The sequence below is a fragment of the Streptomyces sp. CA189 genome, from assembly GCF_056428985.1.
Map to the genome: position 1 here is coordinate 1 of NZ_JBWJVM010000045.1, position 55,698 is coordinate 55,698.

Sequence of the window (55,698 nt, forward strand, 5' to 3'; positions counted from 1 at the left end):
CGTCAGCCCCCGCTTGCGGGCCGCCCACGTGTCGGCGGAATGGTCGGGGCCCTCGACGCACCGCTGCTTGAGGTCACGGGAAGCCAGAGCACCCTGATGCGCGCCCACCAGCCGCAGAACCCTCTCGTCCTCGGCACTCAGACACTTCAAGCGGGCGCGTATTGCCACACCGGACGGACCAAGCGCCACAAACGAGGGAGCGATGGCGCGCAACTTCTTGGCCGGCTCAGCCATCGCCGCCCACCGCGTCCAGCGCCCTGCCCTCGCGGAACCAGCGACAGGCACTCGGGGGACATGTATCCCACGCCTTCGCCGACTCCTTGAGATCCATGCAGTCGACCGTAACGGCACTCACCCAAACGGACCATCACTCACAAGAGTGGACCAAAGAACCAGCAGTTCCCTACCCCACGGTCACCCATGCCTACTGGGCCCTGTCGGCCGCTCAGCCGGAGGTCCGCGCCGCGATCGCGGCCGCGGCCACCCATGCCGCGGTACGAGACCTCGCAGTCGCCACACCCCGCCGCGAGGGCTGGGAGCACGCCCGTACCGCCGCCATGACCGGCCTGCTGCGCGCCAAGTACGACCAGCATCCCGAGCTGGCCGAGATCCTGCTCGCAACGGGCGATGCCACGCTGGTCTACACCGACATCAACTCGGCTTTCTGGGGAGAAAGCGGCGGCCAAGGCCGCAACTGGACGGGCCGGCTCCTCGAACTCGTCCGCTCCGAACTGCACATGCGACGGGCCGGGATCCCCGGTCCGTGACCGGACCGGGGGCGGCAGGCTCGGTCGTCAGTCGCCGAGGACCGGCATGCCGTACGCGTCCGCGACGAGGCCGTACGAGCGGAGGCGGGCGTCCCCGCTGTGGGCGTTGGCGGTCAGCATCAGCTCGTCGGCGCCCGTCAGCTTCGCGAGGGCGTCCAGGCCCGCGGTGACCTCGTCGGGGGTGCCGTGGACCACGCTCGCGAGGCGGTCGTCCACGAACTCCCGCTCCAGCGGGGTGTACGGGTACGCCGCCGCCTCCTCGGGCGTCGGGACCAGCCCGGGGCGCCCGCCGCGCAGCCGGAGCATCGCCAGCGCGCCGGTCAGCACCTGGGCGCGGGCCTCCGCGGCCGTGTCGGCGGCGAGGGCCGCGACTCCGATGACGGCGTACGGGGCGTCCAGGACGGCCGACGGGCGGAACGACTGCCGGTAGAGGTCGAGAGCGGGCAGGGTCCCGGCCGGGGAGAAGTGGTGCGCGTAGGCGAAGGGCAGCCCGAGCCCGCCGGCGAGGCGGGCGCTGAAGCCGGAGGAGCCGAGCAGCCACACCGGCGGCCGCCCGGCGGGGCCCTGGACGGGGCCCGGCACCGCGTGCACGCGGGCGTACGGGTGCCCGTCGGGGAAGTCGTCGTCGAGGAAGCGGATCAGCTCCGCGAGCTGACGGGGGAACTCGTCCGCGGCCTCGTCGCGGCGCCCGGGCCCGCGCAGCGCGGCGGCGGTGTGCCCGTCGGTGCCGGGTGCGCGGCCGAGGCCGAGGTCGATCCGGCCCGGGGCCAGCGCCTCCAGGGTGCCGAACTGCTCGGCGATGGCGAGCGGGGCGTGGTTGGGCAGCATGACCCCGCCCGAGCCGAGCCGGATCCGGGAGGTGTGGGCGGCGAGGTGGGCCAGGATCACGGCCGGGGAGGAGCTGGCGACCCCCGGCATGGAGTGGTGTTCGGCGACCCAGTGCCGGTGGTAGCCGCGGGATTCGGCGAGCCGGGCTATGCCGACGCTGGTGCGCAGGGCGGCGTGGGCGGTGCTGCCGGCGCCGACGGTGACGAGGTCGAGCACCGAGAGCGGCACCGGCGCCCGGCCGAGGGCCGTCCCGCGGATCTCGTGGGCTCCGCTGCCCGATCCGTCGCCCGGTCCGGCACCCGTTCCGTCGCCCGAACGGTCGGCTCCCCGTCGTCCAGCGTCCCCCGCGTCTCCGGTGTCACTCATCGCTTCTCCCGCTCCGTTCGCCCGGTCGTCCTCGTCCGTACGAAGAACCCGAACCGCGCGGCCGGTCCGGGCATTCCCGGCACTCTCGGACACCACCCATGACCTAGGCATATGCCAGAGGAGTAGATCCAGGCAGACCGGTGTGATTGAGCCATCAATCTCACCAACAGGCGCTCCACACGGGCCTCTTGATGGCTATCGTGTGAGAGCAAGCGGTAACAACCTGCTAGGGGGAAACCGTGGCGCTGAAGCCCGAGCCGACCGCGCCGTTCCACTCGGTGCAGTACGCCCTGCGCGTACTCGAAACGGTCGCCCGCCATACCGGCGGCGTGACCGATGTACAGATCGCGCGTGAGACCGGCCTGCCCGCGGTCCATCTCGCCCCCATGCTGCTCATGCTGCGCCGGGAGGGGTACGTACTGCAGGTGTCCGACGGCGCCTACGCCATAGGGGACTCCCTCGTCCTCCTCGGCTCCGGTGTCGACCGCCAGCAGGCGTTGCAGGACAAGCTCCAGGACACCCTGGACCGGCTGCGGGACTCCGTCGGCGCCGCGGTCTACATCAGCCGGTACGTGGACGGCGAGGTCCGGATCACGCAGTTCGCGGACAGCCCGCGCACCCCCAAGGTCCACGAGTGGGTCGACTTCCGCTCGGCGGCGCACGCCAGCGCGGTCGGCAAGTGCCTGCTGACCCAGCTCGACCTCGACGGCCGGCGCGACCACCTGTCCCGGCACAAGATCGCCCGGCTGACGTCGAAGACCATCGTGAACGAGCGGATCCTCTTCTCGAAGCTGGACAGCCAGCCGGCCACGGTGCCCACGCTCGACCTGCAGGAGTACGCCGTCGGCACGGTCTGCGCGGCCGTCCCGATCACGGCGGGAGCCTCGGTGGGCTGCCTCGCCCTGTCCCTGCCCGTGGAGCACGCCCACCGGCTGCGGGCCGCGGCCGACGTGCTGAACCGCAAGGCCGCGCCGCTGCTGCTCTCGCTCACCCTCTGAGGAGGTCCGGGCCCTGCGCGGCGGGGGCCGACCGGCCCGGAAAACACTTCGGGCGGTTCCCGGTGAACCGGAAACCGCCCGAAGGACAGGTGCGCCGCCAGGGACTCGAACCCCGGACCCGCTGATTAAGAGTCAGCTGCTCTAACCAACTGAGCTAGCGGCGCCTGCTGACAGAGAAAATACTACCTGCTCCTCCGGGGTGCTCAAAACCGCTTCCGGAGACGCCCTCGGCGGCCCGCCGGCGCCCCCGTCAGCGGCTCAGCAGATCGGCCCGCCCCTGGGCCTCGTAGGCCGCCAGGAGCCCGGTCAGGTCCTCCGCCTCCAGCCTCCGGTACGCGTCCTCGCCCGGCGGCCGCCACCAGACCGGGTCGGTGGTCTGGAAGGCCTCGCCGCGCAGGGAGACCCGGTGGACCTTGTTGGTCGCGGTGGTGGGCATGGCGGAGACGACGCGCACGTAGCGCGGGGCCATCTTCGTGCCGAGGTCGGGCTGGGCGGCGAGGAAGGCCGCGAAGCCCTGCGGGGAGAAGACGGCCCCCTCGCGCAGGGCCACGGCGGCCATGACCTGGTCGCCCGCCACCTCGTCCGGTACGGCGTACACGGTCACGGCGGCCGCCCGCGCCCAGCGGGCCAGGATGTTCTCGATCACCGCGGCGGCCAGGTTCTCGCTGTCCACGCGCAGCCGGTCGTCGGTGCGGCCGGCGAAGTAGAGGTAGCCGTCGGGGTCGCGGAAGAAGAGGTCCCCGGTCCAGTACCAGCCGTCGCGGGTGCGGGCGGCCTCCGCGTCGGGGTTGCGCCAGTAGCCCTCGAAGAGGCTGCGGCCCTTGTTGACCAGCTCGCCGATGGCCTCGGCGCCGTTGAGGAGCCGGCCGCGCGGGTCCAGTACGGCGGGCGGGCACTCGCGGCCCGTCTCCGGGTCGATGACGGCCAGGTCGTCGCCCGCGCCCGCGCGGCCCAGTGCGCCCGGCGGGGTGTCGGGGGTGCGCTGGACGGAGGCGCCGCCCTCGGTGGCCCCGTAGCCCTCGACGAGGCGGACCCCGAAGCGCTCGGCGAAGCGCGCCGCGTCGACCGCGCCCGCCTCGGTGCCGAAGCCGAGGCGCAGGGTGTGCGCGCGGTCGTCGGGGCGGGGCGGGGTGGCGAGGAGGTACTGCACGGCCCGGCCCACGTAGGTGAAGTACGTCGCCTCGTAGGCCCGTACGTCGTCCAGGAACGCGGAGGCCGAGAAGCGGCGGCGCAGGGCCACGGCGGCCCCGCCGGCGAGGGCGGGCAGCCAGTCGGCGATGACGGCGTTGCCGTGGAAGAGGGGCATGCAGATGTAGTGGACGTCGTCCGGGGTGACCGAAAAGTGCCGTGCGAGCGAGGCGCCGGCGCCGGCCAGGCGGCCCTGGGTGCAGATGGCGGCCTTGGGGGCTCCGGTGGAGCCGGAGGTGAAGTAGAGGAGCAGCCGGGAGGACGGGGCCGGGCCGGGGCCGAGCGTCGCGTCGCCGGGCTTCGCGCCGGCGTACGGGCCGAGCAGGGCCTCGTACTCCTCCGTGTCCGTGACGAGAAGCCGTACGCCGGGCAGGTCGAGGCCGCGCAGGAGCGGCAGGTGGGTCCGCTCGGTCACCAGGATCCGGCAGTCGGTGTGCAGGATGTCGCGGGCCAGCTCGGGACCGCGCCGGGTGGGATTGATCCCGGCGACGGCGGCCCCGGCGAGGGCCGCCGCGCCGAGCCAGAACGGGAACTCGGGGGTGTTGTCGAGCAGCACCCCGATGTGCGGCTCCGCCCCCGGCGGCAACAGGTCGACGAGGAGCGCGGCGCGCGCCGCGGCCTCCCGGGCGGTCCGGTGGTGGCTGAGGACGCCGTCGGCGTACTTCAGCCCGGGCCGGTGGTCGCCCCATTGGCTCGCGATGAGCTCCGCGACGGTTTCGGGTGTCGTCGTCCGCATGCCGCCGGAGGATAGCTGACGTTCCGTCAGAAATGAACGTCGGGCGGGGAGCCGGTGGTCACCGGCGGTCAGAACTGGACGTCGGAGCAGGAGTAGAAGGCCATCGGGGTGTCGTTGACGGTCCACACGGCGAGGATCAGGTGCCGGCCGGTCTTGCCGCTCGGCATCGCGCCCTGGTGGACGGTGGTCATGGCGGGGCGGGCGCCGTTGTAGGCGACCGTGAGGAAGGGCTGCGGGTCGAGGGCGGCGCGGGTGAGCGGCTTGGTGGAGTCCCAGCCGTTCTTGGTGACGTAGTACCGGAAGTCGGTGGTGGAGTGGTTCGCGGTGAACTGCCAGCGGAAGCCGTAGCTCTGTCCGCTGGTCACCGGGGTGGCCGGCCAGGCGCCGCCGCGCGGGTCGTCGAGCTGGGCGAACTCCGGGTGGTTGCCCGCACATATGCGGCCGTCGGCGGGACCTGCGGCGGGGAACCCCTTGAGGCCCTCGACGCTCTGGGGCTCCCACTGGATGGGGCCGCAGTCGGAGACGGTCTTGTTGGCACAGAGCTTCTGGCGGCTGATCGGGGTGTCGGTGTACCCGTGGCTGCTGGCGGTGGGGGCCGTGACGAGCGCGAGGGCGGCGACGACTCCGAGGCCGACGGTGGTGGCGGTGGCCGTGGCGGCGGCCCGCTTGGTTCTGGTGGTTCTGGGCATGCGGAAGGAACGCATGATGCTGATGCTCCTTGAACGTGGGGGGATGTCCGGAGAGAGCGTGCGCACGCGTGGGGATGGGCCGTACCGGTTTCGGCGGCACGGCCCGTTCACGAGCTCTGGTTTTAGGTCTAGACCAAGTCCCACAGTATTGACGGGAGTTGGCCATGTCCAGACCAACGGAAGAACGGGTGGTCCGGTCCACACGGATTCCACCCGTTCTCCCGTCGGCCGGCGACTGCCGGTGAGGGCTACTCGGCGCGGCCCGTGTAGAAGGCGACGGTCAGGTCCTTCACGAGGGCCTTGCGCTCGTAGTCGTCGAGCTCCACGATCCCGCGCGAGGTGAGGCGGTGGACGGTGTCGTCCACCGCGTCGACCACCGAGGTCAGGACGGTGTCCCGGTGCTTGGCGTCGATCGCCGCGACCCGGCGCCGGCGCATGGCGTCCGCGACCTCCGGGGCGTACTCGATCCGGGTGGGCTGCGCCGAGAACACCTCCACACCGACCGCCTCGGTCTCGGCCGCGAGCATCCGGGTCAGCGCGTCGCCGACGGCTTCGGCGTCGCGCAGGGTCGGGGCGGCCTCGTGGAAGGCGTCGGCGGGGAGCTGGGACAGGACGCGGGCCATGGCCGATTCGACCTGCTCGGCGAGGTAGTCCACGTGGTCGGCGACGGCCAGGGTGGCGCGGGCGGTGTCCTTGACCTGCCAGACCACCTGGACGACGACCTGGAGGGCGAGCCCGCCGGAGTCGACGGCGGGCATCGGGTCGCTGCGCCAGTGCCGCAGTCGGACGTCGACCCGGCGGCGCAGCAGCAGGGGGCTGATCCAGGTCAGGCCGGTACGGCGGACGGTGCCGCGGTAGCGGCCGAAGAGGGTGAGCACCCAGGCGTGGCCGGCCCGGCCCCGGCCCAGTCCGCCGAGGGCGAGGAGGGCGACGACCCCGAGGAAGGCGAGCGGCGGCCAGAAGCGTGCCTGCAGTCCCCGGTAGGGTCGGGGCTCCGCGCCGAACGCCAGCGCGAGGGAGTCGGGGACGGCCCCGGCCCGCCAGAGCACGACCGCGCAGCCGGCGAGCGCGATCCCGCCGACGGCCACCCCGATCCAGCCGGGCAGCACCGGGCCGTGGTGCTCGTGGAGCCGGTCGTCGCCCCGGGGCACACGGCGGCCGGGGGCGGACCGCGGCGCGGCGGCCGCCTGGACCTTCGGCTGCTTCTGCTTCTGCTCCTGCTTCTGCTTCTGCTTCTGCTGCGGGTTCGGCTCCTGCGGCTGGGCGGCGCCGCGGAACGGGAGGTGCACCGGCACCTCCGTCACCGCGAGCCCGCGCGCCGGAGCGACCAGGGGCAGGTCCTGCGTGTCGTCCTCCGCGATCCGCGCCACGGCTCGCGCGACGACCTCGACCACCTCGGCCGCCCCGGGCCCGGGGACGACTCCGCCGCCGGTCGCGGGCTGCGCGGCGGGTGCGGCTTCGCCGTCGGCGCCCTCGCCGTCCGCGGCCTCCCGCCCGGGTCCGCCTTGGCCGGCGGGGCCGGAGTCACCGGCACCGGCACCGGCACCGGCCGGAGCGGGCACGGACCACGTCAGCTCCCGCCCGTCGGCCGGGTGGGCCGGGTCGGCGTCTCCCGGCTCGGGCAGGTCCCGTACGGGGTACGGATCCGCGTACTCGGCCTCCGGGGCGGGGGCCGGGACCGCGTGCTGCGGAGCGCGGCCCTGCTCGCCGGACGAGCCGCCCTGCCCGGGCAGGTCCCAGGCGGCGGGCGGACCCGCGTGCCGAGGGGCGCGGTCCGCGGCGGCGTACGAGCCCTCGCCCGGGGCGGTCCGCACCGCGGCGGCGAGGGACCCGCCCGGGGGCCAGGCCTCGTCCTGCGGGTGGGGCCGGGCGGATTCGGTATCGGGGTTCCGCAGCCGGAGCGTGGCCGCGCCGGCATGGGCCGCCTCGTCCTGGGGGTGCGGGATGTCCACCTCCGGCTCGGCCTGGGCCCGCGCCGCCGGTACGTCGCGTACGTCGCTGCGCGCGGACGGCTCTCCCGCCAGTGCCCAGCCGGTGGGCGCGGCCCACTCGGTCACCGCCGCCGCGGGGACGGCCGGCCCGGAGGCCGCGACCGGCACCGCGTCGGAAGCCATGGCCACGGAAGCCCCGGCCCGCCCCGAAGGGACCGGCACGGGCACGGCCGAGTCGGACGCGGCCGACAGGTGCGAGCCCCGCTCGGCACCGGCTGCTTCGGCGGCCGCCCACCGTGCGACAGCCGGTGCCGACACGGCCCGGTCGGGCTCGGGCGGCAGGTCCGAGGCCCGCTCGGCGTCAGCGCCGCCCGGGACCCACCCGGCAGCGTCCGGCACGGCTGCGGCCGGCACGGGCATGGCCGGGTCAGGCGCGGCCGACTGGTGCGAGCCCCGATCGGTACCGGCCTCGGCGGCTACCCACCGTGCGGCAGCCGGTGCCGACGCGGCCCGGTCCTGCTCGGCCGGCATGGCTGCGCCCCGCTCGGCGCCGGCCTCGGCCGGGACCCACCCGGCAGCGTCCGGCACGGCTGCGACCGGCACAGGCGCGGCCGGCACAGGCGCGGCCGACAGGTGCGAGTCCCGCTCGGTACCGGCTGCCTCGGCGGCCGCCCACCGTGCGGCAGCCGGTGCCGACGCGGCCCGGTCGGGCGCGCCCGGCTCGGTGCCGGACCCGGCGACGGCCCACCCCGCGGTGACCGGCACGGCCTCTGCCGGCGCGGACGCGGAGGGCACCGGAGCGGCCCGGTCGGGCTCGGCCGGAACGGACCACCGCGGGGCGGCGGCTGCCGGTGCGGCTCCGCCCGGCGTGAACGCGCCCGGCGTGGCTCCGGCCGGGGCGGCTGCGGGCTGCATCGCCGCGGTCTGTTCCGCTTCGGCCGGAGTCGGGGCGGCCGAAGTCGGGGTGGCCGGAGCCGGGTTCGCCGCTCGGGGGGTCGGGTGCGGGGGGATCTCGAAGGTGCCTGTGGTCGATGTCGTGCGCGTGGGGTACATCGTTGCCTCCGTCATGCGAACAGCCGGCGCCAGGTTTCCGGGCCCGGGTAGCCGTTGGCCTCGGCGCCGCGCCAGCCCTGGGCGCGCTGGAACGCCTCGACGTTGCGGCGGTCGGTCTCGCCCCAGCGGGGGCCCGGTCCGGACGTGTAGTGCTTGCCGAAACCCTTCTTCACCAGCTGGCGGCCAAGGGCGGTGATGGACGGGTGGGACGCGCCCGGCCGGAAGGCCGACGCCCCGGGGTAGGCGGGTTTGCCCGCCGGGCCCGGCGCGCCGCCCGTGGTCGGCGGGATGTCCTTGCCCTGGTGCTTGGCGAGCAGCCGCCAGGTGGTGGCTCCCGGGAGGCCGTCGGCGTCCGCGCCCTTCCAGCCCTGGGCGCGCTGGAAGGCCTCGGTCGCCTGCCGGTCGGCGTCGGACCACTTCGTGCCGACGCCCTTCGGGTAGAAGCGCAGCCCGCCCCGGTCGGACAGCATCCGGCCGAGCTGGGCGACGTGGGCGTTGTCCGCGCCCGGCCCGAACTTCGACGCACCGGGGAAGGTGGCCGAGACGGCCGGCGGGCCGCCCGGCGCGGGCGGCTCGCCCGTGACCGGGGGCTCGGGAACGACTCCGCCCGCCACCCCGTTGAACCGGTACGGGACGTACTTCACCGCGTTGTTCCAGTAGCCGTACGGCGTGGCCAGCTTCCGGGTCGTGGGCCGGGTCTGCTCGTAGGCGACGTAGTGCGTGCGCGTCTCGTCCACCCACCCGCCGAAGAGCACGACGTGCGAGCCCTTGTTGGGGTCGGCCGGGTTGTGGAAGAGCAGCATGTCTCCGGGGAGCAGCTCCTCCTTCGTGATCCGCGTCGCGAACGTGTCGAGGCTGCCGGTCCATTCGTTGGTGCCGAGGTTCCAGGCCATCGAGACGTAGCCGGAGCAGTCCTGCCGGTACCCGTCCGACCAGTACTCGGACATGCTGTACGGGACCTGCGCGTCCAGCCACAGCTTCGCCCGGTTGATGATCGTCGCCCGGTCGGTCCGCTTCACCGCCGAGGGCGCTCCCGGCAGCCCGGCCGGCTTCGGGGGGGTGCCCTTCCCGCCCTTGGCCCCCTTCGGCCCGTGCAGCGGGGCCCGGCCGCCCTGCGGGGAGCCGGGGTCGTCCAGGGCCACCCGTCCGCCGGGGCCCGGCGCGGCCGTGGCCACGGCCGCTCCCCCGCCGCCGAGGACCACGCCCGCGGCGGTGGCCAGGACCAGTGCGCGGCGGACTCCGCGCGCGGCGGGGTGCCCGCCGTCGCGCAGCGGTATGGCCCGGGCGCGCGCGAGCGTGCGGCGGCGCCGGGCGCAGCCTTGGCACGGGCAGTCGCCGGCGGGTTCGTACTCCTCGAAGGAGGGCAGTGGCATCGGCTGCATCGCCTCGGCCATCGCCATCGGCACCGGCACCGGCGTCGCTTCGTACTCGTGCGTCGGAGGCTGCATCGTCATGCGGTTCCGTCCACTCCCCTGCTCGTCACTGGTCGGCCGGGACCGCATCTGGCGGGGCATCAGATCCGGCCTGGCCCAGACATATCGTGCACGACAAAACCCTCAAACATGGGTTAATCGGACAGAACGCGCGCGGCTTGTCGCGAGCACCCGCAGCGGTGCGGTAGAGTTTTCCCTGTCACCAAGCGCCGCTAGCTCAGTTGGTTAGAGCAGCTGACTCTTAATCAGCGGGTCCGGGGTTCGAGTCCCTGGCGGCGCACAGACGCAGAGAAGCCCCTCACAGTGAGAACTGTGAGGGGCTTCTTCGTGTGCACTCGGACGCGGCGGGGCCGGCCGGTTCAGGCCGCCGTTCCCGGGCGGACTCCGACGCCCGTCAGGTACGCCGACACCACCACGTTCGCCGAGTACTGCTTGGCCGCCTTGTCGTAGGTGCCGCCGCAGGTCACCAGCCGCAGTTCGGCCCGGCCCCGGACCTTGGGGCCGTACACCTTGGCGGGGTCGAAGCCCGCGCGCTCGTGGACCCGTACGGCCTCGATCGTGAACTCCGCCACCGAGCCGTCGGCCCGCAGCACGCGCACCTTGTCGCCCGCCTTCGCCGAGCTCAGGCCGTAGAACACGGCCGGCTTCGACCGCGTGTCCACGTGCCCGACCAGCAGCGCGGTCCCGGCCGTGCCGGGCTGGGCGCCGCCGCGCCACCAGCCGACCGTGCCCGGGTTCTCGTACGGGGGCGCTTCGATCGCCCCCTGCGCGTCCAGGTCCCGGACTATGACCGGGGCCTGGACGCCCAGGGACGGTACGTCGACCCGCGCGGGCGCGGCCGGCCCCAGCGGGGTGTGCGCCGCGGGCAGGCCCGGGGCGGCCGGTCCGCCGGCCTGGCCGGGCAGGGGTATCGCCACGCCGGTGATCTCGCGGCCCCACAGCCACAGGCCGAGGACCAGCACCGACCAGGCGGCGAAGGTCAGCAGCCGGGAGCCGCCGGAGCTCCTCGGCTCCCCGCTCACCCGATCACCCGGTCACTCGCCGCTGCGTCGGCGGCGCAGGGCCAGCGCCCGGCCGGCGACCGCGAGGGTGGCGGCGGCGGCGAGCACGGCGCCGATCACCGTGTGCGGCAGGCCTGGGCCCTCGTCCTCGGGGCTCTTCTTCGCCGCGGCGGCGAGCTGCGCGGAGTCGGCGGCCCCGGCCCGGCCCGCGGCCTCGGCGGCCTCCGCCGTGCCCGCCGCCTTCGACTTCGCGGCGATCTCCTCGGACATGCCGCCGCCGCCCGCGTGGACCGGCCAGATGGGTGTGTGGTGGGGGTTGGGGCGGTGGTGCTCGCGGCGGCGCTCGATCTCGATCGTGCCCCACTCGCGTTCGCCGCCGCGGCCGCCGCACTTGATCTTGATGTCGTGGCGGCCGGGCTCGACCCAGGAGCGGATCATCGCGTCGCCCCACAGGGTGCGGCGGTCGTCGCGGCCGGTGGAGAGGCGGACCTCGGAGACGAAGGCCACGGACGAGGCGACGGCCCAGTCGTCCTCGCAGCCGCGGACGCGCAGTTTGACCTGCGCCCCCGGCTCCGCCGGATTGGGGTCGACCGAGACACTGCCGCGGTCGCGGTTCCATTCCTCCGCGAAGGCGGAGGGGGCGGTCACGGCGGACAGGGCCGTCAGGGCGACGGCCACCCCGGTGACACGGAGAGCGATCAGATCACTGCGCATGGTGAACCTCCTCAACAAGGAGATTCACGCGCGGCGCGCCGCTCCGCATCCGGAGCGGCGCCCTCTTGGCCCGTACGTGTCAGCCGTACGCGCTAAACCAGATCGACCAGATCGGCGATGGAGTCGAACGTGTGGGTCGGGCGGTACGGGAACTTCTCGGTGTCCTCGACCGACGTCAGACCGGTCAGCACGAGGAAGGTCTGCATGCCGGCCTCCAGCCCGGCCAGGATGTCGGTGTCCATCCGGTCGCCGATCATCGCGCTGCTGTGGGAGTGCGCTCCGATGGCGTTCAGCCCGGTCCGCATCATCAGCGGGTTGGGCTTGCCGGCGAAGTACGGCTGCTTGCCGGTCGCCTTGGTGATCAGCGCGGCGACCGCGCCGGTGGCCGGGAGCGGGCCCTCGGTGGAGGGGCCGGTCTCGTCCGGGTTGGTGCAGATGAAGCGGGCGCCCGCGTTGATCAGGCGGACCGCCTTGGTCATGGCCTCGAAGCTGTACGTACGGGTCTCACCCAGGACCACGTAGTCCGGCTCGTGGTCGGTCAGGACGTAGCCGATGTCGTGCAGGGCGGTGGTCAGGCCGGCCTCGCCGATGACGTACGCGGTGCCGCCCGGACGCTGGTCGTCGAGGAACTTCGCGGTGGCCAGCGCCGAGGTCCAGATGTTCTCCACCGGAACGTCCAGGCCCATGCGGCTCAGGCGGGCCTGGAGGTCGCGCGGAGTGTAGATGGAGTTGTTCGTCAGCACGAGGAAGGGCTTGCCGGACTCGCGCAGCCGGTTGATGAAGGCGGCGGCGCCGGGGATCGGGGTGCCCTCGTGAATGAGGACCCCGTCCATGTCGGTGAGCCAGGATTCGATCGGCTTGCGCTCTGCCACTGGACTGTTCTCCGCTCTCGGTGGCGTCTGACGTCTGTGACGTCTGTGACCTCTGGTCTCTACCACCTTATCCGGGCCGGACCGCGGACGCGTGGGGCGTCCACGGCCCGGACCGGACGGCGGAACGGACCTCGGCGAAGGCCCTTCGAGGGCCCCGCCGAAGGTCCCGCCGAAGGTCCCGTACCCGCCGGAAAGTGCCGTCAGCCGAGCTTGACGTTGTCCACGGTCCAGTACCAGTTGTTGCTGCCGGTGTAGCGGAAGCGGACCTGGACGTCGGTGGCGCCGGCCGGGACCTGGAGCGCGATGGACTCGGACTTGGCGACCGCGTCGGCGGTGTAGCTCTTGACGACCGCCGGGGTGCCGCCGTTGTAGGAGACCAGGACCTGGGCGGTCTGGCCGGACTCCTGGCGGTAGTGGGTCTGGAAGGTCAGGTTCGCAGACGAACCCGTGGTGCCGCCGGTGACCGCCCACTTGGGGGTGATGAGGGTGGAGTCGTAGGAGCCGGTGTGGCTCTTGTCGTCCCACTCGTCGGAGTCGGCGACGGCGAACACGTCACGGGAGCGGACGTTCAGCTCGCGCCACTGGTCGCGCTGCGACTGGCTCCAGAACTCGTCGGTCGCGAAGGCCCAGCCGGCCCACTCGGTGACACCGCCCGTGCCCATCTTGGAGTTGTCGACCGACCAGTCGGCCGGCGGGGTGTGCGTGAAGCCCTTGGTGGCGACCGGGATGCCCGTCTCGTCCACGCGCGCCTGGAGGTTCGGGCGCAGGGTGTCGAAGGCGTCGCCGTCGTCCGGGGCGTCCACCGAGATGCCGTCGATCCCGGAGCCGGGGGTGACCCCGACCTGGGCGAGGGCGGTCGCCGCGACGTCGACGAGCTTCACGTCGCCCCGTACCGAACCGGCGGGGATGCCGGGGCCCTTGGCGATGACGAAGGTGCCGCGCTCCTGGATGGTGGAGCCGCCGTGGCCGCCGGCGTTGGTGTGGCCGTGGTCGGTGGTGACCAGGATCTTCCAGTTCTCCTGGGCGTAGGTCGGGCGGTTCTGGACTGCGTTAAGGAGCTGGCCGACGAGGACGTCGACGCGGGCGACGGTGTCCAGGTACTGCTGGCTGGCGGCGCCGTAGGAGTGGCCGGCCGCGTCGATCTCGCCGAGGTAGACGAAGGAGGCGTCCGGGTTCTGCGTGCGCAGTTCGGTGGCGGCCGCGGAGGCGATCTTCGGGTCCTCGTTGCGGTAGCCGTCGCGGTCGCCCTTGAGGGAGAGGCGCTTGTCGACCTTGGCCGAGAAGATCGGGCCGTTCTGGTCGGTGGAGGTGATGGGCTCCCAGTCGGCGGCCGCGTACGTGTTGAGCGCCGGGTTGGCGTTCTCGATGCGGGTCAGGAAGTCCGGGTAGGCCGTGTAGTTCTTGCCGGTGAAGGAGTTGTCCTTCACGCCGTGCTTGTCGGGCCAGACGCCGGTGGCGATCGTGGACCAGCCGGGGCCCGAGGAGGTGGCGCCCATCGGGTTCGCGTAGAGGGTGCTCTTGGCGGTCAGGCCCTGGGCCATCAGACCGTTCAGGTAGGGGGCGTTGGCGACCTTGACGCGGTCGAGGACCGCGCCGTCGAGGCCGATGACGAGCACCTTGTTCGTGGCGGCGGCTTCGGCGGCGGCGGGCGCGGCCGTCGCGGCGTGGGCGCCGAGGCCGGTGGCGAGCAGGACCGTGGCGGTGGCGGCCACGGCGAGGGTCCGTCCGGACAGGACAGTGGACACGTACTCCTCCGGGAGTAATCGTGGGGAAGGCGCAGGGGACGTACGGGGCGTGCGGGGTGTGCGGGCGTACGGTCGTGCGTCAGCGCGAGCGAGCGTACGGCGGGTCCGGACCGAAGGCGAGACTCGGTCCAGACCCGTTACCCATGCGTCACTATTCCGGTCGTGGGTGACCGGGAGGCGACCAGTCAGCTTCCGGTGGCCGACTTCCACGCGTCGACGTAGCCGGTGAGGTTCTTGTCGATGTCGGCCCAGTCGGGCTCGAAGATCTCGACTCCGGTCATGAGCTTGGCGAGTTCGACGGCGTTGGCGTCGGTGGGCTTGACGTCCGTGCGGGCCGGGAAGCCGCCGCCGACGCCGCTGACCAGCTTCTGGGCGTCCTCGCTGAGCAGGTAGTCGAGGAGCTTCTTGCCGTTCTCGGTGTGCGGGGCCTTGTCGACGAGGCCGGCCGCGTACGGGAGGGAGAAGGTGGTGGGCTTGCCACCGTCCTTGGCGGGGAACCAGATGGCGATGTTCGGCATGGACTTGGACTGCGCGAAGTTCATCTGGACGTCGCCGTTGGCGACGAGCAGTTCGCCCTTGTCGGTCTTCGGCGCGAGCTTGCTGGTGGAGGAGGACGGGCCGACGTTGTTGGCCTGGAGCTTCTTCAGGTACTCGTTCGCCGGCTCCTTGCCGCCGAAGTCGTGCATCGCCTTGATGAGCACGGCGGTGCCGTCGCCCGCGACGCCGGGGGTCGAGTACTGGAGCTTGCCCTTGAACTTGGGGTCCAGCAGCTCTTCCCAGGTCTTGGGGGCCGCGGCCAGCTCCTTCTTGTTGTAGATGAAGCCGAAGTAGTTGTTGACGACCGAGGTCCACTTGCCGTCGGAGGACTTGTTCGCCCCGTTGACCTTGTCGGCGCCCTGCGGCGTGTAGGCCTGGAGGAGGCCCTTGCCGTCGGCCTGCTGGATGAACGGGGGCAGCGTGATCAGTACGTCGGCCTGCGTGTTGGTCTTCTCGCGGACGGCGCGCTGGACCATCTCCCCCGAGCCGCCCTCCACGTACTTGACCTCGATGCCGGTCTTCTTCGTGAAGTCGGCGAAGACCTTGTCGTACCAGCCGTCGCCCTTGTCGCTCTTGAGGCCGTCGGCGCTGTACACGGTGACGATCTTCTCGCCGCCGCCCTTGCCTCCGGCGGAGTCGGCGGAGTCGGCCGGGGAGGAGTCTGCGCAGGCGGTCAGACCGGCGGCGAGAACGAGGCTGCCGGTGACGGCGGCGGTGATGCGGAGGTATCTGTTGCTGGGCATGGAACTTCCTCACGGGGAAAGGGAGTCAGCAGGGGAATCAGCGGGGTGGAGCAGCAGGGTGGAGCAGCGGGGTCTAGCGGTACGCGGCCCTGGTGCGGACGCGGGAGACGGCCAGCAGGACCAGCAGGGTGGTGGCCATCAGGACCACGGCGACGGCGGAGCCGGTGAAGAGCGAACCGCGGTCGGTGGCGGTGAAGATGCGGACGGGCAGGGGCATCCAGTCCGGCGGGTAGAGCATCATCGTGGCGCTCAGCTCGCCCATGGACAGGGCGAAGCAGAGGCCGGCCGCCGCGGTGAGCGACGGCAGCAGGAGGGGGAGCTTGACCCGCCACAGCACGTGGGCGGGGCGGGCTCCCAGGGAGGCCGCCGCCTGCTCGTACGCGGGGTCGAGACGCACGATGGCAGCCGAAACCGACTGGTAGGCGAACGCCGTGACAAGGATCGTGTGCGCCAGGATCACGATCGAGCTGGTGCCGTTGAGGAGCAGCGGCGGCTTGCTGAAGGCGACGAGCACGGCGAGGCCGACGACCACGGACGGTACGGCGACCGGCAGCATGAACAGCGCGTCCAGGGAGCTCTTGGCGCGCTTGCGGAGCCCGGCGGCGGCGAGCGCCGCCCAGGTGCCGACGGTGAGCGCGATCAGGCTGGCGGCCAGGGCGGTGAGCAGCGAGGTGGTGAGCGCCTGGAGGGATTCGCCCCGGACGGCCGCGGCGTAGTTCTCGGTGGTGGGGCCGGAGGGGAAGGCCCCGGACCAGTGCGTGGAGAAGGACGCGGCCACCACGACGAGCAGCGGCAGGGCGAAGAGGGGCAGGAAGAGGATGCCGAAGAGGCTCCAGGCGGCCCAGCGGCCGCTCTTGCTATGCACCAGCACGCTTGCTCACCACCCGGTAGAGGCCGAACAGGCCGACGGAGATCACGATGTTGACGACGGCGACCACGCAGGCGGCCGCGTAGTCGGATTCGAGGATCGCCTTGCCGTAGATGAGCATCGGGAGCGTGGTGACGTCCTTGGCTCCGGTGAACAGGACGATCCCGAACTCGTTGAGGCACATGACGAGGACGAGGCTGCCGCCGGCGGCGAGCGCCGGGAGGGCCTCGGGGAGGATCACCCGCCGGATGATGCGGCCGGGCTTCGCGCCGAGTGAGGAGGCCACCTCCAGCTGGGCGGTGTCCAGTTGGGAGAAGGCGGCGAGCAGCGGGCGCATCACGAAGGGCGTGAAGTAGGTGATCTCCGCGAGGAGGACGCCCCACGGGGTGGTCAGGAAGTGGAAGGGTCCCTCCGCGACGCCGAAGGTGTCGGTCCACAGGCCGTTGGCCATGCCGACCGTGCCGTAGACGAAGAGGAGGGCGAGGGTGATGAGGAAGGAGGGGAAGGAGAGGAAGACGTCGATGAACTTGGCCACGGCGCGTGCCCCGGGGAACGGGACAAAGGCGATGACCAGCGCGAGCACGAAGCCGAGGACCAGGCAGCCGGCGGTGGCGCCGACGGCCAGCCAGACCGTGGTGCCGAGGGCCTCGCGGAAGGAGTGCGAGGCGAAGACGGAGGCGTAGGCGTCGAAGGCGCCGCCGCCGTTCTCGGGGGTCAGGGACTGCTGGACGACCAGCGCGAGGGGGTAGAGGAAGACCACCGCGAGCACGGCGACCGGAGGCACGGTCCACAGCCAGCCGGGGACGCTGCGGGGCGCACGTCCGGCCTTCGCCGCGAAGCCGTCGGGGGCTTCGCCCGGGCCTTCGGGCGTGCCCGGGGCAGGGCCTCGTACGGGCTGGTGGGGAATGACCGGGGCTTCGGGGCCGGACGCCGGCGGCCCGGGTGCGGGCCGCCGGTCCGTGGCCTCAGGCATCGGACACCCCCGCGGCCAGCAGTACCGCGTCGCGCGGCTCGAAGTGCAGGGTGACGTGGTCGCCCAGCGCCGGGGTCTCGCGCAGTTCGGGCAGGTCCGCCTTGACGCGGTGGCCCTCGATGTCCACGTAGAGCCGGTGGGTCGAACCGCGCCACTGCACCTCGGTGATGGTCCCGCTCAGCGCGTTGGGGCCGGCGCCGAGGCCGAGCAGGTGCGGGCGTACGCACAGGGTGGCGCTCGCGCCGGCGGCCGCGCGGCCCGGGTCGAGGGTGAGGGGGTGCCCGGCGAAGAGCGCACCCCCGTCGGCCACGGTGACGGGCAGCAGGTTGGCGTTGCCGACGAAGGAGGCGGTGAACTCCGTGCGCGGGGCCCGGTACAGCTCCTGCGGGGTGCCGCAGTCCTGGAGGCGGGCCTGGTCCATGACGGCGATCCGGTCGGCCAGGGTCAGCGCCTCGACCTGGTCGTGGGTGACGTAGAGGATCGACACGTCGGGCAGTTCGCGGTGCAGCCGGGCCAGTTCGGCGAGCATCCCGGAGCGCAGCTGCGCGTCGAGCGCGGACAGCGGCTCGTCCAGGAGGAGGACCCCGGGGCGGATGGCGAGGGCGCGGGCGATGGCCACGCGCTGCTGCTGCCCGCCGGAGAGCTCGCGCGGGTAGCGCTTGGCGTAGGCCGCCATCCCGGTCATCTCCAGGGCCTCGGCGACGCGGCCGGGGATCTCCGCCTTGGGCGCCTTCTGCGCGCGCAGGCCGAAGGCGACGTTGTCGGCGACGCGCATGTGGGGGAAGAGCGCGTACTGCTGGACGACCATGCCGATGCCGCGCTTGTGCGGCGGGAGCGCGGTGACGTCCCGGCCGCCGATCAGGATCCGGCCCGAGGCGGGCCGGACGAAGCCGGCCACCGCGCGCAGGGCCGTGGTCTTGCCGGAGCCGGAGGGGCCGAGCAGCGCCATGACCTCGCCCGGCTCGACGGTCAGGTCGAGGGAGTCCAGGACGGTGTTGCCGCCGTAGGCGACCGAGACGGAGTCGAAGCGGATGCCGCTCACGCGCCGGGCTCCCGCTCCTGGTCCGACCGCGCCAGCAGTGCGGGCAGCTCGGCGATCGAGGCCAGGACGTGGGTGGCGCCGTGCTCCGTCAGGGCCGAGCGGTCGTGGGCGCCGGTGAGGACGCCCGCCACGATCCCGGCGCCGGCGCGGACGCCGCTGAGCATGTCGTACGCCGTGTCGCCGGCGACCACGGTGTCGCGTACGTCGGCCACGGCGCCGGTGCGCAGGAAGGCGGCCAGCACCATGTCCGGGTAGGGCCGGCCGCGGCCGCCCGCGTCGGCGGGGCACAGGGTGAGGTCGGCCAGGCCCTGCCAGCCGAGGGCGTCGAGGATGGCGTCCTGGGTGACGCGGGCGAAGCCGGTGGTCAGGACCACGGTGCGGCCGTCGGCGCGCAGCTTCTCGACGGCCTCGCGGGCGCCGGGGATCGGGACGATGAGGCCGCCGTCCACCAGCGATCCGTAGGCCTCCTCGAAGGCGGAGTTGGCGCGCTGGGCGAGGTCCTCGGCGCCGAAGAGGTGGCGGAAGACGGAGATCTTCGACTCGCCCATGGTGTCGCGGACGTACTGGAGCTTCGCGGCGTGGTCGGCGCTGCCCGGCTCGACGCCGAGGCGCTCGGCGGCCCGCTCGAAGGCGCGCTCGACGAGGCCGCCGTCGGCGACGGTGGTGCCGGCCATGTCGAGGACGATCAGCCGGTGGGCGTGCGGGGTGTGGGGGGTGTGGGGGGTGTTGGTGTCGGTCATGGTGCTTACCAGCCCAGTTCGTTCGCGGTGGTTTCGGCTATGGCGGGCGAGCAGGTCATGCCCCGGCCGCCGGGCCCGGTCACCAGCCAGACGCCGTCGGCCACCTGCTGGCGGTGGACGACGCGGGTGGTGTCGGTGCACTGCGCGTACACGCCCGCCCAGCGGCGCCGGATCTGCGGCAGCGGGCGGCCCAGGAAGGACTCGACGACCTCGGTGAGGTGCGCGTAGGGGTCTTCGAGGGTGTCGAACGCGAAGGGGTGCTCGTACTCGTGGGTGTCGCCGATGGTCAGTCCGCCGTCCTGCCGCTGGACCATCAGGAGCTGCATCTTGTGCGCGGCGGCGATCGGCGCCTGGGCCTGCTCGGCGTTGAGTTCGTCGAGGGCTTCGCTCGTGTAGGCGGGGTAGTAGCGGAAGCTGTCGGCGTCGGCGACCGAGGTCGTCAGGGACTCGCCGAGCGGAGCGGTCTGCATCATCTGCAGCCGGACGCGGCGCACGGGCAGGTCGGGGACCAGCTCGCGGACCAGGCCGGAGAGCCAGGCGCCGGTGGCGAGGACGACGGCGTCGCCCCGGTGGACGTCGCCGTGGTCGTCGCGGACGGCTCCGTTCCCGACGACCTCGCGCACTTCCCGTCCCGGGAGGAAGGTGTAGCGGCCGGAGGCCCTGAGGGCTTCGCGCAGGTGGAGCTGGGTGGTGCGCGGCTCCACGGCCGCGTCCCGCTCGCACCACAGGGCGGCCTCGAACGCGCCGCGCAGGGCGGGGTTGACCGCCCTGGCCTCCGCGGCGGTGACCAGCTTGTAGCCGCGGGCGGCGGCGTCGGGGCGGGCCACGGCGGCCTCGGCGACGGCGTACTCGCGGGCGTTGCGTACCGGGGTCAGGGAGCCGATGGCGCGGAAGCCCAGGCCGGGCACGCTCTCACCGATCGCCTCCCAGAGCTCGCGGGCCCGCAGGGCGGTGTCGAGTTCCTCGCCCCCGGCCCGTCCACTGACCCAGATCTGGCCGAAATTGCGCAATGACGCGCCGCGGGCCTCCGCCTCTCGCTCGATCTGGACGACCTCGTGGCCGCGTTCCACTGCTTGCCAGGCGTGCATGGTGCCTACCACGCCGCCTCCGACGACTATGACTCTCACGTGCTCCAAGGTGACGGCGGCCCGTGACCCGGGAGGATCCCGCGGGCGACGCTCCGGTGAACAGCCTCCAACGCTTGGACTAGACCCGTTACCATTCCGTGATGCCGATTCGTCCTGCTTCAGGACCTACGGGGGGCTTCGGGCGGGACTATTCGGGCCGCAGATGGGTCGTGAAGCTGAACCGGTCACCACGATAGAGAGAACGCACCCGCTCCAGCGGCGAGCCGTCCCGATCCCGGGAGAACCGGTGGATGAGCAGCATCGGGAGCGCGGGCGGGGTGCCGATCAGCAGGGCCTCGCGGGGTGTGGCGAGGACCGTTTCCAACTTCTCGTCGGCGTCGCCGAAGGAGATGCCGAGGCTGTCGTGGAGGTACCCGTAGAAGGAGGAGTCCGGCTGGAAATCGACGTCGAGGCGGGGCGCGCGGGCGACCCGGACGTACGTGCTCTCCAGCCCGACCCGCTCCTCGTCGGCGAGCAGCACCCGCTCCAGGTGCCAGACCGGCTCCCCCGGCTCGGCGCCGATGCCCGGGGCCACGGAGGCCGGGCAGGGGAAGCGTTCCAGGCCGATCAGACGGCGCCCCGGGGTGCGCCCCTGGCGGCGCACGCCCTCGGTGTAACTCGCCAGCGACAGGGGCTGTTCGAGCTTCGGCCCGGCGGCGACGGTGCCGCGGCCCGAGCGGCGCAGCCGCCCCTCCAGCAGCAGCTCGCGCAGGGCCTGGCGGACGGTCTCGCGGGAGACCCCGTACTGCTCGGCGAGATCGCGTTCGGTGGGGAGGAGTCCCCCCTCGCCGAGCTCGTCGAGCAGGCCGGCGATGCGGGCCTTGACGGCGTAGTACTTGGGGATGCGGCCGTGCTCGGGAATTCCGGAGCGGACGGGCAGGCCGGGCTGGTGGTGGTGCGCGTAGGCGGTCGGTTCTTCCACCCTCGGACTCTACGTGGACCTCCAGGCGGGCCGCCTCTACGTGGACTGCGGGCCCGGCTCCTTGCGCAGCCGGCGGGCACCGAGCAGGAGTCCGCCGCCACCGGCCAGGGCGGCCGCGGCGCCGGCCCCGTACGCCCAGGCCGCCGGGGTGCGGCCGGTCTGGGCCAGCGCTCCGGCCTCGCCGGTCTCCGCGCCCGGGCCCTGGATCTCGAACCGGTAGCCGCCCGCCTCGCCGATCCAGTCCCCGTCGTCGCCCTTGCGCTGGACCAGCGCGGCGTCGGCGACGGCTTCGCCGTGCGGGGAGCCGGGCGCGAAGGCGAGCCGGACGGTCACGGTCACGGAACCGCCGGGGCCGACGGTGAAGCCGGGGAAGGCGTCGCCACCGTCGAAGACGGCGACGATCTCGTCCCGGTCGGTGTGCTCCAGGCTGACGGGGAACGCGTTGCCGGGGGCGTCGAACTCCATCCGGAAATGGGCGGGCCGCAGGGCGCGGGCCTGGTCGGTGAAGACGACGACGGGGTGGATGGCCGTGCACTCGGCGGTGGTGGTGTTGGTGAGGTCGAGGTACCAGGTCTGCGCCTCACCACCGGTCCGGTACACGGCCGGTCCACCGCGAATGCGGGCGCCGATGGGGAACTGCGCACCCTTCCCGTCGCCACAGCTGGCCTCCACCCGCGAGGGCAGCGCGGGCGCGGGACGGGCTCCGCCGCCGGTACCGATGTCCGCGGACGCGGTGGGGGCGGTGGCGGCCACGAGGACGGTGGCGAGGGCCAGGACTTTGCGCAGTCGCATGGAAAACCCTCGCTACTCGCCGACGACAGAACAACCAACCAACCGACCAACCCATGAACGATTGCCAGACAACCCGACAATCACCCCGGCCTTGCCCGCACCCTCCCACGCACGCACGACCCCATGTCCAGCACCACGCCCAAGTTCTCCCCATTTCCCCCCATTCGGCGGACATCCACGGGGCGCAGCCGGGGTCCGACATTTCAGCCGTCCGGCGCTTGAGGACCGGGGTCTGGGGCGGAGCCCCAGGGGGTCCGGGCGCAGCCCGGGACCCTTCCAGCCCGTCCGGCGCTTGAGGACCGGGCCCAGGCAGCGCCCGGGGACACTCCCAGCCCCGCCGGCGCTTGAGGCGCGGGCCCGGGCAGCACCCGGTACCCCCTCCCAGCCCCGCCGGCGCTTGAGGCGCGGGGTCCGGGCAGCGCCCGGGGGAACGGTGGAAGGGCGGGTAGGGGACAGCCCCCGCAGGGCCCGGCACCCGACCCCCCAGCCGGGGCGGCCAGCCCGGCGGCACGCACGAGCCCAGCCCGGAGCCAGGGCCGGGGCCGGGACCGGGACCGGAGTCGGGGTCGGGGCCGGGACCGGGACCGGAGTCGGGGCCAGGGCCGGGGTCGGGGCCAGGGCCGGGGTCGGGGCCAGGGCCGGGGTCGGGGCCAGGGCCGGGGTCGGGGTCGGAAGGGCCGGCCCCCCTCACCCCCCACGCCCGAACAACGGGCCAAGCACCAACTCCGCCGCCCCCTCCGCCACACCCCCCTCCGCGAGTTCAACCCTCACCGCACCCCCCACAAAGGCCCGCACCCCCAAAACCCCCCGCACCCCCGCCAGGAACACCCCCGGCGCGGCCGCCACCACCCGCCCCCCGAGCAACACCCGGTCCACATCCAGCAGCGCGACCAGGTTCGCCGCCGCCTCCCCCACGATCCGCGCCGCTTCCTCCAGCCGGCCCCCGGCCACCGCGTCCAGGCACAACACCTCCGCGCACCCGCGCCCCCCGCACCGGCAGGCCGGCCCGTCCAGCCGCAGCACCTGGTGTCCGAACTCCCCCGCCGCCGAGCGCCGCCCCCGGTAGACCTCTCCACCGCCCCCCGGCGACGCCGCCAGCCGGAGCCCCGCCCCCAGCCCGGTGCCGACGTGCACGTACGCCACGGCCTCCCCGAAGGCGGCTTCCCCGAAGCCGGCCCCCCCCGCCACCCCCGCGTTGGTGTCCTTGTCCACCCGCACGGGAACCCCCAACCGCCCCTCCAACACCTCCCGCAACGGGAACCCCTCCCATTCAGGGAACCCCGTCACCCGCCCCAACACCCCGGTCCGCCAGTCCAGCGGCCCCGGCGCGGCCACGCCGACGCCGAGGAGCGGCCGGTCACCGCACACCCGCGCGACCGCCCGTACGGCCTCCTCGACCACCGCGTCCGGACCGGCCCCGAAGTCCAGCGGGGCCCGCCCGTCGGCGACGACGCGGCCCGCCAGGTCGACCCGTACCGCCGTGAGCTCGTCGCGGTCCAGGTGCACCCCGACCGCGTACCGTGCCTCCGGCACCAGCCTCAGCAGCGTGCGCGGCTTGCCGCCCGTGGACGCCTCGCGCCCGGCGTCGGCCACCAGGCCCTCGCCCCGGAGCCGCGCCGCGATCTTGCTGACCGCCTGCGGGGTGAGCCCCGTACGCGCGGCGAGGTCGCCGCGGCCGAGCCCGGCGGGGCCGGCTCCGCGCAGAAGGTCCAGTACCAGCGCGTCGTTGTGCCCGCGCAGCACCGGCAGATTCACGCCGATGCCCCCACTCGCCTCGCCCCTGCTACCCCTGTCCACCTGCCCATTGTCCACCCTCCTTGCACTTAAGCAACACTGTTGCCAAAGTGGTCCCCATGAACGCCACCGCCCCCACCACCCCCCTCACCCCCGCCGTCCCCCTCCGCGTCGGACTCGTCGGCTACGGACTGGCCGGCTCCGTCTTCCACGCCCCGCTCGTCTCCGCGACCGAGGGCCTGGTCCTGGACACCGTCGTCACCTCCGACCCGGGCCGCACCGCCCAGGCCCGCGAGGCCTACCCGGACGTCCGCATCGCCGCCACCGCCGACGAGCTGCTCGCCCAGAGCCCGGCCCCGGACCTCGTCGTCATCGCCTCCCCGAACAAGACGCACGTCCCGCTCGCCACCGCCGCCCTCACCGCCGGCATCCCGGTGGTCGTGGACAAGCCGCTCGCCGCCACCGCCGCCGAAGCCCGCGAGCTGGCCGCGCTCGCCGACCGGACCGGCACCTTCCTGTCGGTCTTCCAGAACCGCCGCTGGGACAACGACTTCCTCACCCTGCGCCGCCTCCTCGCCGACGGCGAGCTGGGCGAGGTCCAGCGCTTCGAGTCCCGCTTCGAGCGCTGGCGTCCGCAACTCAAGGGCGGCTGGCGGGAGTCCGGCGCCCCCGAGGAGATCGGCGGGCTGCTGTACGACCTCGGCAGCCATGTGGTGGACCAGGCACTGGTGCTGTTCGGCCCTGCCGTAAGGGTCTACGCGGAGACCGACGTACGCCGCCCGGGCGCCGAGGCGGACGACGACACGTTCATCGCCCTCACCCACGCGAGCGGTGTCCGCTCCCACCTCTACGTCAGCGCGACCACGGCCCAGCTGGGCCCGCGCTTCCGCGTACTGGGCTCCCGCGCGGGCTACGTCAAGTACGGCCTGGACCCCCAGGAGGGGGCGCTGCGCGAGGGCCTGCGCCCCGGCGACCCCGACCGGACCTGGGGCGAGGAGCCCGAGCACCTGTGGGGCCGGCTGGGCTCCGGGGAATCGCCGCTGACCGGCGGCGGCACGCCGGTACGGACGGCGCCGGGCGACTACCCGGCGTACTACGCGGCCGTGGCGGCGGCCTTGCGCGACGGCGGCCCGGCCCCCGTCACGGCCTTGGAGGCGGCGCACTGCCTGGACGTACTGGAGGCGGCCCGCAGGTCGTCGACGGACGGGTGCACGGTGGACATGTGACCCGTCGTGTCCGATCTGTAATGGAAATCGGCCTATTGCGAAGGAAGATCGATCTAGGGTTTGCATAAGTGAAAGATCGTCGCATGTGTGAAGAATGGTGTTCCTCGTGAAACTGCCCCGTCTCGCCTCGGCCATCGCCGTCGGAGCGATGGTCCCGGCCGTCCTGTTCGCCTCCCCCGCCGTCGCCGCCGATGCGCCGTCATCCGCCGCTCCCCCGGCGCCTTCCGCGCCGGACCAGGGTGCGCCGGGGAGCGGCCCGTCGGAGGGCGGCCCGTCGGAGGGGGAGGCCGGCACCCCGGATGACGGCGGGCAGGCGGCGAAGGACCGGCAGAAGATCGAGGCGATCCTGGCGGACCCCGAGACCGGACCCGGCGTACGCGCGGCGGCCGAGAAGGCGCTCAAGGGGACGGCCGAGGACGTGAGGCGCTTCCTGGACGTCGTCTGGGCGCAGCAGCAGTACGTGGACGACCGGGTGAAGGTCACTCAGATCCTCAGCACCGGCGGTGTCGGCGTGCGGCGCGAAGCCGGGAGGGCCCTTGAGGCGGGCACGCAGGCCGCTCTCACCGAGTTCCTCAAGAACGGGCAGCACGTGGCCCGGCTGGAGGACGACCGGGTCGAGATGCTGAAGATGCTGGCGGGCGCGGGCAAGGGCATCACGGAGCGGGTCAACCACCTGCTCAGCCACGGAACGCGCGAGGAGATCCGCGATTTCGTCGAGACGGGGCAGCACTCCGTCCGCGCGGACGACGACAGGGTCGCCATCCTGCGGATGCTTCAGGACGCGGGCCCCGTCCTGAAGCGGGGCATCCAGGCGTTCCTCAGCGGCAATCCCTCCCCCGCGCAGTTGCGCGAGTTCGTCACCACCAAGCAGCACGTACTCCGCGACCAGGACAACGGCCTCCTCGTCACGCAGATCATGAGCGAGGGCGGCCCCGAGGTGAGGAAGGCCGCCGATGCGGCGCTGCGCGGCACGCCCGCGGACCGCGTCGAGTTCCTCAAGACCGGGCAGCACGTGGCCCGCGCGAAGGACAAGGCCGCAGAGGAAGCGGCCGGCAAGCCGAACGAGGGCGGCGAAGAAGGCACCACCACTCCGATCGTCGACCACACGCCCGACGGCGGCACGGGCACGGGTACCGGTACCGGTACGGGCAACCAGGCGACCCCGGCCGGCGGCGCCTCCGGCGACCTCGCCAGCACGGGCGCGGGCGCCGAGAACGGCTGGATCGCCGGCGGAGCCGCCACGGCACTGGCCGCGGGCGCGGGCCTGGTGCTCGCCGGCCGGCGCCGCCGGATGCCCTCCGGGCGCTGACGGGCGAGCCCGGGCACCGGAGAAGGGGAAGAACGGAAAGAACCGGAAAGGGGCGGCGCCGTCGACGACGGCACCGCCCCTCCCCTTCGATCCGCTGGGACTAAGCGTCCTTGAACTCCTGGCGCTGACGGCCGAGCCCGTCGATCTCCACCTCGACGACGTCGCCCGCCCGCAGGAACGGCTTCGGCTCCGGCTGGCCCGCGGCCACACCGGCCGGGGTGCCGGTGACGATGACGTCGCCCGGGTGCAGGGTCATGAACTGGCTGACGTACCGCACGACCTCGCCGACGGCGAAGATCTGGTCGGACGTGTTGCCGTCCTGCTTGAGCTCACCGTTGACCCAGAGCTTGACGTCCAGCACCTGCGGGTCCGGGATCTCGTCCGCGGTGACCAGCCAGGGGCCGAGCGGGGTGAACGTCTCGCAGTTCTTGCCCTTGTCCCAGGTGCCGCCGCGCTCGTTCTGGAACGCGCGCTCGGTCACATCGTTGACCAGCACGTACCCGCCGACGTGCGCGAGGCCCTCCTCGGGGGAGGCCAGGTAGCGGGCAGTGGCACCGATGACGACGCCGAGCTCTGCCTCCCAGTCGGTCTTGACGCTGGTGCGCGGGATCAGCACGGTGTCGTCGGGGCCGACCACGGTGTCCGGGGCCTTGAGGAACAGGATCGGCTCGGCCGGCGCCTCGGCGCCCACTTCCGCCGCGTGCCCGTGGTAGTTCAGGCCGATGCCCACGACCTTGCCTATGCGGCCGACCGCCGACCCGATCCGCAGACCCTCGGCGTCCAGCACCGGGAGCTCGCCGGACCCGGCCGCGTCCCGTACTCGGGACAGCACGGAGTCGTCGGCGAGCAGCGCGCCGTCCACATCCGCGATCAGGCCGGACAGGTCCCGCAGGGTCCCGTCCTGGTCGAGCAGCGCGGGGCGCTCCGACCCGACGGGTCCTACACGCAGCAGCTTCATGGGCATTCTCCCGTGGTCGAGGGTGGTCGGCCCATGGGCATGCCCCGGGCCGGACGATGGGTTGCGGCCATCGGAGGATTGGTCGATCCTCCAAGATGTCGGCCTCATCCGCAAGACCCTGTTCACATGGCGGAACGCTCAGCTCCGCTGACCGCCCGCCCGGCACGCTCCGCCCGGTCCTTCCGGTGCTGGAGCCAGGCGCGCTCGGCCACCGACCAGGCGGTGGTGGTGACCAGGTACAGCCCGGCCGCCAGCGGCACCAGGGCGGCCGTGATCAGCGTCCCGAAGGACAGCAGGGGCAGTACGCCGCCCAGCTTGCGCATGAGCTCCTGCTGCTCGGCACTCAAGGCGGCGGCCCCGGCTCCACCGGCCCCCGAGGCCTTGAGCCCGCCGGCCTTGGTGCCGCTGGCCTTGGCGCCGCCGACCTTGGCACCGCTGGCCTTGGCGCCGGCCTTGATCCCGGCGGCCCCGACCCCACCCGTCACAGCCGCCAGCGCCGCCGCCTTGCGTCCGCGCACAGCGCTCCACGCGGCCACCACCGCGACGACCGCGAACAGCCCGAGGAACACCAGCCCGGGCTCCCCGAAGAGGCCGCCCTCTCCGAGCGCCTCACCCCACCGGTCCCCGAGCGGCGCGGCGAACAGCCGGTGGCCGAGCAGCTCGTTGGCGGCCCCGCCGATCTCCGACGAGGAGAACGCCCGGTACATCAGGAAGAACACCGGCAACTGGAGCAGCACCGGCAGGATGCCCGCCACCGGGGTCGCGCCGCGGAAGGCGGCCCGGCTCAGCGGGTACAGGGCGAGCCGTACGAGCACGGTGAACAGCACGATCGCGGCAGCGGTCGCGGACTCGGCCAGCACCGGCTCCAGGAACCGGCCCAGCACGGCAACAAGATCGATGAATACGGACACGTGGGCCCTCCGAAGGGACTCGTCGAACGTCGAAAGAGATGCGTTTCGGCGTGACGACCCGCGAGGGGCGGCAAGGTGAGGTGATCAGAAGTGATCAGGAGGAAGGAGCTGCGCGCCCCTACGCGGCCGTCGGAAGGGGACGGCCGGGCGCCCTGGGCCGCGACCGGCCCGAAGCGTCGGGATCGCGCTGCGGCAAGAACGCCGTGCGCTGCTCGCGATCACGGATCGCGGTACGTATGCGGTGCGGCGGCACAGGCCGGACCAGCCGGGCGGCCAGGGCCGAGGCGCCCACGGCGAAGGTGGCCGTGAGGACCACCACGACCGCGCCGAGCCCGCCCTCCCCGGCGAACAGCCCGAGGAATCCGCCGAGCACCAGGAGCGAGGCCAGCAGTGCAACCAGCCGTGCGGACGGCGCGGCGAACCGCACGGGGCGAAGCCCGCTGTGCTCTGCCATACGAACCACCCCCTCCCGTTCCCGCGCACGAACTCCCGTACAGGATCCGCTACTCGCACTCGTACTCGCGATCGATACTAACCACGCACACTGACAACGGACGAGCCCTCGTTTTGATCCCCGCGATCTCCGGGCAGTGGATCGCGCGCCAGCACCTCCTCGTCCGGCCGACGGTTCCTGGCCCGTCGCCCGTCCCCTCCCCCTCCCCCTCCCCCCTCCCGCGGCCCGAGCCAGGCCACCGTCAGCGCGACGGCCAGGTTCACCGCGAGGGCGACCATGCCGGCGTTCACGTCCCACACCGGGTCGTTCCCCGTGAAGACCAGCCCGCACACCACCGCGACCCCCGCGGCCAGCCCGCACACCGCGGCCGCCGTCGTGAGCCTGCGCCACACCAGACCCAGCAGCAGCATCGGCACCAAGTTGCGCCATGCCCTCGTAGGACACGAGGGAGAGCCTGACCAGCGTGTTCGGCGCCGTGTGCGTCATCACCAGCGCGATCGTCCCCGCCGCCACCACGACCACCTGCGAGGCGAGCTTTTGCCGCTCGCCCGAGCTCCACCCCGGCAGGAGCGAGAGCACGCTGCGCCCCCACATCGTGCCGATGGCGGCTCCACCCGGTTCGCGGGCGGCAGCCCGCCGGCAAACAACACGAACGGCACGGCAAGTCACACCAACTGCGGACGTTTCACCCATTTCCGACGCACCGCCCCACACTACGGTCCGTCCGCCCCTCCGCCCGTCAGCGCTTGAGGGTCCCCCACACCACGAGCCGGTACTTTGAGCTGTACTCAGGCGTGCAGGTGGTCAGCGTGATGTACGCACCGGGCTCGCTGTACCCGGCCCCCGGCACGACCGCGCTGCGCGGCACGGGCGCGATCACCCCGGTGTCGCGCTCGGTCGTCTCCCCCACCGTCTGCCCGACCAGATACACGTACCGCTTCCCCCGCACCTCCACGATCAACTCGTCCCCGGGCCGCAGCCGGTTGATGTAACGGAAGGGCTCCCCGTGCGTGTTGCGGTGTCCGGCGAGCGCGAAGTTCCCCTCGGCACCGGGCTGCGCGGTCCCCGCGTAATGCCCGGCGTACCCCTTGTCGAGCACGGACCGCTTGTCCACGCCCTGCGCGACGGGCACGGCGACGCCGAGACGCGGAATGCGCAGGATCCCGTACGCGGACGCCCGCGGCGACGGCTTCGAGGTGCGCGGCCCCGAGTTCCCGGCAGGCGCCTCGCCCGGGGACCCGGACCCGTCCGGCCCGTCGGACGGAGCGACGGACGAACCGGCGGCCGGATCCTCGCCCACCCCGCCCTCCTCGTCCACAGGGGCCCACCCGCCCCCCTCCAGCTCCCTGACCACCTCGTGCGCGGCGCTCAGCGCCTGCCGGTTGGTCCACCACACCTGGTGCACCACCAGCAGCATCACCACCACGCCCACGGTGACGGCCAGTTCACCGGCCGCCCACAACGCCCCCGCGAGACCGACCCGGCGCGCATGCCACGCCCGCCGGCCCTTCCCCTGCACCACGACCCGCACGCGATCTCGCACGGGCGGCACCCTAAGTCCTCCCCCCTCAACTGACCAGCGGCAGTACGCTGCAAACCATGCGCCCCGACACGCCTGCCGAGCACATCGCCGAAGCCGAGCGCCTCATCCGCACGGCGACCCGCTACCCCGAGGACCAGGAGCCCTTGCTCCTCCAGGCCGCGGCCCACCTCGAACTGGCCGACGAACGCGAACGGGCGAGCGCCCTCTACGACCAGCTCCTCTCCCACGAGACGGTCGAGGACCCATCCCTCATCAAGGCCCTCCAGGCGGCCAACCTCTGGGAGTACGGCCACGAGCCCGAGGCCCGCGCCCTCATCCAGGGCATCCGCGCGGCGGCCCCCTCGGACCCCGCCCCCTGGGAGGTCATCGCCGAGGCCCTGGAGGCCCACGACGAACTCGAAGCCTCCCACGAGTGCTTCACGGAAGCCGCCACCCTCCTGGCCCCGGACAACGCCCCCCTCACCCCGGCCACGACCGCGCTCCTCACGGGCCGCCACCGCGTACGCCGCCTCCTCGGGCTCCCCCACGACGACTGGGACATGGTCGCGGACACCCGCCACATCGGCCCGATCCCGCTGGACGAACTCCACGACCCCAAGCGCATCTGGGCCCTCGGCTCCGACGACCCCGCCGAACTCCGCGCCGAGATCGCCCGCCTGCGCGCCGAACTGGGCGACCGCCGCGCCGCGCTCTCCCGCCCCTTCCCGGTGGCCATCCTCCACTGGCCGGCACGCGAACTGGCGGAGCTCCTCACCAGCTACCCCACCCTGTCCACGGAGTACCCCTCCCACGACGCCCACCTGGCCCAGGTGGAAGCTTCCCTCCGCACCCTGGCCGCCTCGGGCACCACGAACCTGGGCATCGTCACGGCCAGCGTCCCGTCATACGAAGCCTTCGCCGCCTCGGAGAAAACCTCCCCGTCCTCCCCGTCCCTCCTGGCGGAATACGCCACCACCCTGGCCGCCCGAGGCAAAGCCACCCCGTGGCCCCCGACCGGCACGTCCCCGTGCTGGTGCACATGGGGCAGGCCGTACGGGGAGTGCCACGGCGGCTGAGAGATATGGGGGGCGGGGGGCCTGGACTCACCTTGTGCTCAGTCGACCATTCCCCAAGCGGCGGCGGTGGACGACCCAGCCCAGCTGTCACCTGCACGCCAGATGGACGCGATCCCCTGGTCCTCCAGGTACTGGGCGTACACCAAGATGTCTTCGGTGAAGAGGGCCAGGAGGCGAGGGGCTGGTCGCTGAAGTTCTCGATACCAGAAGTAGCTGTATTCGAGCAGCTGGCCCACCGCGCCACGTACCGCTGCCGTAGGGTTTCCGTTGGCAACTACCTTGACTTCCACCAACCACTCGGGGCTTCCATCCGCAGAATCCTCTTGCTGGTGCAGCAACAGGTCTTTGGGATGAATGTGTAGGTTAGTCGGCCGGTAGCCCCGTGTCTGAATGTACGCACCGAAGTCCTCTATGAGGGCCTCATGATGCTGGTTCTTCAGTTGCTGCTTGGCGGCGATACTCGCGACGTACCCGCTGCTGCTTCTCGGTTGGAACCCCGATAGGGGATCAGTCGGTGATGTATCTCCGCCACGCACGGCTTCGTCATCCGCCAAACGAAGAGACTGCTGCGCCGCGGCGGCTCGCTGGAGCAGGCTCGCCGCGATGTGCAAGTCGCCGTTCAACACTTCCTCCGGTGGTAGCTCACTGATTTCATAGCGCCGCGCCACCACGCTCGCCACTTCGTACGACTCAGGAAGTGAGCCTCGATCACCGCCGAAGGACGGGCGATGCTTCCATTCAGCCGCCAGCCTGGTCGGCAAGGCTTCGAACAGCCTCGTCGCCTGCCGTTCAAGTTGAGTGAGGAAAGGTTTCCTCTTCTTGATCTTCTTCTCAAGCTCGGTGACCCCCTGCTGAAGCGTGAGAGTCACCGAGGAGAGGTCCGTACTGAAGATGTAGGCAAGGTAGAGGCCACGTTGCGACTTCAGGTTGACATCAGGATCAAATATCCCAATCCATGGTGAACTGGCAGCACCGCCAGCACCTCCATGCCCACTCACCACCCACCCCTCCGGCAGTGGCAGGTCTTTGCGGCCGGCAACGCTCCTCAGAAGATCCTGGCCGGGAACACCAAGGCCACAGCCTGCGCGACGGTCATACTTCTGGGCCACCTCTATGAGCAATTCCCGCATAGTCATGGGGCGAAGCTATGCAGAGAACAGCACTCATCAGCAGAGAGCACTCAAAACGAGATCAGACTTGGCCAGAAATGCACGCACATGAGCCCGGCCCGCAGCCCTGGATGGCGCTCGTCCCGCCGCGTGCAAGGGCAGCAAGCCGATGGTCATCGCCTGTAAGCTGCATCACAAGATCCCTGCAGACGCCTGGACGCACTCGGCGATCGCAGCGGGATGACTGTCCGCCCTCACGCGGGACTCGCTACGGCTACCTACACGGACTTACAGGGCCTCGAACCGCGCCTGCGCGTGGTCCAACACCTCGTCGGGGTCGCAACCATGGGCCCTCACCCAGTGGAGCACATCTGCGATCAGGTCGACGGCATTCTTCTCCGCTGTAGCCAGGCTGAGCGGCGTGACGCCCCAGAGGTGCGGCGCGCCGTCCCGATAGTGGGACAGCAAGGACGCAGCCCTCGCGATGCGATCGTCTCGCGTCCGACCAGTCTCTGCCGCGACGGCGGATTCGAGCTCGGCCCACGTCGTTTTGCCTGAGGCCGTCAAGATGACGCCCCAGCGGGCGGCCATCGCATTGAGGAGGACGAGTCCTCGGCCCGCCTCTTCCCCAGGGGATGCCGAAAGAAGCGTGGGGAGCGCGCGAGCATCCGGGTCTTGGACCTCAATGCGCAGACGATCGCCACTCACCGAGAGGGTCAGCGTCGTCGGCGTTCCGCGGCCGACGTGAGTGATGACGTTGGCGACAAGCGAACTGACGCAAAGCTGCGCGGGCTCGATCAGGTCCCTCAGGCTCCAATGCGTCAGGTGAAGCCGAAGGATGCGCCGCAAGGCGGCCACCTCCTCCGGCTCAGCGAGGAACTGCAGTTCCAACGGCTTCTTCCGGGTCCGGCTGACTACCACGTCCATGACTTCAACCCCCTGTTGATGGATCTCCTCCGGGTTGATCGCGCCATGTGTTCAACCCGTGACTTTCAGGTGCCTCGCATGAGAGCATCCCAACGCATATCTCGTCATGCAATGTGCACGCGGAGATTCGCTCCATCGAGTGATTGGCCGCGCCGGCTGTTTCGGATGAGATGGAATGTCCGCTACTACGAGAGGAGTTGGCATGGCAGGCTCACCCACGGCCCGGCGTCGCAGATTGGCCATCGAACTCAAGAAGCTCCGTGACGACAGCGGCCTCACCTGCGTCCAGGTCGGCAACGGGCTGGACTGGAGTGGCTCCAAGGTCAACCGGTTGGAGACCGGGCAGGGGCGCGTACAACCCTCGGACATCGATGCGCTGTGCCGGTTCTACGGCACCCCCGACGAGCTGCGTGAATTGCTCAAGTCGCTGGCCAAGGAGTCGAAGACGAAGGGGTGGTGGCACGCACGCGGCGATGCCGTGCCCGCTTGGTTCTCCGTATACGTCGGCCTGGAGCAAGCCGCATCCAATCTGCACACCTACCAGGGCGAGTTTGTGCCTGGGCTGCTACAAACCGCCGAGTACGCCACCGAATTGTGCCGCGCCTCCGCCGAGCAGACGGAGGATGACATCCGAAGGCTCGTAGAGGTCCGACTCCGACGACAGGAGCTCCTGACCGAAGCCAGTCCCCCCGACCTCTGGGCCGTGATCCATCAGAGCACTCTCGTACACGTCATCGGCGATCGCCAGGTGATGGCGAGGCAACTCGAACATATGCTGTCCATCGTGAGGTTGACCAACGTGACGGTGCAGGTTCTCCCCTACGACGCTGGCGCCTACCCGGCCACCGGCCCCTTCACAGTCCTCGGTTTCCCCGAACAGGAGGACCCGGACGTGGTGTACCGCGAGGGCCTGACCGACTCCGTCTACCTCGAAGAGCCCACTGACGTAAGCCTGTACACGAAGGCATTCGACCACTTCAGGGCGCTCGCCCTGAGTCCACAACGTTCCGCTTCGCTAATCCACAGAACCCTGGAGGAACACTCCCGATGAGACCTCCCAGCCATCCCCAGTGGCGGAAGAGCAGCTACAGCAACGGCACTGGCGGTGAATGTGTTGAAGTCGCCCAAACCCTTGAATGCATAGGCGTGCGCGACTCGAATCGTCCTCAGGGCCCCATGTTGCTCTTCCGCCCCCACGCTTGGACGGCCTTCATGGACCGCACCACCCAGCAGGAGTGAGGTACTGGTCGTCCGCGACGCATCAAGCCAGGGCAACCGTGCCGACCGCGCCAAGAGCTGGCCATGGCAAGGCCCGGGATGGTGCCCGCATGGTGCTTCGTGGCAGGGTCGCTCTCATGCGGATTTTGGTGATGGGGGGCACCTGGTTCCTTGGTCGCGCGATCGTTGACGACGCGCTTCGGCGCGGGTGGGACGTAACGACGTTCAACCGGGGCCGATCTGGTGCGGTTGAGGGCGTCGACACGGTCCGGGGTGACCGGACCAGTCCCGACGACCTGAAGCGGCTCGCCTCACACGGGCCGTGGGATGCCGTGATCGACACGTCCAGCAGCGAGTTCCCACCCCGTGACGTGCTCCTCGCCACCGATGCCCTGCGCCCCGCCGCCGCCCGATGGGTGCACGTCTCCACGGTGTCCGTCTATCAAGGGTGGCCCCACCACCTGCTCACCGAGGACTCCCCACTGTTGGAGTGCCCGCCGGACGCCGATGAGTCGTTCGGACGCACCGGCGCCGACGGCAGCCCGACGAAGTACGGGTTCCAGAAGGCGGGCGGAGAGGCTGCAGTGCGCGCCGCCTTCGGGGACGACGTGGTGTTCCTGCGGCCCGGAGTGATCTTGGGGCCTGGCGAGTACGTCGGCCGCCTCCCCTGGTGGCTCACCCGTGCCCAGCGCGGCGGTCCGACCGTCGTCCCCGCGCCGGCCGCCCAGATGATCCAGCCAGTGGACGTGCGGGACGTCGCCGCCTTTGCTGTCGATCAGGCCGCCAGCACCGATGACCCCGGCCGGGCGTTCAACATCGCCCACCCCGAGGGCATCAGCTGGGCCCACTTCATCGCCGCGTGCCTGGCCGTCACCGGCAGCACCGGCAGCCCGGTGTGGGCCGATGCGGCGGCACTCACCGCGCACGATGTCAAGCAGTGGACGGAGCTTCCGCTGTGGCGCACCCACTCCGGGGTGTGGTCCGTCGACGCCTCCCGTGCCGTGGCGTCCGGGCTCCGCTGCCGTCCGCTCGCCGACACCATTGCCGACACCTGGGCGTGGATGCAGGCGGACGGTCGGCCGGTCGAACACCCGAGGTGGTCGGAGCACGGCGTGGACCCTGGCAAAGAGGCCCAGATCCTCGCCGCCCTCGGCCAACCGTAGAAGCAAGGGGGGCGGGGTCGGGGTTCGATGACGAGGAGCCCGTTCCCGGCGCCCATCGTGCGGCGACCTCGAACACGCCCTCTACGGCGCCGGAGACGGCGACCTCCCGATTACGGCGAGCGCAGCGCCTCGTGCAGCCGGCGCCGGTACCGGCTCACGGCCGGCTCAGAGGTGCTCGGCGACACAGCGGAATCCGGTGTCCTCGTCGCACATGCCTGTGGAGGCGTCGTTGAAGGCTGAGGGTGTCGCGCGGACGAAGGGGCTGGTGAACGCGCTCCCCTTCAGCTCCCGGCGCCCCGGTGAGGACTCGGTGGCGCACCACTCCCACACGTTGCCGCACAGGTCGTAAGCGCCGAAGGGACTGGCTCCGCTCTGGTAACGGCTAACGGAGGTGGTGTGCCCGATGCCCGAGTCGGAGACGTTGCACTTCGCCGCCGTGGGGCTGTTGCCCCAGGGGTAGATGTTGCCCTTCGTCCCCCGGGCGGCCTTCTCCCACTGGGCACTGCTGGGGAGTATCTTCCCGGCCCACGCGGCATAGGCCGCGGCGTCGCGCCACGTGACCCATACCACCGGGTGATCAAAGAGGCTGTCCGGGTACCGCGATCCCTCCCAGTGCTGCGGGGGCGGGTGACCCGTAGCAGAGACGAAGCGGAAGTAGTCGGCATTGGTGGTGGGGAACACGTCCAGGTGGTAGGCGGGGAGCCATGTCGTCTCGCCGACATCGCCCCTCAGATAGATCCCTTCCGGAACGGCCACCATCAGCTTCCCGTCAACCGGGTGCCTCACGAACTGGAGCGGGTTGGCGGCCAGAAGTATCTCCGTACGCTGATCCTCGGCCGCGGCAGCCTGCTCCGTGATCAGGACTGCGAACCGCTCCTGCACCTCCGTGCCCGCGCAGGACAACGCGGTATCGAGCGCGGCCTGGTTGGAGGGACGCGGGGCGATTCCGACCCCGCCCCGCTCCCAGTGCGACACCATGCGGTCGCTGACCCCGATGTGTACGGCGAACTTGCGGACGGTCATCCGCAGGGCCGTGCGTAAGGCCCGCGTTTCCCTCCCCGTCCATCGCACAACCCCCATGCCCCGGCTCCGGCTAGACGAGTTCGCCGGGTGCGGCCAGGTACCCCTCGCGCAGCGCGGCCAGCACCGGGTGCTCGGTGGGCAAGGGGATGGCGTCGATAGCGCTGATCGCCCGTACGCCGATGCTCGTGTTGGTGGCGAACGCGGCCTGCATCCTGTACGCCGCCTCCCGCGTGATGTGCGTGACCGTGTGCTCGTGCTGCTGCTGGAGGAGTGCCATCGTGACCCCGGGCAGGACTTCCGCCTTCGGCCAGATCACGGCCCCGTCGCTGTCGATGAAGCCGGCGTTCCAGGTACCACCCTCGGAGATCAGTTCATCCGGCCCGTAGAACAGTGCGTCATCGAAACCGGCGAGCTGTGCCGCCCGGCGGGCATGGAGGGCGCCGAAGAGACCGAGGTGCTTCACAGCCGGGACGTCGCGTACGTACGGAACGGCCTGGACCCGCATGGGCGGCATAGGAAGCTGCCCCGTCGGGCGGCTGGTCACCAGGACATGCGGTGTGGACGGCGCCGAGGGGTGGCCCATGTCGAGGGCCGGATCGAAGACGCTGACTCGGACGACGAATGAGCCCTCCTGGCCGACAACAGCCCGGCGCACGTATGCGCGGACGCGGTCCATGTCGAGTTCGGCGGCGAAGACCGCGCGGCAGTCACGTTGCAGTCGCTCCATGTGCAGGGACAGGCCCCGCACCCGCTGGTCATCGACGCGCATCGACGTGAAATGCCCGTAATTGACCAGCGCGAGCGCCTTCACGGCCTCGGGATCAGCGGGGGCTCCGTTGAGTTCCATCATGCTGCCCAGTCTGGCAGTTGGGACCGATCGGGTGGCCGAGAGCAGCCAATCCGAGCCGCGTAACTTCAGCAGGACTTCATTCCCTGCGGGGTCCGTCCAGTCGTTGACTGGTCATCGCACCCCGGAGCGAAGACGACTCCGGGTGCTCCCCCTCGCAGCGGGCCGCAGGCCCTCGTACCCACGTCGCACCGGCGGCCCGCTGCACCCCCTGTCGGAGAGGAGCGAGGTCGATGACCGTGGACACGCATGTCACGGAGATCGGGAACCACCGGCTGATGGGGCGCGAGGTAGCACACCTGAAATCAGGTCGCCGTGGGACGGTCGGCCTGGTCCTCCAATACCACTCCAAGCAGACCGGCCGCCTCATCCGGACCGTCGCGCACATGAGACCGCTCGACTCCTCCGGCAAGGAGTGGACCTCCGACCCCGCCGAACTCCAGCCGCTCCGCCCGATCACCCCGGACATGCCGGTCTGTGCGGGATGAGGCCCCTCTTACGCGGCTGGAGACAGCGCCTTGCCGTCCTGCTCTACGTCGCCGCCGTCAGCGCCCTGGTAATCGTCCTCGCGCTGGCCGGCAGCACCGGCAGACAGGGCACGCATTCGACCCGCTGCTCGCAGCACCGACAGGAAGATCCGTCGACCGGAATTCGACTCCCCGACACGGAAGCAGCGGGTCTGCTCGATCTCCCTCAGAGGCCTTCTGAGGGCGTACGCCCTGGCATCGCCACCCGGCAATGCCACGAACAACGACCGAGAGGACCCACAAAAAATGCGAGGTCACGTCCCTTCCAACGAGATCACCGCCGAGGGCTACGCGCCGATCTACCACCAGACCAAGCAGCGCATGACCGACGTCTTCGGGGCCCGCAGCGACCAGCACTGGCCCTCCGGTGAACAGACCTGCTCCGACTGCTACAGCGTCACGCCGCCGATCGTGTCCGCTGCGTAGCAGGAACATCACGTCACAAGTCGAACCGAGACCGGGTGTCTTACGGCACCCGGTCTCTGACGGAAGTGGGGAACACGCATGGACAAGATCAAGCTGGTGGCCGAACCGGGGGCGATCCTCGACAGGTGCGCCGCCGTCATGCCCGACATGGACGACGACCTCCGCAGGCGGCTGAGCATGCTGGAGGAGTACGACATGGGGTTCCTGCTGCTGGGCATGAGCCCGCGCAGGCTTCTCCGCGACGGCCGCCTGTTCGACAACGAGCAGGTTCTCCCGCTGCTGCTGTGGTTCGGCCAGTGGGACAACCACTGCCGCCACTGGGCAGCCGAGGTCATGAAGCAGTGGCTCGTGTTCAACCGCTCCAAGGGCGAATTCGAGGGCGTACCGGACGAGAAGGCCATCGAGTTCCGGGACTACTTCTTCGCGAAGTACGCCATCCCGCTGATCGAGGAGTTCCGCCAGTACGTCGCGCTGACGATGCTCTACCCCAAGGAGCACAACGCGCCCTCGGGTCCTGTCGACATGGTGTGGCACTCATTCATCCTCAACACCGAGCAGTACCAGGACTTCGGCCGCCGCATCTGGGTGGGCGCCGAGCACATGGCCCCTGAGGTCCCGGAGGAGGACTACGCCGACATCCCCGCGGTCAACAGCCGGAAGCCGTGAACGGACCCCACGACCTCGCGGACGTCGCCGCAGCGTTCCACCGAAACGGATTCGCTGTCCTGCCGTCCGTCATCCCCATGGACACAGCTGAGCACCTGCGGATCTTGGTCGAACAGCGCTACCAGGATCCGCAGGTGCACACCGCCGGTCCCGAGCTTGACGTTCTGCGCGGCGATGTCAGCCTGATGCGCATGTTCGAGTACGACCGGGCGTTCCGCGACATGATCGACCTGGAACCCGTCGTCAGTCTGGTCGAGATGATCCTCGGCCCGGACTGCCACATGATCGCCCAGAACGCGCTGCGCATCCCGACTGGCAAGGGAATCGTCAACTGGCATACCGACGACGCGCTGTTCTTCCCGTTCCTCGGCAACATGCCGCCCGGTACAGCCGGCGACCAGATCCCCTGTTTCACCCTGAACGTCATGGTCGCGCTGAGCAATATCGAGCACGACCAGTACGGTCCCACTCAGGTGATCCCCAGAAGCCACCTGACTGGCCGCCGGCCTCCCTACAGCCCTGATCTTCCCGGAGAGCCCACGTCACTGCTCGCACGAGCCGGAGACGCCTACCTGATCAACAGCCAGACTTGGCACCGGGGCGCACCGAACCGGTCCGACCACACCCGATACCTGCTGACCACCGCGTATGGTCGGCGGTTCATCAGCCAGCGCTTCTATCCGTTCATCGGATACAGGCTTCCGACCGATGTCCTCAAAGGGGCCTGCGAGCAGCTCGCCCGACTGCTCGGCCAGCACGGTAAAGGCCCCTACGGTTAGATCGCTCATACCCACCCGGTCCGGTGCCGTAGCCACACCCGTGTGGCCTCCGCGGCCCGGACCTGGTGGGCACGGAGAAACGGGACGCCCGGGGGATTCGGGCGCCGTGAAGACTTCTCCCAGTACCCCCCGAGACCGGCGGCGAAAGCGGTCAGGACATCGGGATCGTCAGGCTGTGGAAGATGGCTCACCGCTGCCTCGGCCTCGGTGGGCGAGTGGCCGTCCATGATCAGGTGAGGCACCAGCACCGCCGGGTCGATCCACGCCGCCCCCTGGTTCTGATATGACCAGTCGATGATGACGACCGCCCCGTCCTCGCGGCGCAGCATGTTGTCCGGCCGGAGATCCCAGTGCAGCAGTGTGTGCCCCTCGGCGGCCTGCTGCCAGTCCTGCTCGATGGCGGCAAGGGCGTCCAGGTGCTTCGCCGCCCACGGGGCGAGATCATCCGGAATCTGCGTGGCCAACGTCGACCATCCGGTGAGCCACCGTCCGACCAGCTCGGTAATGGGCCGTGCACCGTCCAGCGGCGACGGGGTGAGAAGTTTCCCAGCCTGCTCGATGGCGGCCAGCGCCATCACCGTATCCCCCGAATCCGGGGCCAGTACAGGCACTGTTCCGGGAATGTCCTCAAGGCACAGCCACCACCATCCGGCGCTGTCCTCCGGAGTGGCCCACCACAGGACACGCGGCCCCACACCATCGGGAAGAACCGAGGTCACGGCGATCTCGTCGGCGTACTGCGGTGCGAACGGGTGGTCACCGTGCATCCCCTTGAGAAATGCGCGCCGTCCGTCGTCCAGGATCAGCCGGGACGCCACACCGGGGGTGAAGCCTCCCGTGCACGGCACTGCCTCGGCCACACGTGAGCCCAGCCGAAGTTCCACGTAAGCACGTGCCTCTGCGGGAAGCGACGCCCACTCGGGCCGGACGGAGGTTACGGCCATGTGGTACTCCCTGGAACCGGTTGCCGGACAAGAGATGTTTCCGGCAGGTTAGCGGTCGAGAAGGCCCCTGCGCTGGAGTTCTACCACCAGCCGGGCCACTCGTGCGGCCGGATCGGCCCTAGGAGTTCGGGTGGTCCGGGGACAGGAAGACGATCACGCCCGTCTCCTTGATGTTCCAGTCCGCACCGCCGGAGCAGCAGCGACTCGCCAGGAGGCAGCCAGTGACGACCGTGACCCTCTTGCACCCCGGCGCCATGGGCGCGGCCGTCGCCGCCCAAGCGATCGCGGCCGGCCACGAGGTGCTCTGGGTGCCGGAAGGCCGCAGCGACGCCACCCGCCGACGCGCGAAGGACGCCGGAGCCACCGTTTACGACTCGCTCGACGAGGCGCTGGAACGAAGCGAGATCGTCCTGTCGATCTGTCCGCCGCAGGCCGCCGAAGACGTGGCGACCACGGTTGCCGGCCACGCCTTCGCCGGGGTGTACGTGGACGCCAACGCGATCAACCCCCAGCGCATGCAGCGCATCGCGGAGGAGATCAGGCCGGGCGCCACGGTCCTCGACGGGGCGATCTTCGGCCCGCCGCCCGGTGGCCGGCGGGCTGCTCGCCTTTACCTCGCCGGCGAAGCCCAGGCAGTGGACACGGTGGAGCCCCTGTTCAAGGACACCGCGTTGCACGTCCGCCGCGCGAGCGGCGGCGTCGGTTCCGCCTCCGCGCTGAAGATGGCGTTCGCCAGCTACCAGAAGGCCGCCCGAACCCTCGCCGGTGTGGCCCACGCGCTGGCCGACGCCCACGGTGTCGGCGACGAGCTCACGGTCGAGGCGCACGCTATGGCGTCCAACATCCTCTCCGATCCCGGATACCTGCCCAGCGTCGCGGCACGCGCCTGGCGCTGGGCCCCGGAGATGAAGGACATCGCCGAGACCCTCCGAGCGGCCGGCCTGCCCGCGGACATGGCCGAGGCCTCGGTCGCGGTGATGTCCCTCTGGGAAAGGGACAAGGACCAGTACGACCTGGAGCTCGCCGACGTCCTGGCCCACCTGCGGAACCAGGGTGATTGAGCGACGGCCAGTCCTGCCCCCCAGATGAACTCCAGTAGCGACCCGCTGCCGTCGCCCGCGAGGGACAGTGCTGCTGGTTCAATCACCGCGTGACGGACTGACACCGGCTGGCAAGGTCGTGCCTGCTACCCCTGCTGCCCCACCACCAGGCCAGTGGTGGGGCAGCGGTGCGTCTACCCATGGCTCAGGGGGTCAGTCGGTTCGGTCCCCGGAACAGGAACGCGGCCTCGCGGATCGAGTCCAGGCCGAGCATGACCATCAGGATCCGGCCCAGGCCTGCGCCGAGGCCGCCGTGGGGCGGGCAGCCGAAGCGGAAGATGTTCATGTAGTCCTGCATCGGCGCGGTGTCCATGCTCTTTTCCTCCGCCTGCTTGAGCAGCACGTCGGAGCGGTGCTCCCGCTGGGCCCCGGTGGTGATCTCCAGGCCCTTCCAGAGCAGGTCGAAGCTGAGCGTCAGGTCAGGCCGGTCCGCCGGACGCATGTGGTAGAAGGGCCGGATACTGGCCGGGTAGTACGTGATGAACACGAACTCATGGCCCGTGAGCTCCTTCATGTGGGCGGCGATGGTGCGCTCACCCTCCGGGTCCAGGTCCTCCTTGACGCCTTCCGGGTCCCAGCCGCCGGCCCGCAGGATCTCCTGCGCCTCGGCCATCGTGATCCTGGGGAACGGAGCCTCCGGCACGACGACCTCGATGCCGAAGACCTTCCGGATCGCCTCACCGTGGACCTCGGCGACCTTCGCGATGGCGTGAGCGAGCATCCGCTCCTCGAACGCCATCACGTCCTCGACGTCGTCGATCCACGACAGCTCGACGTCCACGCCGGTGAACTCGGTCGCGTGCCGGGAGGTGTACGACGGCTCGGCCCGGAAGACAGGCCCGATCTCGAAAACCCTGTCGATGCCGGCGGCCACAGCCATCTGCTTGTAGAACTGCGGCGACTGCGCGAGGTAGGCCGACCGGTCGAAGTACCCGAGCTTGAACACCTCCGCGCCGGACTCCGAGGCAGTGCCCATCAACTTCGGCGTGTGCATCTCGGTGCAGCCGTTCTGCATGGCGTACTCGCGCAGCCCCTGCTCCAGGGTCGTCTGCGCGGCGAACACCATCTGCGCGGTGGCCCGCTTGCGTACGTCGAGGAAGCGCCAGTCGAGCCGGTGCTCGGGGCCGGTGTGCTCGTCGATCGGCAGCGGCGTCTCCGCCCGGTTCAGCACCTCGATCGTCTCGGGGACGATCTCCAGGCCACCCAGGTTGACCTGGGCCGCCTCTACGACGCGGCCGGTGATCCGGACGGCGGACTCGGGGGTAAGCGATTCGATGACGGCTTCGAGCGGGCCGCCGTCGCGCTTGTGGGTCACCTGGGCCATGCCGGAGTGGTCCCGCAGGATGACGAACTGCATCTTGCGCTGCAGCCGGAGTGCGTTCACCCAGCCGGAGACGGTGACGGTCTGGTCGACGTGTGCGCGTAGGTCGGAAACCAGTACGCGGCTAGTGGTGTGGATCATCGCAGCCCTCCAGGGGCGTCGTCATGATCCCTTGGAAGCGTGGGCGAGAAGGGTACTCGCGGTGCCACCACGCCTTTGCCACCGCCAGACAGCGGCGGCCTCATTCAGCCCGATGACAGGGGCAAACCGGCGGGGCATTGGGCCCGTGGGCCTTTTCTCCCCGCGCTCGGGAGGGTCTTCACCATGGGTGCGAGTCCGCCTTCACAGCTGCCGGCGGCTCTCTCTGCTCGCATGATCCGTGGCTACTCGTCTCCGTCAACGCGTTCCCCGAAACGATACTGACGCCGCACAGCCCCCGCAACGGAATCACCCGATGCGAGGACGTGGGATGCCTGTTATCGGCGGCTTCTCAATAGCTGAACGGGAGCGGAAGCTGCTGGTGGCCGCGGGCCAGGGCTGTGGGTGGGGTGGGGCGGGTGGTGGTCAGGGTGAGGAGGGTGCGGAGGGCTGCGATGACTTCGGCTGGGGTGTCGCGGATCATCGAGGGGGTGGCGCTGACCACCAGGATGCCGTGGGACTCCAGGCGGAGGCGGCGGCGGAGGGTGGCGTGCCAGGAGTCCCGGCTGTAGTGGTACTCCGCCGAGTCGATCTCCAGGGCCACGCCCTCGTCGGGCCAGTAGGCGTCCGGGCACGCCAGGAACGTGCCGTCCGGGGTGTGGAGGCGGGCGTTCCACAGGGGCGTCGGGAGGTCCGTGACCGAGAGGGTGTCGCGGGCCTGGGCCTCGGCGACCGAGCGGACTCCGGCGAGGAGTTCCGCCGCTGCCGCGCGGATCGCGGGGCGGGCCAGGAGGCGGGAGGCGCGGAGTTCGGCGTGCAGGTCCTGCGGGTGGCACCAGCCTGACTGGACCACGTGGGCCAGGACCGAGCGGATCCGGTCCGCCGGCTCCTCGGTCCGGGCCGCGAAGTCCGCGGCCGCGCGCACCGGGCGGGTGCTCGGGATGCCGGAGACGGTGATGGTGCGGGGCCAGCGGGCGGTGGGGTACGGGCGTACGTCCGGGGACCCGGTAAGCCGGCGCGGGGCGCGGATCAGGACGTCGGCCGGGGCGTACGGGGCTTCGCGGATCCCGAGCAGGGCGAGGGCCGCACCGCCGGTGAGGGCGGCGGTGTCGCCGGAGAGCGGGTCGGAGCCGGACTCGGCGGCGTAGAGGACGGCTGCGAGGGCGCGTTGGCGGTGGTCCGGGGGGCCGGTCTGGAGGAGGTAGACCCGGGGCAGCAGGCGCTGCCAGGGTCCGCCGGGGCGGGTGCGGGAGGTGATCGTGCCGGGTGGGACGCCGGCGGTGGTGGTGAGTTGGTGGCGCGTGGCGAGGGTGAGTTGGCGGCGGGCGATGGAGGTGGGAGTAGGGATGGGAGTAGGGATGGGAGCGGTTCGGGTCTGGGTGGACTGCTGAGTGGCGGGAGTGGCGGCTCGGGCGGCACCCGCCGTTCGGGGTACCTCTGTGATCTCTGCGGCCTCTGCGGCCTCCGTGGTCCAGGTGGTTGGCAGGGCCTCGGTGGTGGGCGTGGCCTGGGTGACCCGCCCGGCCCGGGCGGTCTGCTTGGCCCGCATCGGGTGTGCCGGGTGCGTGGAGGTCGCCGGGGGCACGTGCGTGGCGCGTGTGGTGCCTGTGGTGGGGTTCATGGGCGCGGTATGCCCCGCCCGAGTGGCTCGGACGCCCCGCTGGGCGATCTTTCGGGGCCGATTCGTGCCCCCCTCAGGGCGTGTCCGCACCGTCCCTTGCACGCTTCACATGGCGAGACTTCCACTCTCGTGGCGACGAGTTCGGTCACGCCGGAGGGACACGACCAGGGCCCGGCTTCTCCCCGGGGCCGGCCAGTGGGCCGCTGGGCCAGGCGATCGGTCAGGCCTAGGGGACGTACTCGGGTGCCCGCGAAGGCAGGGGCGCCTCTGGGCGGTCGCCGTCCGGATGCGTGCCGTTCCCGGCGTGCGGGGCAGGCCCGCAGAGCTACGCCGCCCGGTTCGGGTGGTCCGGGGAGAGGAAGACGACGACGCCCGTCTCCGTGCCGGGTAGGGCCGTGACCTCGTGCCAGCCCAGGCGGCGGTACGTGGCCACCGTGTTCTTGGCCAGTCGGCTCGTCAACAGCCAGGCGCGGCGGTCCGGGGCGTCGGTGGTGATCTCGGTGAGGAGGTCCCGGGCAGTGCCGCGGCCGCGCGCGTAAGGGCGTACTGCGAGTTCGTCTATCTCCAGCGCCCCGGTGAGGAGTTCCTTCACCCGGCCTGAGCCGAGCTGCGCCGCGACCTGGGCGTACGCGCGGTTCTTCGGGAAGGTCGCCGGGGTGATCCAGCCGGTCGCGAAGCCGTCGATGCCGGTGGCGGACTGGATGAAGGCGGTACGGAAACCACGGCGCCGGGCGTCGGCCGGGAGGCGGGCGGCGAACTGGCGAATGGTTTCTTCGTCTTCGTTCCACGGCGGGGCGGAGAAGACGTCGGCGTAGGCGTCGACCAGTTCGTCCGCGAGGTCGAGGACGGCCTGTCCGTAGCAGATCACGATGTCCTGGCTCCTGATGTGGGATGGGAGAGGTGGGAGGGGTGGGATGGGCGGGAGGGGGCACGGTGGTTTGCCCCTTTGGGTGGGAGATTGAATTTATGCCCATCAGGTTCCCTCAGCAGACATCGCGCGGATCCGGCGAGTGTGCGACAAATCCCCTCGGCGCGGTCCGTGTCGGGCGGCCGGGCGGCCGCGTTGAGCAGCGCGTGGACAGACTGCTTCGGGCCGCCGGCGGGTGCGGGCTCGCGTTTCTGCTCGTGTTGGGCGTGGTGGCGATGCTGCCGCGCGGTGTACGGGACGCGGTGCCGGATCCGGTGATCGGCGGTGCCGTACTGGTGTTGGGTGCGCTGGGGGCCCGACGGGTGGTCAAGGGGTCGAGTTAGCGTTGGGGGGGCGAGTGGGCGTGCACGTATGAACCGATGAGGTGACGAGGTGAGGGAGTTGGACAGCATGGCACGGGTTCCGAGTTCTGTGGTGGCGGCCGCCGGTCTGGTCGGCGGTTACGCCGTCGCGCGGTGGACCAAGAAGCGGCCGCTCGGCGGTGTCGTGCTCGGCGCCGCGGGGGTCGTGGCCGGGCGGGAGTGGCACAAGCGGGGCGGTGCCCCCGCCGCGGCCGGGCTCGGTGCGCTGTACCTCGCCGGGTTCGCCGGTGCGCACCCGCTGGCGAAGAAGGTCGGCGCCTGGCCGGCGGTCATCGGCGCCGCGGGCGTGGTCGCCGCCGCGTCCTGGGTGGTGGCCGACCGGGGCTGACTCCCCCGGGCCCCGAACCGCGTACGAAGCCGCCCGGAACCGGCCCGCGCGCCAAGCCACCCGGAACCGGCCCGCGTACGAAGCCCCTGCGGTCCCGCTCCGGCGCCGCGCCCGGCCTCGCGCGGCGCCGGAGCGTGCCAGGATCTGCGGTATGCCTGAGCGCGCGCTGAGCTTCGGAGCGATGGCGGAAGCCTACGAACGGTTCCGGCCGGGGTATCCCGTGGAGCTCTTCGACCTGGTGAGGGAGTACGCGGGCCGTCCGGTTGTGACCGCCCTCGAAATCGGTGCCGGGACGGGCAAAGCAACCCGCCTGTTCGCCCGGCAGGGGGTCGCGGTCACCGCGACCGAGCCCGACCGAGCCATGCTCGCCGAGCTGCGCAAGCAGGTGCCCGCAAGCGTCAGAACGGTGCGAGCCGCCTTCGAGGACCTGCGCCCTGGCCGACGGTACGGGCGGCAGTACGGGCTGGTCTATGCGGCGGCCGCGCTGCACTGGACCAGACTGGAGGGCCGATGGGCGCGGGTGGCCTCCCTGCTGGAGCCCGGGGGTGTCTTCGCCTCGTGCGGCGGACCGGTCCAACTGGCCGACCCGGCCGTGGAGGAAGCCGTAGGTACGGCACGGGCTCCGTTCCTGGAGAGCGACGAGGTTCCCTCCCCGGACGGGACGCCACCCGGCTACGACATGCAGTGGCCGGGTACGGAGCTCCGGCAGTCCGCCCTGTTCACCGATGTTCGACAGGCGGTGATCGACCGCCGCCTGACGGTGAGCGCCGGTGACTACATCGGGCATCTCTCCACCGTCTCGGCCTATCTCGTCCTGCCGCCCTTGGTGAGGGAACGGGTGTTCCGCCAGATCACGCAGGTCCTGCCGACGCGGGTCGAGATCGCCGCCGACATCACCGTCCATCTCGCGCGTCGGCTCCACGAGCCGTAACGCCCACCCGAGCACTACGCAAGTACCACCCGGGCACCAGGCAAGCACCACCCGAGCACGACGCAGCAGCCCCCGGCCGACCCCGCCCCGCTACGCCCCGAAGGCTCGCGAGAGCGTGTAGATCAGCAAGCCCGCCAACGCGCCGACCACCGTGCCGTTGATGCGGATGAACTGCAGGTCGCGGCCGATGTGGGCCTCGATCTTGCGCGAGGTGTGCTCCGCGTCCCAGCCCGCCACCGTGTCCGTGATGAGGGAGGTGATCTCCGCACGGTACGTCGTGACCACGTACACCAGCGCGCCCTCGATCCAGCCCTCCACCTTGTCCTGCAGGCGGCCGTCCGTGGCCAGCCTGGCGCCCAGGGACATCAGCGAGGAACGGACCCGCAGGCGCAGCGCGCTCCGCTCGTCCTCCGCCGCCGAGATGATCATCGAGCGGACCGCCGTCCAGGTGGAGGCGATCACGTCCTGGATCTCCTCCCGCTGCAGGATCTCCGACTTCAGGCGCTCCACCCGCGCCCGCGTCTCCGTGTCCGACTGGAGGTCCGCCGCGAAGTCCGAGAGGAAGCGGTCCACCGCACCGCGCGCCGGGTGCTCCGGCATGTCCCGCATCTCCTGGACGAAGCGGAGCAGTTCCTTGTAGACGCGGTCGCCGATCTTGCGGTCCACGAACCTCGGGGTCCACCCCGGTGCCCCGCCCTGCACCGCCGCCTCCACCGACTCGGCGTGGGTGACCAGCCAGTCGTACGCCCGCGCGCACACCAGGTCCACGACCCGGCGGTGGCCGCCGTCCGCGACGACCTTCTCCAGCGTCTTGCCGAGCCCGGGCGCGATCTCCGCCGTCTCGGCCCGCCGCGTGATCGCCTCGCCCACGACGGCCTGCACATCGGAGTCCCGCAGGACGGTCAGGGCCCCGCGCAGGGCCGTGGCCAGCTCCGCCGTGACCCGGTCGGCGTGCGCGGGCTCGGCCAGCCAGGCGCCGAGCCGGCCGCCGATGCCCAGCGCGTGCAGCCTCGTACGGACCACGTCGGCGGAGAGGAAGTTCTCCCCGACGAACTCCCCGAGCGAGACGCCGAGCTGGTCCTTCTTCGTCGGGATGATCGCGGTGTGCGGGATGGGCAGGCCGAGCGGCCGCCGGAAGAGGGCGGTGACGGCGAACCAGTCCGCGAGCGCGCCGACCATGCCCGCCTCGGCCCCGGCCGCGACGTACCCGGCCCAGCCGCCCGCGCCCGCGTGCTCCGCCCACTTCGCCGCTACGTAGACCAGCGCGACCAGGACCAGCAGGCCGGTGGCGGTCCGCTTCATCCGGCGGACGCCGCGCCGGCGCTCCTCGTCCGCCTCGCTGAACACGAACCCGCCCCGTGCCGCAGCCCCGGTCGATGACGTCGTCGACGAAGACGACGAGGACGACGTGGACGACGTGGACGACGAGGACTCAGCCTCCGCCCTAGCCGTCGTGCTGCCCTGCTTCACGTGCTCCTGCCTTCCCCCGGGCGACGATTTCGTCCGCAAAGCGTCCGACTTCATAGCATCCGACTCCCGGGGCGCCCGGGGAGTTCCCGGCGCGCCGTACTGATCCTCCCGGCTGTGGACCGCGGGCCCCCTGCGGGCCGGCCCCTTACAGCTCCTTGCGCGGCTTCTGCTTCGAGACCGCCCGCTGCTTCGGCGGCTTCACCTTCACCTCGACCCCGCCCCAGAAGGCGAGGCCCGTCACGACCACCCGCGGAGCCCCCGGCTCCACCGGGCCGGGGCTGTCGGTCTGGTCGAAGCCGCCCATCACGCCGATGCCGCGTACGTCGAGCTCGACGCCCGGCGGCACGATGATCTGGATGCCGCCCATGATGGCGACGCAGTTGATCACGACCTCCCGCTCCGCGAAGCTCGCCTCGCGCAGGTCGAGCTCGCCGCCGCCCCAGAACGCCACGGCGTGGAGACGGGCGGGCACGGTCCAGTTGCCCTTGCGCTGGAAGCCCGACATGACCGCCACGGCCATCGCCGGGCCGCCCGCCGCCCCTCCGCCGCCCACGATCCGGGCCGGCCAGTCGGCCTCCGACCCCGCCGGCACCGCCTTCGTCAGTCCGACCGGGGCCACCGGGGCGGCCGCGATCGGGGCCGTCGCGCCGAGCGCGGGCAGATCCCGCGTCAGCGGTTCGAGCTCCGCGTACGTACGGGACCGGTAGGCCGCGTCCAACCGCTCCTCGAACTCGTCCATGTCGAGCCGGCCCTCGGCGACGGCGTCCCGCAGCCGGTCCACCACCCGCTCCCGGTCGGCGTCCGAAGCCCGCAGCTCCGGCAGCGGTGCGGGTGCCGGAGCCGACGCCGACGATGGCGCCGACGATGGCCCTCCGGGCAGCGCCGTCTCGGACGGCGACCCCTCGGCCGGCGACCTGTCGGACAGCGGCTCCTCGGGCAGCGACTTCTCGGGCACCGGCTTCTCAGGCCGCTCGTCACTCATGCGGACCAGCCTATGCAGTCACCCCGGGGATCGGTACGGCACGAACCCCGCTCCAGCTCAGGGTTGTCCCTGATTTACCCCCACCCCGCTACCCCCGCTACCCCCGCCACCGTTACCCGTGCTACCCCCGCCCCGCGTACATCCGCGCGATCACGTCCTCGATGTCCGGCTCCCGCACCGACAGGTCCAGCAGCGGATACTCCGCCGCCACCGCCGCCACCAGCGGAGCCGCCGAAGCACGCGCCGGGAACGCCAGCCACTGCCGGGCGCCCTCCACCTTCACCACCCGCGCCCCCGCCACCTCGATCGGCGGCAGCTCCCGCTCCAGGTCCACCACCAGCGTCCGCTCGCTCGCCACCGCGCCGTCCGCGCCGCCCGCCGTGTGCAGCCCGCCCAGCGTGCCGTCGTACACCAGCCGCCCGTGGTCGATCACCATCACCCGCTCGCACAGCTGCTCGATGTCCTGGAGATCGTGCGTGGTCAGCAGCACCGTGGTGCCGAGCTCCTCGTTCAGCTGCCGCAGGAAGCCCCGTACGCTCGCCTTGCTCACCACGTCCAGCCCGATCGTCGGCTCGTCCAGGTACAGCACGTCCGGATCGTGCAGCAGCGCCGCCGCGATGTCCCCGCGCATCCGCTGCCCCAGGGACAGCTGCCGTACGGGTACGTCGAGCAGCTCGGCGAGGTCGAGCCGGTCCACGCAGCGCTCCATGTTCTCCGCGAACCGCGCCGGCGGGATCCGGTACAGCCGCCGCATCAACGCGTACGAGTCCTTCAGCGGCAGGTCCCACCACAGCGTCGTGCGCTGCCCGAACACCACGCCGATCCGGTGCGCGAGGCGCAGCCGCTCCCGCGCCGGGTCGATGCCGGCGACCCGCAGCCGGCCGCCGCTCGGGGTGAGGATGCCGGTCAGCATCTTGATGGTGGTCGACTTGCCGGCGCCGTTGGGCCCGATGTAGCCGACCATCTCACCCCGGGCCACCTCGAAGCTGATCCCGTCCACGGCCCTGACCTGCCGTTTCTCCCGGCGCACCAGGCCCACCCGACGCCGTACGTCGAACACCTTCTCGACCTCGTGCAAAGAAATCAGCGCATCCGACACGACTAGCTCCCCGTACTGCGGTACGAACGGACCCCCGCGCGCCAGGCCAGCGACGCGGGGAGGAACACCACGAAGGCCACCAGCGGGCTCGCGTACGCCACCCACCCCGGCAGCCCCAGCGGATCGGGCCGGCCCAGCACGTACAGCGCGGGCAGCCAGTTGACGAAGGCGAGCGGCACGATGAAAGTCACCCCGCGCAGCAGGTCCTTCGCAAAGACGGTCGGCGGGTACTGGAGCATGGTGCAGCCGCCGTAGGTGAAGCTGTTCTGCACCTCCGCGGCGTCCCCGGCGAGGAACTGGAAGGCCGCCCCGGCCACCATCACCGCGCCGAAGATCGCCGCACCGGCGGTGATCATCACGGGCACCATCAGCGCCTTCCCGACCGTCCAGTCCAGCTGGTCCAGCTCCGAGACCGCCCACCCCAACACCGCGAGCCCCTGCACGATCCGCCCCAGCCGGCGCAGCGCGAACCGGTCCGCCGCCACCTGGGCGAGCACCGGGACCGGGCGGACCAGCATCGTGTCGAGGGAGCCGTCGCGGATCCGGGAGCCGATCCGGTCGGTGTTGCCGAGCAGCAGGTCGGCCAGGCCCAGCGAGGCCGAGCAGGACCCGTACAGCAGGGCGATCTCGGGCAGCGTGAAGCCGCCCAGCTCGTCCACGTGCGAGAACATGATGGTGATCGCGACGAAGTCCAGGAGCGTGATGGCCGCGTTGCCGAAGGTCGAGAGGAAGAAGGACGTGCGGTACGTCATCGTCGACCGGATCCACATCGCGGCGATCAGCCGGTAGCCGCGCAGCCCTTCCAGGACCCGGCTGCGCCGCGGGACGACAAGCTCGGGCGCCACCGCCACGTCGGTCAGCGCAGTCACCCCGGCCCTTCCCTCCGCCACCCGCTCAGCCACCCTGAACCACCACCTTCCGCGTCGCGGCCGACTGCACCAGCCGGCCCAGCCCCAGCAGCGCCACCGCCCACGCGGCCTGGAATCCCAGCGCCCCCGCCGTACGCGCGGCACCCGCACCCCCGCCGAGCAGCACGTCGACCGGCACCTGGAGCATCGCCGCCCAGGGCAGGAGGCGGACGAACTCCCCGAAGCCGCCCGGGAACACGGTCAGCGGCAGCAGCATCCCGGAGAAGAAGATGGAGACGACCGTGGCCATCAGGTTGATCCCGGCCCCGTCCATCAGCCAGAAGGCCGCCAGCCCCAGCAGGTACCGCAGCGCGAAGCTCACCACCAGCCCGAGGAACACGGAGACCAGGAAGAGCAGCCAGCGCAGCGGAGCGGTGGGCAGCGCCAACGGGAAGGCGAACGCGCCGACCACCAGCGGTACTACACCGCGGCCCAGGAGTTGAAACGCCGCCCGGCCCAGATCACCCGCGAGCCACCACATCTGGAGATCGGCCGGACGGTACAGGTCGACGGCGATGTCACCCGTACGGACGCGCTCTTGGAACTCCTCCTGGAAGCCGCCGCCGATCAGCGCCCCGGCGGCCAGCAGGGCCTGACTGACCCACATGAACGTGAGGGCCTCGGACTCGTCGTAGCCGCCGAGCCCGGGCCGCTCGTCCCAGAGCGCGATGTACGTGTAGGCCAGGATGAAACCGAACACGGTGTTGGTGAACACCCCCGCCGCGGTGGCCGTCCCGTACGTGGCGTACCTGCGAAAGCCCCCGGCCGCGACCGCCCCGTAGAGCCCGGCTCGCCCCACCACCGGCTGGCGCACCTCATCCCCTCCGTTTCCCTGATCGCTGCTGCGTCGTTCCTACGTCGGCCAAAGCGCGCGAGCTTAGTGCGGAGGGGCGATCCACGCGAACGAATTACGCCCGTCCGGAGCGGAACCGGCGGCCATCGGGTAGACAGCATGAGGTACAGATGTGGATATTTCGTACGGCGCCGAGGAGTCCCGGAGATGAGCGACCCGTCACCACCGCCCGGCTGGACGCCTCGCGATCCCGACACCCCCGACGAACAGCAGGCCACCGGCGCCGACTCGGCCCCGCAGCCCGGAGCACCGCCCACGGCCAAGGACGCCAAGAGGGCGGAGAGACAACGGGCCAAGGCCGCCAAGAAGGCCAAGCGCAAGCGCACCGGCTGGCGCCGGCTCCTCCCGACCTGGCGCATGGTCCTGGGCGCTTTCCTGCTGCTCGCCCTGCTCGTCTGCGGCGGCCTCGTGGCCGGCTACCTGCTGGTCCACATCCCGCCCGCCAACGCGGCCGCCACGGCGCAGTCCAACGTCTACCTCTACACCGACGGCACCCAACTCGCCCGTGACGGCGAGGTCAACCGCGTCAACGTGCCGCTCTCCCAGATCCCCCGGACCGTCCAGGAGGCCGTACTGGCCGCCGAGGACCGCGACTTCTTCACCGAACGGGCGGTTGACCCCGCGGCGATGCTGCGCGCCGCCTGGAACACCGCGACGGGCAAGGGCACCCAGTCCGGATCGACCATCACCCAGCAGTACGTCAAGAACTACTACCTGGGCCAGGAACAGACGATCAAGCGGAAGGTGAAAGAGTTCTTCATCGCGATCAAACTCGGCCGCGAGAAGTCGAAGAACTACATCCTCGAGGGGTACCTGAACACCAGCTACTTCGGCCGCAACGCCTACGGCATCCAGGCCGCCGCCCAGGCCTACTACGGCAAGGACGTCGGCAAACTTAACCCCGCCGAGGGCGCCTACCTCGCCACCCTCCTCAACTCCCCCAGCGCCTTCGACGTCGTCGCCCACCCCCAGGGCCGCGGCCGCGCCCTCGCCCGCTGGAACTACGTACTCGACGGCATGGTCAAGAAGGGCTGGATGACGCCCGCCGAACGCGCCGCCACCCAGTTCCCCGAGCCCGGCAAGGTCCGCCCGGCCGCAGGCCTCTCCGGACAGCGCGGCTACCTCGTCGAGGCCATCAAGGACTACATCGTCGAAAACAAGATCCTCGACGACAAAACCCTCGCCGAGGGCGGCTACCGCATCACCACGACCATCGACAAGACCCGCCAGACCGCCATGGTCGACGCCGTCAACGACAAGATGGTCAGCAAGCTCGACCCCGCGAAGCGCAAGGCCGACCGCATCGTACGCACCGGAGCCGTCTCCATCGACCCGGCCACCGGCAAGGTCGTGGCCATGTACGGCGGCATCGACTACACCAAGCAGTACGTCAACAACGCCACCCGGCACGACTACCAAGTGGCCTCCACCTTCAAGCCGTTCGTCTTCGCCTCCGCCGTGCAGAACGACTCCCGCACCCAGGACGGCCGCACGATCACCCCGTACACGATCTACAACGGCGACAACAAGCGCCGCGTCGTCGGCACCCGCATCCCCTACGCGCCGGAGAACGAGGGGCAGCTCAGCTACGGCAACATCACCGTCAACACCGCCACCGACCTCTCCGTCAACAGCGTCTTCGCGCAGATGGTCGTCGACGTCGGCACCGACAAGGTCAAGCAGACCGCCATCGCCCTCGGCATCCCCGAGAACACCCCGAACTTCGACTCGGGACCGGCCATGGCACTGGGCACCATGCAGGCCAGCGTTCTGGACATGACCCAGGCCTACGCGACCCTCGCCGACCACGGCCGGCACACCCCGCACACCTTCGTCGAGAAGATCACCAAGGCCGGGGACACCGTCCCGCTCCCGCCCCGCGACCCGGCCCAGGCCGTCAGCCGCGAAGCCGCCGACACCACCACGTCCATGCTGGTCAGCGTCGTGGACAACGGCACCGGCACGGCCGCCCTGGCCGCCGGCCACCCGGCCGCCGGCAAGACGGGGACCGGCGAACTGGACCGCTCGGCCTGGTTCGCGGCGTACACCCCGAACCTGGTCACGGTCGTCTCGATGATGGGCCAGGACCCGGACACCGGCGCCCTGGAGTCCCTCTACGGAGCCCTGGGCGAGGCCCGCATCGGCGGCGGCGGCTACCCGGCCCGGATCTGGGCCCAGTACACGAAGACGGCCCTGGGCGACAGCGACCCCGTCGACTTCGACCTGGAACTCATGCCCGGCGCGAACCGGCCCCCGCAGCCCCCGCCCGTGGACCCGGACCCGACCCCCTCCCAGGAGGAAACCCCGGGCGACCGCCCCTCGAACCGGCCGGGCCGCCCGACCCGGACCCCGTCGACGAACGGACAGACGAACGGGGGCCAGACGACGGGCGGGCAGAACAACGGAGGCCAGAACAACGGGGGGCAGACCGGCGGCCGGACGGACGGCGGCCAGACGGACGGGGGCCAGACCACCGGCGGCCAGACCACGGGAGGCGAAACCACCGGCGGCCAGACGGACGGCGGCACCACGACGGGCACCCAGGGCGGTACCACCGAGGGCCTCCGCCCACCGGCGGACCTGCTGGAGTAACCGGAGCAACCCGGCGACTCAGTGACCGGAGGTGGCCTTCAGCCCCACCACGGCGACCAGCAGCAGACAGATGAAGAAGATCCGGGCGGCGGTGACGGGCTCCCCCAGCACCGCCATACCGAGCACCGCCGCCCCGGCCGCGCCGATACCGACCCACACGCCGTACGCCGTACCGATGGGC

Annotated in this window: 53 protein-coding genes, 2 tRNA genes and 2 pseudogenes (1 of these 57 only partly in view); 18 read left to right on the forward strand and 39 right to left on the reverse strand. The window is 71.4% G+C overall.

Annotation, left to right across the window (positions count from 1 at the left end; translation table 11 throughout):
• Nucleotides 1-234, reverse strand: a pseudogene (locus AC061S_RS27935) (IS200/IS605 family accessory protein TnpB-related protein); the annotation flags it as partial.
• 95 nt (nt 235-329) lie between these two features.
• Here AC061S_RS27935 and AC061S_RS27940 point away from each other — a divergent pair.
• Nucleotides 330-767, forward strand: coding sequence for an NADAR domain-containing protein (locus AC061S_RS27940; protein ID WP_478688648.1), 438 nt, complete (start codon nt 330-332; stop codon nt 765-767).
• A 27-nt stretch (nt 768-794) separates the two neighbouring features.
• Here AC061S_RS27940 and AC061S_RS27945 read toward each other — a convergent pair whose 3' ends face one another.
• Nucleotides 795-1,961, reverse strand: a complete 1,167-nt coding sequence (locus AC061S_RS27945; RefSeq protein ID WP_478688649.1) for an LLM class flavin-dependent oxidoreductase — start codon at nt 1,959-1,961, stop codon at nt 795-797.
• A 239-nt stretch (nt 1,962-2,200) separates the two neighbouring features.
• On the opposite strand from AC061S_RS27945, the gene AC061S_RS27950 reads away from it, so the two are divergent.
• Nucleotides 2,201-2,959: an IclR family transcriptional regulator gene (locus tag AC061S_RS27950; protein WP_243337173.1), complete on the forward strand. Its 759-nt coding sequence runs from the start codon at nt 2,201-2,203 to the stop codon at nt 2,957-2,959.
• A gap of 90 nt (nt 2,960-3,049) precedes the next feature.
• Here the strand turns inward: AC061S_RS27950 and AC061S_RS27955 are convergent.
• The 5 genes from AC061S_RS27955 to AC061S_RS27975 all read right to left on the reverse strand — a co-directional run bounded on the left by AC061S_RS27955 (nt 3,050) and on the right by AC061S_RS27975 (nt 9,929).
• Nucleotides 3,050-3,123 (reverse strand) — tRNA-Lys (locus AC061S_RS27955).
• Between the two features lie 86 nt (nt 3,124-3,209).
• Entirely contained in the window at nt 3,210-4,883 is a 1,674-nt protein-coding gene (locus tag AC061S_RS27960) for an AMP-binding protein (protein WP_478688650.1), read from the reverse strand.
• Between the two features lie 68 nt (nt 4,884-4,951).
• A complete protein-coding gene (locus AC061S_RS27965) occupies nt 4,952-5,587 on the reverse strand; it encodes a lytic polysaccharide monooxygenase auxiliary activity family 9 protein (RefSeq protein ID WP_478688651.1) in 636 nt (211 codons plus the stop codon).
• Between the two features lie 233 nt (nt 5,588-5,820).
• Nucleotides 5,821-8,556: an SPFH domain-containing protein gene (locus AC061S_RS27970; RefSeq protein ID WP_478688652.1), complete on the reverse strand. Its 2,736-nt coding sequence runs from the start codon at nt 8,554-8,556 to the stop codon at nt 5,821-5,823.
• Between the two features lie 11 nt (nt 8,557-8,567).
• Nucleotides 8,568-9,929, reverse strand: coding sequence for a peptidoglycan-binding protein (locus tag AC061S_RS27975; RefSeq protein WP_478688713.1), 1,362 nt, complete (start codon nt 9,927-9,929; stop codon nt 8,568-8,570).
• Between the two features lie 266 nt (nt 9,930-10,195).
• Here AC061S_RS27975 and AC061S_RS27980 point away from each other — a divergent pair.
• A tRNA-Lys gene (locus AC061S_RS27980) sits at nt 10,196-10,269 on the forward strand.
• Nucleotides 10,270-10,348: 79 nt separating this feature from the next.
• On the opposite strand, the gene AC061S_RS27985 is transcribed toward AC061S_RS27980, so the two are convergent.
• The 13 genes from AC061S_RS27985 to AC061S_RS28045 form a co-directional block, all read right to left on the reverse strand.
• On the reverse strand, nt 10,349-11,011 hold the full coding sequence (locus AC061S_RS27985; RefSeq protein ID WP_478688653.1) for a class F sortase: 663 nt from the start codon (nt 11,009-11,011) through the stop codon (nt 10,349-10,351).
• Between the two features lie 12 nt (nt 11,012-11,023).
• Complete coding sequence (locus AC061S_RS27990; RefSeq protein ID WP_478688654.1) at nt 11,024-11,704, reverse strand: hypothetical protein; 681 nt, start codon at nt 11,702-11,704, stop codon at nt 11,024-11,026.
• A gap of 92 nt (nt 11,705-11,796) precedes the next feature.
• Nucleotides 11,797-12,576, reverse strand: a complete 780-nt coding sequence (locus AC061S_RS27995) for an HAD-IIA family hydrolase (protein WP_478688655.1) — start codon at nt 12,574-12,576, stop codon at nt 11,797-11,799.
• Nucleotides 12,577-12,776: 200 nt separating this feature from the next.
• A complete protein-coding gene (locus tag AC061S_RS28000) occupies nt 12,777-14,321 on the reverse strand; it encodes an alkaline phosphatase family protein (RefSeq protein ID WP_478688656.1) in 1,545 nt (514 codons plus the stop codon).
• Between the two features lie 185 nt (nt 14,322-14,506).
• Nucleotides 14,507-15,601 carry a 2-aminoethylphosphonate ABC transporter substrate-binding protein gene (locus AC061S_RS28005; protein WP_478688657.1) on the reverse strand — a complete coding sequence of 365 codons (1,095 nt, stop codon included), beginning with the start codon at nt 15,599-15,601 and terminating at the stop codon, nt 14,507-14,509.
• 73 nt (nt 15,602-15,674) lie between these two features.
• Entirely contained in the window at nt 15,675-16,472 is a 798-nt protein-coding gene (locus tag AC061S_RS28010) for an ABC transporter permease (protein ID WP_478688658.1), read from the reverse strand.
• The gene (locus AC061S_RS28015) at nt 16,459-17,442 is read right to left on the reverse strand and encodes a 2-aminoethylphosphonate ABC transporter permease subunit (RefSeq protein WP_478688659.1); all 984 of its coding nucleotides are present in this window, start codon (nt 17,440-17,442) and stop codon (nt 16,459-16,461) included. Before AC061S_RS28015 ends, AC061S_RS28010 begins: the two co-directional genes overlap by 14 nt.
• Nucleotides 17,435-18,484 carry an ABC transporter ATP-binding protein gene (locus AC061S_RS28020; RefSeq protein WP_478688660.1) on the reverse strand — a complete coding sequence of 350 codons (1,050 nt, stop codon included), beginning with the start codon at nt 18,482-18,484 and terminating at the stop codon, nt 17,435-17,437. The genes AC061S_RS28015 and AC061S_RS28020 overlap by 8 nt, the downstream gene beginning before the upstream one ends.
• Nucleotides 18,481-19,224, reverse strand: coding sequence for a phosphonatase-like hydrolase (locus AC061S_RS28025; RefSeq protein WP_478688661.1), 744 nt, complete (start codon nt 19,222-19,224; stop codon nt 18,481-18,483). Before AC061S_RS28025 ends, AC061S_RS28020 begins: the two co-directional genes overlap by 4 nt.
• A gap of 5 nt (nt 19,225-19,229) precedes the next feature.
• Nucleotides 19,230-20,351, reverse strand: coding sequence for a TIGR03364 family FAD-dependent oxidoreductase (locus AC061S_RS28030; RefSeq protein ID WP_478688662.1), 1,122 nt, complete (start codon nt 20,349-20,351; stop codon nt 19,230-19,232).
• A 148-nt stretch (nt 20,352-20,499) separates the two neighbouring features.
• Nucleotides 20,500-21,273, reverse strand: coding sequence for a GntR family transcriptional regulator (locus AC061S_RS28035; RefSeq protein WP_478688663.1), 774 nt, complete (start codon nt 21,271-21,273; stop codon nt 20,500-20,502).
• Between the two features lie 36 nt (nt 21,274-21,309).
• Nucleotides 21,310-22,065, reverse strand: a complete 756-nt coding sequence (locus AC061S_RS28040) for a hypothetical protein (protein ID WP_478688664.1) — start codon at nt 22,063-22,065, stop codon at nt 21,310-21,312.
• Nucleotides 22,066-22,752: 687 nt separating this feature from the next.
• A complete protein-coding gene (locus AC061S_RS28045; RefSeq protein WP_478688665.1) occupies nt 22,753-23,862 on the reverse strand; it encodes an ROK family transcriptional regulator in 1,110 nt (369 codons plus the stop codon).
• A 56-nt stretch (nt 23,863-23,918) separates the two neighbouring features.
• Here AC061S_RS28045 and AC061S_RS28050 point away from each other — a divergent pair, with 56 nt between their 5' ends.
• Both AC061S_RS28050 and AC061S_RS28055 read left to right on the forward strand, forming a co-directional pair.
• Nucleotides 23,919-25,025: a Gfo/Idh/MocA family protein gene (locus AC061S_RS28050; RefSeq protein WP_478688666.1), complete on the forward strand. Its 1,107-nt coding sequence runs from the start codon at nt 23,919-23,921 to the stop codon at nt 25,023-25,025.
• A 106-nt stretch (nt 25,026-25,131) separates the two neighbouring features.
• The gene (locus AC061S_RS28055) at nt 25,132-26,334 is read left to right on the forward strand and encodes an ALF repeat-containing protein (protein ID WP_478688667.1); all 1,203 of its coding nucleotides are present in this window, start codon (nt 25,132-25,134) and stop codon (nt 26,332-26,334) included.
• Between the two features lie 100 nt (nt 26,335-26,434).
• Here AC061S_RS28055 and AC061S_RS28060 read toward each other — a convergent pair whose 3' ends face one another.
• The 5 genes and pseudogenes from AC061S_RS28060 to AC061S_RS28080 form a co-directional block, all read right to left on the reverse strand.
• Nucleotides 26,435-27,292, reverse strand: a complete 858-nt coding sequence (locus AC061S_RS28060) for a fumarylacetoacetate hydrolase family protein (protein WP_478688668.1) — start codon at nt 27,290-27,292, stop codon at nt 26,435-26,437.
• 122 nt (nt 27,293-27,414) lie between these two features.
• Entirely contained in the window at nt 27,415-28,203 is a 789-nt protein-coding gene (locus AC061S_RS28065; RefSeq protein WP_478688669.1) for a hypothetical protein, read from the reverse strand.
• Nucleotides 28,204-28,321: 118 nt separating this feature from the next.
• Nucleotides 28,322-28,657, reverse strand: coding sequence for a DUF6412 domain-containing protein (locus AC061S_RS28070; RefSeq protein ID WP_478688670.1), 336 nt, complete (start codon nt 28,655-28,657; stop codon nt 28,322-28,324).
• A 77-nt stretch (nt 28,658-28,734) separates the two neighbouring features.
• Nucleotides 28,735-29,260: pseudogene (locus tag AC061S_RS28075) on the reverse strand (sodium:solute symporter family protein); the annotation flags it as partial.
• 136 nt (nt 29,261-29,396) lie between these two features.
• Nucleotides 29,397-30,200, reverse strand: a complete 804-nt coding sequence (locus tag AC061S_RS28080; RefSeq protein WP_478688671.1) for a class E sortase — start codon at nt 30,198-30,200, stop codon at nt 29,397-29,399.
• Nucleotides 30,201-30,256: 56 nt separating this feature from the next.
• On the opposite strand from AC061S_RS28080, the gene AC061S_RS28085 reads away from it, so the two are divergent.
• Nucleotides 30,257-31,255: a tetratricopeptide repeat protein gene (locus AC061S_RS28085; RefSeq protein ID WP_478688672.1), complete on the forward strand. Its 999-nt coding sequence runs from the start codon at nt 30,257-30,259 to the stop codon at nt 31,253-31,255.
• Nucleotides 31,256-31,293: 38 nt separating this feature from the next.
• On the opposite strand, the gene AC061S_RS28090 is transcribed toward AC061S_RS28085, so the two are convergent.
• Both AC061S_RS28090 and AC061S_RS28095 read right to left on the reverse strand, forming a co-directional pair.
• Nucleotides 31,294-32,391 (reverse strand): MrcB family domain-containing protein, encoded by a 1,098-nt coding sequence (locus AC061S_RS28090; RefSeq protein ID WP_478688673.1) that lies wholly within the window; start codon nt 32,389-32,391, stop codon nt 31,294-31,296.
• 261 nt (nt 32,392-32,652) lie between these two features.
• Entirely contained in the window at nt 32,653-33,291 is a 639-nt protein-coding gene (locus AC061S_RS28095) for an ATP-binding protein (protein WP_478688674.1), read from the reverse strand.
• A gap of 202 nt (nt 33,292-33,493) precedes the next feature.
• Between AC061S_RS28095 and AC061S_RS28100 the strand changes: the two genes are divergently transcribed.
• The 3 genes from AC061S_RS28100 to AC061S_RS28110 all read left to right on the forward strand — a co-directional run bounded on the left by AC061S_RS28100 (nt 33,494) and on the right by AC061S_RS28110 (nt 35,672).
• Nucleotides 33,494-34,342 (forward strand): helix-turn-helix domain-containing protein, encoded by an 849-nt coding sequence (locus AC061S_RS28100; protein ID WP_478688675.1) that lies wholly within the window; start codon nt 33,494-33,496, stop codon nt 34,340-34,342.
• The gene (locus AC061S_RS28105; protein WP_478688676.1) at nt 34,339-34,530 is read left to right on the forward strand and encodes a DUF397 domain-containing protein; all 192 of its coding nucleotides are present in this window, start codon (nt 34,339-34,341) and stop codon (nt 34,528-34,530) included. Before AC061S_RS28100 ends, AC061S_RS28105 begins: the two co-directional genes overlap by 4 nt.
• Before the next feature lie 131 nt (nt 34,531-34,661).
• On the forward strand, nt 34,662-35,672 hold the full coding sequence (locus tag AC061S_RS28110; RefSeq protein ID WP_478688714.1) for an NAD-dependent epimerase/dehydratase family protein: 1,011 nt from the start codon (nt 34,662-34,664) through the stop codon (nt 35,670-35,672).
• A gap of 165 nt (nt 35,673-35,837) precedes the next feature.
• Here AC061S_RS28110 and AC061S_RS28115 read toward each other — a convergent pair whose 3' ends face one another.
• Nucleotides 35,838-36,695, reverse strand: a complete 858-nt coding sequence (locus AC061S_RS28115) for an SUMF1/EgtB/PvdO family nonheme iron enzyme (RefSeq protein WP_478688677.1) — start codon at nt 36,693-36,695, stop codon at nt 35,838-35,840.
• A 70-nt stretch (nt 36,696-36,765) separates the two neighbouring features.
• Nucleotides 36,766-37,545, reverse strand: coding sequence for an aminotransferase class IV family protein (locus tag AC061S_RS28120; protein ID WP_478688678.1), 780 nt, complete (start codon nt 37,543-37,545; stop codon nt 36,766-36,768).
• 230 nt (nt 37,546-37,775) lie between these two features.
• Here AC061S_RS28120 and AC061S_RS28125 point away from each other — a divergent pair, with 230 nt between their 5' ends.
• From AC061S_RS28125 to AC061S_RS28140, 4 genes are all read left to right on the forward strand, one after another.
• The gene (locus tag AC061S_RS28125; RefSeq protein WP_478688679.1) at nt 37,776-38,030 is read left to right on the forward strand and encodes a hypothetical protein; all 255 of its coding nucleotides are present in this window, start codon (nt 37,776-37,778) and stop codon (nt 38,028-38,030) included.
• Nucleotides 38,031-38,315: 285 nt separating this feature from the next.
• Nucleotides 38,316-38,495, forward strand: a complete 180-nt coding sequence (locus tag AC061S_RS28130; RefSeq protein ID WP_478688680.1) for a hypothetical protein — start codon at nt 38,316-38,318, stop codon at nt 38,493-38,495.
• 78 nt (nt 38,496-38,573) lie between these two features.
• Nucleotides 38,574-39,161, forward strand: a complete 588-nt coding sequence (locus tag AC061S_RS28135) for a hypothetical protein (RefSeq protein WP_478688681.1) — start codon at nt 38,574-38,576, stop codon at nt 39,159-39,161.
• Nucleotides 39,158-39,940 (forward strand): phytanoyl-CoA dioxygenase family protein, encoded by a 783-nt coding sequence (locus tag AC061S_RS28140; RefSeq protein WP_478688682.1) that lies wholly within the window; start codon nt 39,158-39,160, stop codon nt 39,938-39,940. The genes AC061S_RS28135 and AC061S_RS28140 overlap by 4 nt, the downstream gene beginning before the upstream one ends.
• 5 nt (nt 39,941-39,945) lie before the next feature.
• Here AC061S_RS28140 and AC061S_RS28145 read toward each other — a convergent pair whose 3' ends face one another.
• A complete protein-coding gene (locus AC061S_RS28145; protein ID WP_478688683.1) occupies nt 39,946-40,800 on the reverse strand; it encodes a phosphotransferase family protein in 855 nt (284 codons plus the stop codon).
• A 305-nt stretch (nt 40,801-41,105) separates the two neighbouring features.
• On the opposite strand from AC061S_RS28145, the gene AC061S_RS28150 reads away from it, so the two are divergent.
• Nucleotides 41,106-41,945 carry a DUF1932 domain-containing protein gene (locus tag AC061S_RS28150; protein ID WP_478688684.1) on the forward strand — a complete coding sequence of 280 codons (840 nt, stop codon included), beginning with the start codon at nt 41,106-41,108 and terminating at the stop codon, nt 41,943-41,945.
• Nucleotides 41,946-42,129: 184 nt separating this feature from the next.
• Here AC061S_RS28150 and aspS read toward each other — a convergent pair whose 3' ends face one another.
• The 3 genes from aspS to AC061S_RS28165 form a co-directional block, all read right to left on the reverse strand.
• Nucleotides 42,130-43,446 (reverse strand): aspartate--tRNA(Asn) ligase, encoded by a 1,317-nt coding sequence (gene aspS, locus AC061S_RS28155; protein ID WP_478688685.1) that lies wholly within the window; start codon nt 43,444-43,446, stop codon nt 42,130-42,132.
• A 349-nt stretch (nt 43,447-43,795) separates the two neighbouring features.
• Complete coding sequence (locus AC061S_RS28160; RefSeq protein ID WP_478688686.1) at nt 43,796-45,064, reverse strand: hypothetical protein; 1,269 nt, start codon at nt 45,062-45,064, stop codon at nt 43,796-43,798.
• 325 nt (nt 45,065-45,389) lie between these two features.
• Nucleotides 45,390-45,932 carry a GNAT family N-acetyltransferase gene (locus AC061S_RS28165; protein ID WP_478688687.1) on the reverse strand — a complete coding sequence of 181 codons (543 nt, stop codon included), beginning with the start codon at nt 45,930-45,932 and terminating at the stop codon, nt 45,390-45,392.
• 206 nt (nt 45,933-46,138) lie between these two features.
• Between AC061S_RS28165 and AC061S_RS28170 the strand changes: the two genes are divergently transcribed.
• From AC061S_RS28170 to AC061S_RS28180, 3 genes are all read left to right on the forward strand, one after another.
• On the forward strand, nt 46,139-46,315 hold the full coding sequence (locus AC061S_RS28170; RefSeq protein WP_478688688.1) for a hypothetical protein: 177 nt from the start codon (nt 46,139-46,141) through the stop codon (nt 46,313-46,315).
• Nucleotides 46,316-46,382: 67 nt separating this feature from the next.
• Entirely contained in the window at nt 46,383-46,682 is a 300-nt protein-coding gene (locus tag AC061S_RS28175) for a hypothetical protein (protein WP_478688689.1), read from the forward strand.
• Between the two features lie 151 nt (nt 46,683-46,833).
• Nucleotides 46,834-47,613: a class I SAM-dependent methyltransferase gene (locus AC061S_RS28180; protein WP_478688690.1), complete on the forward strand. Its 780-nt coding sequence runs from the start codon at nt 46,834-46,836 to the stop codon at nt 47,611-47,613.
• Nucleotides 47,614-47,703: 90 nt separating this feature from the next.
• On the opposite strand, the gene AC061S_RS28185 is transcribed toward AC061S_RS28180, so the two are convergent.
• From AC061S_RS28185 to AC061S_RS28205, 5 genes are all read right to left on the reverse strand, one after another.
• Nucleotides 47,704-48,960 carry a DUF445 domain-containing protein gene (locus AC061S_RS28185; RefSeq protein ID WP_478688691.1) on the reverse strand — a complete coding sequence of 419 codons (1,257 nt, stop codon included), beginning with the start codon at nt 48,958-48,960 and terminating at the stop codon, nt 47,704-47,706.
• 268 nt (nt 48,961-49,228) lie between these two features.
• Nucleotides 49,229-50,065 (reverse strand): DUF1707 SHOCT-like domain-containing protein, encoded by an 837-nt coding sequence (locus AC061S_RS28190; RefSeq protein WP_478688692.1) that lies wholly within the window; start codon nt 50,063-50,065, stop codon nt 49,229-49,231.
• 121 nt (nt 50,066-50,186) lie between these two features.
• Nucleotides 50,187-51,164, reverse strand: a complete 978-nt coding sequence (locus tag AC061S_RS28195) for an ABC transporter ATP-binding protein (protein ID WP_478688693.1) — start codon at nt 51,162-51,164, stop codon at nt 50,187-50,189.
• 2 nt (nt 51,165-51,166) lie between these two features.
• A complete protein-coding gene (locus tag AC061S_RS28200; protein WP_478688694.1) occupies nt 51,167-52,033 on the reverse strand; it encodes an ABC transporter permease in 867 nt (288 codons plus the stop codon).
• Between the two features lie 25 nt (nt 52,034-52,058).
• Nucleotides 52,059-52,886, reverse strand: coding sequence for an ABC transporter permease (locus tag AC061S_RS28205; RefSeq protein WP_478688695.1), 828 nt, complete (start codon nt 52,884-52,886; stop codon nt 52,059-52,061).
• A gap of 186 nt (nt 52,887-53,072) precedes the next feature.
• On the opposite strand from AC061S_RS28205, the gene AC061S_RS28210 reads away from it, so the two are divergent.
• Nucleotides 53,073-55,517, forward strand: coding sequence for a transglycosylase domain-containing protein (locus AC061S_RS28210; protein WP_478688696.1), 2,445 nt, complete (start codon nt 53,073-53,075; stop codon nt 55,515-55,517).
• Between the two features lie 18 nt (nt 55,518-55,535).
• On the opposite strand, the gene AC061S_RS28215 is transcribed toward AC061S_RS28210, so the two are convergent.
• On the reverse strand, nt 55,536-55,698 hold the 3' portion of the coding sequence (locus tag AC061S_RS28215) for a DMT family transporter (RefSeq protein ID WP_030026576.1). The gene runs 158 nt beyond the window's last position; only the last 163 of its 321 coding nucleotides appear in the window; its start codon lies beyond the right edge, outside the window; it ends in the stop codon at nt 55,536-55,538.

What these genes read in the sequence shown, in the direction of transcription:
- AC061S_RS27940 (WP_478688648.1), top strand. Translation starts at nt 330, where the DNA reads ATGCAGTCGACCGTAACGGCACTCACCCAAACGGACCATCACTCACAA.
- AC061S_RS27945 (WP_478688649.1), bottom strand. Translation starts at nt 1,961, where the DNA reads ATGAGTGACACCGGAGACGCGGGGGACGCTGGACGACGGGGAGCCGAC.
- AC061S_RS27960 (WP_478688650.1), bottom strand. Translation starts at nt 4,883, where the DNA reads ATGCGGACGACGACACCCGAAACCGTCGCGGAGCTCATCGCGAGCCAA.
- AC061S_RS27965 (WP_478688651.1), bottom strand. Translation starts at nt 5,587, where the DNA reads ATGCGTTCCTTCCGCATGCCCAGAACCACCAGAACCAAGCGGGCCGCC.
- AC061S_RS27970 (WP_478688652.1), bottom strand. Translation starts at nt 8,556, where the DNA reads ATGTACCCCACGCGCACGACATCGACCACAGGCACCTTCGAGATCCCC.
- AC061S_RS27975 (WP_478688713.1), bottom strand. Translation starts at nt 9,929, where the DNA reads ATGCCACTGCCCTCCTTCGAGGAGTACGAACCCGCCGGCGACTGCCCG.
- AC061S_RS27990 (WP_478688654.1), bottom strand. Translation starts at nt 11,704, where the DNA reads ATGCGCAGTGATCTGATCGCTCTCCGTGTCACCGGGGTGGCCGTCGCC.
- AC061S_RS28005 (WP_478688657.1), bottom strand. Translation starts at nt 15,601, where the DNA reads ATGCCCAGCAACAGATACCTCCGCATCACCGCCGCCGTCACCGGCAGC.
- AC061S_RS28015 (WP_478688659.1), bottom strand. Translation starts at nt 17,442, where the DNA reads ATGCCTGAGGCCACGGACCGGCGGCCCGCACCCGGGCCGCCGGCGTCC.
- AC061S_RS28025 (WP_478688661.1), bottom strand. Translation starts at nt 19,224, where the DNA reads ATGACCGACACCAACACCCCCCACACCCCCCACACCCCGCACGCCCAC.
- AC061S_RS28040 (WP_478688664.1), bottom strand. Translation starts at nt 22,065, where the DNA reads ATGCGACTGCGCAAAGTCCTGGCCCTCGCCACCGTCCTCGTGGCCGCC.
- AC061S_RS28050 (WP_478688666.1), top strand. Translation starts at nt 23,919, where the DNA reads ATGAACGCCACCGCCCCCACCACCCCCCTCACCCCCGCCGTCCCCCTC.
- AC061S_RS28060 (WP_478688668.1), bottom strand. Translation starts at nt 27,292, where the DNA reads ATGAAGCTGCTGCGTGTAGGACCCGTCGGGTCGGAGCGCCCCGCGCTG.
- AC061S_RS28070 (WP_478688670.1), bottom strand. Translation starts at nt 28,657, where the DNA reads ATGGCAGAGCACAGCGGGCTTCGCCCCGTGCGGTTCGCCGCGCCGTCC.
- AC061S_RS28085 (WP_478688672.1), top strand. Translation starts at nt 30,257, where the DNA reads ATGCGCCCCGACACGCCTGCCGAGCACATCGCCGAAGCCGAGCGCCTC.
- AC061S_RS28090 (WP_478688673.1), bottom strand. Translation starts at nt 32,391, where the DNA reads ATGACTATGCGGGAATTGCTCATAGAGGTGGCCCAGAAGTATGACCGT.
- AC061S_RS28095 (WP_478688674.1), bottom strand. Translation starts at nt 33,291, where the DNA reads ATGGACGTGGTAGTCAGCCGGACCCGGAAGAAGCCGTTGGAACTGCAG.
- AC061S_RS28100 (WP_478688675.1), top strand. Translation starts at nt 33,494, where the DNA reads ATGGCAGGCTCACCCACGGCCCGGCGTCGCAGATTGGCCATCGAACTC.
- AC061S_RS28105 (WP_478688676.1), top strand. Translation starts at nt 34,339, where the DNA reads ATGAGACCTCCCAGCCATCCCCAGTGGCGGAAGAGCAGCTACAGCAAC.
- AC061S_RS28110 (WP_478688714.1), top strand. Translation starts at nt 34,662, where the DNA reads ATGGGGGGCACCTGGTTCCTTGGTCGCGCGATCGTTGACGACGCGCTT.
- AC061S_RS28115 (WP_478688677.1), bottom strand. Translation starts at nt 36,695, where the DNA reads ATGACCGTCCGCAAGTTCGCCGTACACATCGGGGTCAGCGACCGCATG.
- AC061S_RS28120 (WP_478688678.1), bottom strand. Translation starts at nt 37,545, where the DNA reads ATGATGGAACTCAACGGAGCCCCCGCTGATCCCGAGGCCGTGAAGGCG.
- AC061S_RS28125 (WP_478688679.1), top strand. Translation starts at nt 37,776, where the DNA reads ATGACCGTGGACACGCATGTCACGGAGATCGGGAACCACCGGCTGATG.
- AC061S_RS28130 (WP_478688680.1), top strand. Translation starts at nt 38,316, where the DNA reads ATGCGAGGTCACGTCCCTTCCAACGAGATCACCGCCGAGGGCTACGCG.
- AC061S_RS28135 (WP_478688681.1), top strand. Translation starts at nt 38,574, where the DNA reads ATGGACAAGATCAAGCTGGTGGCCGAACCGGGGGCGATCCTCGACAGG.
- aspS (WP_478688685.1), bottom strand. Translation starts at nt 43,446, where the DNA reads ATGATCCACACCACTAGCCGCGTACTGGTTTCCGACCTACGCGCACAC.
- AC061S_RS28160 (WP_478688686.1), bottom strand. Translation starts at nt 45,064, where the DNA reads ATGAACCCCACCACAGGCACCACACGCGCCACGCACGTGCCCCCGGCG.
- AC061S_RS28175 (WP_478688689.1), top strand. Translation starts at nt 46,383, where the DNA reads ATGGCACGGGTTCCGAGTTCTGTGGTGGCGGCCGCCGGTCTGGTCGGC.
- AC061S_RS28180 (WP_478688690.1), top strand. Translation starts at nt 46,834, where the DNA reads ATGCCTGAGCGCGCGCTGAGCTTCGGAGCGATGGCGGAAGCCTACGAA.
- AC061S_RS28190 (WP_478688692.1), bottom strand. Translation starts at nt 50,065, where the DNA reads ATGAGTGACGAGCGGCCTGAGAAGCCGGTGCCCGAGAAGTCGCTGCCC.
- AC061S_RS28210 (WP_478688696.1), top strand. Translation starts at nt 53,073, where the DNA reads ATGAGCGACCCGTCACCACCGCCCGGCTGGACGCCTCGCGATCCCGAC.